Source organism: Micromonospora sp. DT47 (assembly GCF_049844475.1).
GTDB lineage: Bacteria > Actinomycetota > Actinomycetes > Mycobacteriales > Micromonosporaceae > Micromonospora.
In genome coordinates this window covers 56,448-112,173 of record NZ_JBNCLC010000002.1, presented here as the reverse complement: position 1 = coordinate 112,173, position 55,726 = coordinate 56,448, and the positions used below count along the sequence as shown (strand labels likewise).

Annotated in this window: 51 protein-coding genes (2 of these 51 only partly in view); 32 read left to right on the top strand and 19 right to left on the bottom strand. The window is 74.7% G+C overall.

Annotated elements, in window-relative coordinates:
- The 6 genes from ACLQ2U_RS03120 to ACLQ2U_RS03095 all read left to right on the top strand — a co-directional run.
- Positions 1–425: the 3' portion of an adenosylcobinamide amidohydrolase gene (locus tag ACLQ2U_RS03120; RefSeq protein WP_425748988.1), read on the top strand. It extends 238 nt beyond the left edge of the window; the window shows 425 of its 663 coding nt (coding positions 239–663); the start codon falls outside the window, past its left edge; its stop codon occupies positions 423–425.
- A gap of 56 nt (positions 426–481) precedes the next feature.
- Entirely contained in the window at positions 482–1,648 is a 1,167-nt protein-coding gene (locus ACLQ2U_RS03115; protein ID WP_425748987.1) for a CapA family protein, read from the top strand.
- A 62-nt stretch (positions 1,649–1,710) separates the two neighbouring features.
- Entirely contained in the window at positions 1,711–2,499 is a 789-nt protein-coding gene (gene nth / locus ACLQ2U_RS03110) for an endonuclease III (protein WP_425748986.1), read from the top strand.
- Positions 2,496–3,110, top strand: a complete 615-nt coding sequence (locus ACLQ2U_RS03105; RefSeq protein WP_425748985.1) for a TlpA family protein disulfide reductase — start codon at positions 2,496–2,498, stop codon at positions 3,108–3,110. Before nth ends, ACLQ2U_RS03105 begins: the two co-directional genes overlap by 4 nt.
- Positions 3,107–3,805: an NUDIX hydrolase gene (locus tag ACLQ2U_RS03100; protein ID WP_425748984.1), complete on the top strand. Its 699-nt coding sequence runs from the start codon at positions 3,107–3,109 to the stop codon at positions 3,803–3,805. Before ACLQ2U_RS03105 ends, ACLQ2U_RS03100 begins: the two co-directional genes overlap by 4 nt.
- 58 nt (positions 3,806–3,863) lie before the next feature.
- Positions 3,864–5,042, top strand: a complete 1,179-nt coding sequence (locus tag ACLQ2U_RS03095; RefSeq protein WP_425748983.1) for a MarP family serine protease — start codon at positions 3,864–3,866, stop codon at positions 5,040–5,042.
- Positions 5,043–5,079: 37 nt separating this feature from the next.
- Here the strand turns inward: ACLQ2U_RS03095 and ACLQ2U_RS03090 are convergent, their stop codons facing one another.
- From ACLQ2U_RS03090 to eccCa, 4 genes are all read right to left on the bottom strand, one after another.
- On the bottom strand, positions 5,080–5,808 hold the full coding sequence (locus ACLQ2U_RS03090; protein ID WP_425748982.1) for a phosphatase PAP2 family protein: 729 nt from the start codon (positions 5,806–5,808) through the stop codon (positions 5,080–5,082).
- 30 nt (positions 5,809–5,838) lie between these two features.
- Entirely contained in the window at positions 5,839–6,639 is an 801-nt protein-coding gene (locus tag ACLQ2U_RS03085) for a phosphatase PAP2 family protein (RefSeq protein WP_425748981.1), read from the bottom strand.
- Between the two features lie 42 nt (positions 6,640–6,681).
- Positions 6,682–8,043, bottom strand: a complete 1,362-nt coding sequence (gene mycP, locus ACLQ2U_RS03080; RefSeq protein WP_425748980.1) for a type VII secretion-associated serine protease mycosin — start codon at positions 8,041–8,043, stop codon at positions 6,682–6,684.
- 72 nt (positions 8,044–8,115) lie between these two features.
- On the bottom strand, positions 8,116–12,087 hold the full coding sequence (eccCa, locus tag ACLQ2U_RS03075; protein WP_425748979.1) for a type VII secretion protein EccCa: 3,972 nt from the start codon (positions 12,085–12,087) through the stop codon (positions 8,116–8,118).
- Between the two features lie 100 nt (positions 12,088–12,187).
- Here eccCa and eccD point away from each other — a divergent pair, with 100 nt between their 5' ends.
- The gene (gene eccD, locus ACLQ2U_RS03070) at positions 12,188–13,588 is read left to right on the top strand and encodes a type VII secretion integral membrane protein EccD (protein WP_425748978.1); all 1,401 of its coding nucleotides are present in this window, start codon (positions 12,188–12,190) and stop codon (positions 13,586–13,588) included.
- A gap of 56 nt (positions 13,589–13,644) precedes the next feature.
- On the opposite strand, the gene ACLQ2U_RS03065 is transcribed toward eccD, so the two are convergent.
- A complete protein-coding gene (locus tag ACLQ2U_RS03065) occupies positions 13,645–14,151 on the bottom strand; it encodes an inorganic diphosphatase (RefSeq protein ID WP_425748977.1) in 507 nt (168 codons plus the stop codon).
- A 485-nt stretch (positions 14,152–14,636) separates the two neighbouring features.
- Here ACLQ2U_RS03065 and dacB point away from each other — a divergent pair, with 485 nt between their 5' ends.
- From dacB to ACLQ2U_RS03045, 4 genes are all read left to right on the top strand, one after another.
- A complete protein-coding gene (gene dacB / locus ACLQ2U_RS03060) occupies positions 14,637–16,052 on the top strand; it encodes a D-alanyl-D-alanine carboxypeptidase/D-alanyl-D-alanine endopeptidase (protein WP_425749326.1) in 1,416 nt (471 codons plus the stop codon).
- 82 nt (positions 16,053–16,134) lie between these two features.
- Complete coding sequence (locus ACLQ2U_RS03055) at positions 16,135–17,202, top strand: zinc-dependent metalloprotease (protein ID WP_425748976.1); 1,068 nt, start codon at positions 16,135–16,137, stop codon at positions 17,200–17,202.
- Positions 17,203–17,211: 9 nt separating this feature from the next.
- Positions 17,212–18,255, top strand: a complete 1,044-nt coding sequence (tilS, locus tag ACLQ2U_RS03050; protein ID WP_425748975.1) for a tRNA lysidine(34) synthetase TilS — start codon at positions 17,212–17,214, stop codon at positions 18,253–18,255.
- Positions 18,256–18,400: 145 nt separating this feature from the next.
- Positions 18,401–20,035 (top strand): gamma-glutamyltransferase family protein, encoded by a 1,635-nt coding sequence (locus ACLQ2U_RS03045; RefSeq protein WP_425748974.1) that lies wholly within the window; start codon positions 18,401–18,403, stop codon positions 20,033–20,035.
- On the opposite strand, the gene ACLQ2U_RS03040 is transcribed toward ACLQ2U_RS03045, so the two are convergent.
- The gene (locus ACLQ2U_RS03040) at positions 20,036–20,998 is read right to left on the bottom strand and encodes a GlxA family transcriptional regulator (protein ID WP_425748973.1); all 963 of its coding nucleotides are present in this window, start codon (positions 20,996–20,998) and stop codon (positions 20,036–20,038) included.
- Between the two features lie 150 nt (positions 20,999–21,148).
- Between ACLQ2U_RS03040 and ACLQ2U_RS03035 the strand changes: the two genes are divergently transcribed.
- The 4 genes from ACLQ2U_RS03035 to folE all read left to right on the top strand — a co-directional run bounded on the left by ACLQ2U_RS03035 (position 21,149) and on the right by folE (position 25,081).
- Positions 21,149–21,286, top strand: coding sequence for a hypothetical protein (locus ACLQ2U_RS03035; protein WP_425748972.1), 138 nt, complete (start codon positions 21,149–21,151; stop codon positions 21,284–21,286).
- Positions 21,287–21,386: 100 nt separating this feature from the next.
- A complete protein-coding gene (hpt, locus tag ACLQ2U_RS03030) occupies positions 21,387–21,962 on the top strand; it encodes a hypoxanthine phosphoribosyltransferase (RefSeq protein ID WP_425748971.1) in 576 nt (191 codons plus the stop codon).
- A 417-nt stretch (positions 21,963–22,379) separates the two neighbouring features.
- Positions 22,380–24,383, top strand: coding sequence for an ATP-dependent zinc metalloprotease FtsH (gene ftsH, locus ACLQ2U_RS03025; protein WP_425748970.1), 2,004 nt, complete (start codon positions 22,380–22,382; stop codon positions 24,381–24,383).
- A 32-nt stretch (positions 24,384–24,415) separates the two neighbouring features.
- Positions 24,416–25,081 (top strand): GTP cyclohydrolase I FolE, encoded by a 666-nt coding sequence (gene folE / locus ACLQ2U_RS03020; protein ID WP_425749325.1) that lies wholly within the window; start codon positions 24,416–24,418, stop codon positions 25,079–25,081.
- A 70-nt stretch (positions 25,082–25,151) separates the two neighbouring features.
- On the opposite strand, the gene ACLQ2U_RS03015 is transcribed toward folE, so the two are convergent.
- Together ACLQ2U_RS03015 and ACLQ2U_RS03010 are read right to left on the bottom strand one after the other, a co-directional pair.
- Positions 25,152–25,856, bottom strand: a complete 705-nt coding sequence (locus tag ACLQ2U_RS03015; protein WP_425748969.1) for a hypothetical protein — start codon at positions 25,854–25,856, stop codon at positions 25,152–25,154.
- A gap of 67 nt (positions 25,857–25,923) precedes the next feature.
- Positions 25,924–28,491: an FtsK/SpoIIIE domain-containing protein gene (locus tag ACLQ2U_RS03010; RefSeq protein WP_425748968.1), complete on the bottom strand. Its 2,568-nt coding sequence runs from the start codon at positions 28,489–28,491 to the stop codon at positions 25,924–25,926.
- A 203-nt stretch (positions 28,492–28,694) separates the two neighbouring features.
- Here ACLQ2U_RS03010 and ACLQ2U_RS03005 point away from each other — a divergent pair, with 203 nt between their 5' ends.
- Positions 28,695–29,258 (top strand): hypothetical protein, encoded by a 564-nt coding sequence (locus ACLQ2U_RS03005; RefSeq protein WP_425749324.1) that lies wholly within the window; start codon positions 28,695–28,697, stop codon positions 29,256–29,258.
- A 6-nt stretch (positions 29,259–29,264) separates the two neighbouring features.
- On the opposite strand, the gene ACLQ2U_RS03000 is transcribed toward ACLQ2U_RS03005, so the two are convergent.
- Genes ACLQ2U_RS03000 through ACLQ2U_RS02970 form a run of 7 tightly spaced genes read right to left on the bottom strand, consistent with a single transcriptional unit; the run spans position 29,265 to position 37,747 of the window.
- Positions 29,265–29,867 (bottom strand): hypothetical protein, encoded by a 603-nt coding sequence (locus ACLQ2U_RS03000; protein WP_425748967.1) that lies wholly within the window; start codon positions 29,865–29,867, stop codon positions 29,265–29,267.
- A 13-nt stretch (positions 29,868–29,880) separates the two neighbouring features.
- Complete coding sequence (locus ACLQ2U_RS02995) at positions 29,881–31,059, bottom strand: M23 family metallopeptidase (protein WP_425748966.1); 1,179 nt, start codon at positions 31,057–31,059, stop codon at positions 29,881–29,883.
- The gene (locus tag ACLQ2U_RS02990) at positions 31,056–31,613 is read right to left on the bottom strand and encodes a hypothetical protein (protein WP_425748965.1); all 558 of its coding nucleotides are present in this window, start codon (positions 31,611–31,613) and stop codon (positions 31,056–31,058) included. The genes ACLQ2U_RS02995 and ACLQ2U_RS02990 overlap by 4 nt, the downstream gene beginning before the upstream one ends.
- Complete coding sequence (locus tag ACLQ2U_RS02985; RefSeq protein WP_425748964.1) at positions 31,610–33,568, bottom strand: MFS transporter; 1,959 nt, start codon at positions 33,566–33,568, stop codon at positions 31,610–31,612. Before ACLQ2U_RS02985 ends, ACLQ2U_RS02990 begins: the two co-directional genes overlap by 4 nt.
- A 1-nt stretch (position 33,569) precedes the next feature.
- The gene (locus tag ACLQ2U_RS02980) at positions 33,570–37,004 is read right to left on the bottom strand and encodes an ATP-binding protein (protein ID WP_425748963.1); all 3,435 of its coding nucleotides are present in this window, start codon (positions 37,002–37,004) and stop codon (positions 33,570–33,572) included.
- A 52-nt stretch (positions 37,005–37,056) separates the two neighbouring features.
- The gene (locus ACLQ2U_RS02975) at positions 37,057–37,419 is read right to left on the bottom strand and encodes a hypothetical protein (protein WP_425748962.1); all 363 of its coding nucleotides are present in this window, start codon (positions 37,417–37,419) and stop codon (positions 37,057–37,059) included.
- 13 nt (positions 37,420–37,432) lie between these two features.
- Complete coding sequence (locus ACLQ2U_RS02970) at positions 37,433–37,747, bottom strand: hypothetical protein (protein WP_425748961.1); 315 nt, start codon at positions 37,745–37,747, stop codon at positions 37,433–37,435.
- A 356-nt stretch (positions 37,748–38,103) separates the two neighbouring features.
- Between ACLQ2U_RS02970 and folP the strand changes: the two genes are divergently transcribed.
- From folP to ACLQ2U_RS02935, 7 genes are all read left to right on the top strand, one after another.
- Positions 38,104–39,060, top strand: coding sequence for a dihydropteroate synthase (folP, locus tag ACLQ2U_RS02965; RefSeq protein ID WP_425748960.1), 957 nt, complete (start codon positions 38,104–38,106; stop codon positions 39,058–39,060).
- Complete coding sequence (folB, locus tag ACLQ2U_RS02960) at positions 39,057–39,416, top strand: dihydroneopterin aldolase (protein ID WP_425748959.1); 360 nt, start codon at positions 39,057–39,059, stop codon at positions 39,414–39,416. The genes folP and folB overlap by 4 nt, the downstream gene beginning before the upstream one ends.
- A complete protein-coding gene (gene folK, locus ACLQ2U_RS02955) occupies positions 39,413–39,940 on the top strand; it encodes a 2-amino-4-hydroxy-6-hydroxymethyldihydropteridine diphosphokinase (protein ID WP_425748958.1) in 528 nt (175 codons plus the stop codon). The genes folB and folK overlap by 4 nt, the downstream gene beginning before the upstream one ends.
- 19 nt (positions 39,941–39,959) lie before the next feature.
- Positions 39,960–40,496, top strand: coding sequence for a DUF3180 domain-containing protein (locus ACLQ2U_RS02950; protein ID WP_425748957.1), 537 nt, complete (start codon positions 39,960–39,962; stop codon positions 40,494–40,496).
- Positions 40,497–40,594: 98 nt separating this feature from the next.
- Positions 40,595–41,815, top strand: coding sequence for an ABC transporter permease (locus ACLQ2U_RS02945; RefSeq protein ID WP_425748956.1), 1,221 nt, complete (start codon positions 40,595–40,597; stop codon positions 41,813–41,815).
- A gap of 100 nt (positions 41,816–41,915) precedes the next feature.
- On the top strand, positions 41,916–42,221 hold the full coding sequence (locus ACLQ2U_RS02940) for a hypothetical protein (protein WP_425748955.1): 306 nt from the start codon (positions 41,916–41,918) through the stop codon (positions 42,219–42,221).
- Between the two features lie 62 nt (positions 42,222–42,283).
- On the top strand, positions 42,284–42,784 hold the full coding sequence (locus tag ACLQ2U_RS02935; RefSeq protein ID WP_425748954.1) for a hypothetical protein: 501 nt from the start codon (positions 42,284–42,286) through the stop codon (positions 42,782–42,784).
- Between the two features lie 55 nt (positions 42,785–42,839).
- On the opposite strand, the gene ACLQ2U_RS02930 is transcribed toward ACLQ2U_RS02935, so the two are convergent.
- Complete coding sequence (locus tag ACLQ2U_RS02930) at positions 42,840–43,835, bottom strand: ABC transporter ATP-binding protein (RefSeq protein WP_425748953.1); 996 nt, start codon at positions 43,833–43,835, stop codon at positions 42,840–42,842.
- Positions 43,836–43,837: 2 nt separating this feature from the next.
- Here ACLQ2U_RS02930 and ACLQ2U_RS02925 point away from each other — a divergent pair, with 2 nt between their 5' ends.
- The 4 genes from ACLQ2U_RS02925 (at position 43,838) to ACLQ2U_RS02910 (ending at position 48,176) form a co-directional block, all read left to right on the top strand.
- Positions 43,838–44,524, top strand: coding sequence for an ABC transporter permease (locus ACLQ2U_RS02925; RefSeq protein ID WP_425748952.1), 687 nt, complete (start codon positions 43,838–43,840; stop codon positions 44,522–44,524).
- Positions 44,521–45,243: an ABC transporter permease gene (locus ACLQ2U_RS02920; protein WP_425748951.1), complete on the top strand. Its 723-nt coding sequence runs from the start codon at positions 44,521–44,523 to the stop codon at positions 45,241–45,243. Before ACLQ2U_RS02925 ends, ACLQ2U_RS02920 begins: the two co-directional genes overlap by 4 nt.
- 154 nt (positions 45,244–45,397) lie before the next feature.
- The gene (locus ACLQ2U_RS02915) at positions 45,398–46,402 is read left to right on the top strand and encodes a glycine betaine ABC transporter substrate-binding protein (RefSeq protein ID WP_425748950.1); all 1,005 of its coding nucleotides are present in this window, start codon (positions 45,398–45,400) and stop codon (positions 46,400–46,402) included.
- Positions 46,403–46,523: 121 nt separating this feature from the next.
- Entirely contained in the window at positions 46,524–48,176 is a 1,653-nt protein-coding gene (locus ACLQ2U_RS02910; RefSeq protein ID WP_425748949.1) for a hypothetical protein, read from the top strand.
- 75 nt (positions 48,177–48,251) lie between these two features.
- Here the strand turns inward: ACLQ2U_RS02910 and ACLQ2U_RS02905 are convergent, their stop codons facing one another.
- From ACLQ2U_RS02905 to ACLQ2U_RS02895, 3 genes are read right to left on the bottom strand one after another with little or no spacing between them, the layout of a single operon-like run.
- Positions 48,252–49,439, bottom strand: a complete 1,188-nt coding sequence (locus tag ACLQ2U_RS02905; protein WP_425748948.1) for an NADH-quinone oxidoreductase subunit D — start codon at positions 49,437–49,439, stop codon at positions 48,252–48,254.
- Positions 49,436–50,443: an SAM-dependent methyltransferase gene (locus ACLQ2U_RS02900; protein WP_425748947.1), complete on the bottom strand. Its 1,008-nt coding sequence runs from the start codon at positions 50,441–50,443 to the stop codon at positions 49,436–49,438. The genes ACLQ2U_RS02905 and ACLQ2U_RS02900 overlap by 4 nt, the downstream gene beginning before the upstream one ends.
- Positions 50,440–50,751, bottom strand: a complete 312-nt coding sequence (locus ACLQ2U_RS02895; protein ID WP_425748946.1) for a hypothetical protein — start codon at positions 50,749–50,751, stop codon at positions 50,440–50,442. Before ACLQ2U_RS02895 ends, ACLQ2U_RS02900 begins: the two co-directional genes overlap by 4 nt.
- Before the next feature lie 154 nt (positions 50,752–50,905).
- On the opposite strand from ACLQ2U_RS02895, the gene ACLQ2U_RS02890 reads away from it, so the two are divergent.
- The 5 genes from ACLQ2U_RS02890 to ACLQ2U_RS02870 all read left to right on the top strand — a co-directional run.
- Positions 50,906–51,883, top strand: a complete 978-nt coding sequence (locus ACLQ2U_RS02890; RefSeq protein ID WP_425748945.1) for a Rossmann-like and DUF2520 domain-containing protein — start codon at positions 50,906–50,908, stop codon at positions 51,881–51,883.
- Positions 51,880–52,728 (top strand): pantoate--beta-alanine ligase, encoded by an 849-nt coding sequence (gene panC / locus ACLQ2U_RS02885; RefSeq protein WP_425748944.1) that lies wholly within the window; start codon positions 51,880–51,882, stop codon positions 52,726–52,728. Before ACLQ2U_RS02890 ends, panC begins: the two co-directional genes overlap by 4 nt.
- Before the next feature lie 37 nt (positions 52,729–52,765).
- Positions 52,766–53,191, top strand: a complete 426-nt coding sequence (gene panD, locus ACLQ2U_RS02880; protein WP_425748943.1) for an aspartate 1-decarboxylase — start codon at positions 52,766–52,768, stop codon at positions 53,189–53,191.
- 90 nt (positions 53,192–53,281) lie between these two features.
- Positions 53,282–54,178 (top strand): septum formation family protein, encoded by an 897-nt coding sequence (locus ACLQ2U_RS02875; RefSeq protein ID WP_425748942.1) that lies wholly within the window; start codon positions 53,282–53,284, stop codon positions 54,176–54,178.
- A 74-nt stretch (positions 54,179–54,252) separates the two neighbouring features.
- On the top strand, positions 54,253–55,726 hold the 5' portion of the coding sequence (locus ACLQ2U_RS02870; protein WP_425748941.1) for an L-aspartate oxidase. Its footprint extends 221 nt past the window's final position; the window shows 1,474 of its 1,695 coding nt (coding positions 1–1,474); it begins with the start codon at positions 54,253–54,255; its stop codon lies beyond the right edge, outside the window.

The following is a 55,726-nucleotide window of genomic DNA, read 5'->3' as shown; positions in this document are numbered from 1 at the left end:
TGCTCACCGGGGTGGACGTCGCGGAGGTGGTGGCCCGGGCCGACACCGGCGTGCGGGTCTGGGCCACGATCGGCCTCGGCACCCCGGTCTGGGCCGCGGCACCGGCGCCGGCGGCACCGGCGCAGCGGGTCGGCACGGTCAACATCGTGGCGTACGTCCCGGCGGCGCTCGGCGACGCCGCCCTGGTCAACGCGGTCGCCACCGCGACCGAGGCGAAGGCCCAGGCGATCTGGGAACTGGGCCTGCCGGCCACCGGCACGCCCACCGACGCGGTCACCGTGCTCTGCCCGGCCGACGGCCCGGTTGAGCCCTACGGCGGCCCCCGCTCCACCTGGGGTGCCCCGCTCGCCCGCGCGGTGCACGCCGCCGTCCGGGACGGCGGAGCCGCCTCCTGCGTCCCGTGGTCGGACCGGTGGACGGGCTGAATTTCGGTCCGATCGGCCGTCGTCGGACCGTTACCTGCCCGGTAGGGTCGCCTGCGATGCATGCTCCCGCCGCCCTCCGGACCCGCCCGCGTCGCCGTGCCGCCGCGGTCGCCGCGCTCCTCGCCGTGCTGCTCACGGGCGGCTGCGGCGAGCCGGACGACGCCGCGTCGGTGTGGCAGCCCGGCGGCGGTGGGGGCGCCACCGGTTCGCCGGTGCCGAGCGACCGGCCCGGGGCGACGCCCGACGGGGCGGCCGGTGCCATCTCTCTCTCGGCGACCGGCGACATCATCATGGGCAACGCCCCCTCCCGGCTGCCCCCGAACGGCGGCGAGGGCTTCTTCGACGAGATCAAGGCCGCGCTGAAGGCCGACCTGGTGATGGGCAACCTGGAGGAGCCGCTCACCGACGACACCGGCGCGGGCAAGTGCTCCCCGGGCTCCACCGCCTGCTTCCAGTTCCGCGCCCCGCCCGGCTACGCCGCGCACCTGCGCGACGCCGGGTTCGAGCTGCTCAACCAGGCCAACAACCACGGGTACGACTACGGCAAGGCCGGCTACCAGAACACCCAGCGGGCGCTGGAGGAGCACGGGCTCAAGCACACCGGCGCGCCGGACCAGATCACGGTGGTCGAGGTGAAGGGCGTCAAGGTCGCCGTCGTCGGCTTCTCGTCGTACGTCTGGTCGAACAGCCTGGTCGACGTCGAGGCGGCGAAGGCGGTCGTCGAGAAGGCCGCCACCATGGCCGACCTGGTCGTGGTGCAGGTGCACATGGGCGCCGAGGGCGCCGACAAGACCCGGGTCAAGCCGGGCACCGAGCTCTTCTACGGCGAGAACCGGGGCGATCCGGTGAAGTTCTCCCATGCGGTGATCGACGCCGGGGCGGACCTGGTCGTCGGGCACGGCCCGCACGTGCTGCGCGGTATGGAGTTCTACCAGGGCCGGCTGATCGCCTACAGCCTCGGCAACTTCGCCGGCGGCGCCCGGTCACTGAATCCCAGCGGCCGGCTGGGCTGGGGCGGGGTGCTGAAGGTGTCGCTCGAGCCGGACGGCAGCTTCGCCGGCGGCTCGTTCACCTCGACCCGGATGAACTCGGTGGGCAAGCCGACCATGGACTCCGCCGACCAGGGGCTCGGCCTGGTCCGGCAGCTCAGCCGGAGCGACTTCCCGCAGACCGGGGCCCGCCTCGACGGCCGGGGGAAGATCAGCGCGCCGCAGGCCGGTTGAGCGGGGCGAGCGGCGGGCGTGGGCCCGGCGCGTGGTCGTCCCGGCGACGTAGGCTGGCCGGCGTGACCATCAGCTCCCCCGGCCGGGCCGAGACGGACCTCGGCCGCACCCGGCGCGCCCGGCGGATCGGCCGGGCACTGACCGAGGCGCACCCCGACGCGCACTGTGAACTCGACCACTCCAACGCCCTGGAGCTGGCCGTCGCCACCATTCTCTCCGCGCAGTGCACCGACAAGAAGGTCAACGAGGTCACGCCGAAGCTCTTCACCCGCTACCCGACCGCGACCGACTACGCCGGCGCGGACCGGACCGAGCTGGAGGAGCTGATCCGGCCGACCGGGTTCTACCGGAACAAGACCGACTCGCTGATCAAGCTGGGCCAGGCCCTGGTCGAGCGGTACGACGGCCGCGTCCCCGGCAGGCTGACCGACCTGGTCACGCTCCCCGGGATCGGCCGCAAGACCGCCAACGTCATCCTCGGCAACGCCTTCGACGTCCCCGGCATCACCGTGGACACCCACTTCCAGCGGCTGGTGCAGCGCTGGCGGCTCACCGCCCAGGCCGACCCGGTCAAGATCGAGCACGAGATCGGCGCGCTGTTCCCGAAGCGGGAGTGGACCATGCTCTCGCACCGGATCATCTTCCACGGCCGACGGGTCTGCCACGCCCGCAAGCCGGCCTGCGGCGCCTGCACGCTGGCGAAGCTCTGCCCGTCGTACGGGACCGGGCCGACCGAGCCGGCCGCCGCCGCCAAGCTGCTCAAGGGCCCCCGGGCCCGGGACCTCGCGGCCGCCGCCGGGGTGGACCCGGAGCTGGTGCCCCGGCAGGCCGTCGCCGCGGAGGTGCCGTGAACCGGCGGCTCCTCGCCCTGCTCGTCCCGGCGCTGCTGGCCGTCGCCGGCTGCACCGCGACCGAGCAGTCGCCGACCATCGCGACCGGCCGGGCCGAGCGCCCCTCACCGTTCGCCGACTGCGCCACGCTGACCGGCCCGCCCGGCGCCGCCGCGCCGACCGCCTCCGCCCCGGCCGACGGCGCCGGGGATCTGCTACCGGAGCTGACCCTCTCCTGTTTCACCGGCGGGGCACCGGTGGCGCTGCGTGACATCCATGGCCCGGCCGTGGTCAACCTCTGGGCCTCCTGGTGCCCGCCCTGCCGGAAGGAACTGCCCGCCTTCCAGCGGCTCAGCGAGCGGTCGGCCGGGAAGCTCCAGGTGGTCGGGGTCAACAGCCGAGACACCCGCAGCGGCGCCCAGTCCATCGGCGAGGACTTCGGCATCCGCTTCCCGATGGTGGTCGACCAGGGGGAGGCGCTGCAACGGGAACTGCGCCGCAACGCCCTGCCGCTCACCCTGCTCGTCGACGCGCAGGGCCGGGTCCGCCAGGTCGACGCGACCGGCGCCCTCGACGACGCCCGGCTCGCCGCGCTGGTCCGGACGCACCTCGGCGTGGAGGTGCCCGCGTGACCCGCCGCCCCCCGTCCTGGATCGACCCGCTGCTCGGCCGGCTCGGCACCGCCCGGGCCGAGGACTTCACCCGGCTGACCACCCCGGAGGAGGGCGGACGGGAGAGCGCGGTGCTGGTGCTGCTCGGCGAGGAGCCGGGCTCCGACCCGGACGTGCTGGTGCTCCAGCGGGCCGCCACCCTGCGCAACCACGCCGGCCAGCCGGCCTTCCCTGGCGGCGCGGCCGATCCCGAGGACGCCGACGCCCCCGCCACCGCGCTGCGCGAGGCGAACGAGGAGGTCGGTCTCGACCCCGCCAGCGTCACCGTCCTGGCCGAGCTGCCCAAGCTCTGGATCCCGGTCAGCGACTTCGTGGTGACCCCGGTGCTCGCCTGGTGGCACACGCCGCACCCGGTGCACCCCAAGGAACCGGCCGAGGTGGCGCACGTCGCCCGGCTGCCGGTGGCCGAGCTGGTCGACCCGGAGAACCGGATGTGGGTACGCCACCCGAGCGGCTGGATCGGCCCGGCCTTCTCCGTCCGGGGGATGCTGGTCTGGGGCTTCACCGCCGGGGTGCTCGCCACGCTGCTGGAGATGGGCGGCTGGGCCCGCCCGTGGCCGCGCGGCCAGGTGGTCGAGCTGCCGCCCACCGGGGCTGCCCCGGCACCGTCGGCGGGCACTGACGAGGTCGACGAGATGGCCGGCCCGCTGGCCTGACGGTCACGTTCCGCAAGCGGTGGACATCCACCGTGCCCGGTGCCCGTACCCTTGACCCGTGTCCGCCGTGGATCTCGTTCTGCTCCTGCTCATGCTCGTGTTCGCGATCAGCGGATACCGTCAGGGTTTCGTCATCGGAGCCCTGTCGTTCTCCGGGTTCTTCCTGGGCGCGCTCATCGGTCTCCAGGTCGGCCCGCTGCTGGCCCGGCAGTTCGTCGACAGCGGGACCCGGGTGCTGGTCTCCCTGGTCGCGGTCTTCGGGTTGGCCGTGCTCGGTCAGGCGCTGGCCGGTTGGCTCGGCTCGCACCTGCGCCGGACGATCACCAACGACGTGGCCAAACGCGCCGACGACGTGGGCGGAGCGTTCGTCTCGATCTTCGCGGTGATGCTGGTGGCCTGGCTGGTCGCGGTGCCGCTCGGTTCCTCGTCGCTGCCCTGGCTGGCCGCGTCGGTCAAGAACAGCGCTCTGCTGACGGTGGTGGACCGGGTCCTGCCGGACCGCGCCCAGGAGCTCTCCACCGCGCTACGGGACACCGTCGACACCAACGGCTTCCCGGACGTCTTCAACGGGCTGGGGCGTACCCAGGCGCGGCAGGTCTCGCCGCCGGACCCGGCGCTGGCCGGCTCCCAGGTGGTGGCCAACAGCCAGCGCGCGGTGGTCAAGGTGCTCGGCTCCGCGCCGAGCTGCGCCCGCCGGATCGAGGGCTCCGGCTTCGTGTACGCCGACGACCGGGTGATGACCAACGCGCACGTCGTCGCCGGCACCCGCTCGGTCGCGGTCGAGCTGCGCGGCGAGCGGTACGACGGCGACGTGGTCGTCTACGACCCGGACCGTGACCTCGCCGTGCTGCACGTGCCCGGGCTGCCCGGCCCGTCCATGCGCTTCGCCGCCGGGCAGGCCGGCACCGGCGCGGACGCCATCGTGCTGGGCTTCCCGCTCGACGGCCCGTACGACGCCCGCCCGGCCCGGATCCGCGACGTGGACCGGATCACCGGCCCGGACATCTACTCCTCCGGTGACGTGACCCGGGAGATCTACACGATCCGGGCGCTGGTGCGCAGCGGCAACTCGGGCGGTCCGCTGGTCTCCTCGAACGGCCTGGTGCTCGGCGTGATCTTCGCGGCCGCCGCGGACGACCCGAACACCGGCTTCGCGGTGACCGCCGCGGAGGCGCGGCCGGTGGCGCTGGCCGGCGCGGAGCGTAGCCGTGGGGTGGGCACCGGCGACTGCACCTGAGCCGCTCCGGTGGCGCCGGCTGGGCGCGCGGCCGGGGTCAGCCCCCGGCGGGCGCCCGGGCGGCGGTCACGTCCCCGCCCGACGGGGTGAGCCCCGGCAGCTTGGCCCTGCCCCACCGCAGGGTGCGGTCCAGCACCGCCCGCGCCATGATCGCCACGCAGGTGCCGCCGTTGAGGAAGGACGCCACCACGTCGCTCGGGTGGTGCATGCCCCGGTACATCCGGGTCAGCGCCACCCCGACCGGCACCAGGACCAGCAGCGTCCACCAGGTGGCCTTCGCCCCGGTGCTCTTCGCCCGCAGGGCCAGCAGCAGCGCGATGCCGACGTAGAGCGCCACCGCCGCCGAGGTGTGCCCGGACGGGAAGCTGGAGGTGGGCGGCGAGACGTCCATGTGCTCGACGGCCGGCCGGCGCCGGTCGATCGCCATGGTGGTCAGCAGGAAGACCAGCGCCTGGGCGCTCACCGCGGCGCACAGGAACAGCGGCTCCCGCCAGCGGTGCAGCACCAGCCGGAGGACCAGCGCCACCAGCACCGTGACCACGACGATCATCTGGGTGCTGGCCAGCGTGCTGAAGACCAGCGAGACGTCGTTCCAGCCGCCGGTCCGGTCCGCGGCCAGCTCCCGGTTGACCGTGTCCTCCGCGGTGAACGGCCATACCTTGTCGAAGACCCGGGTCACCAGCACCCCGAGCAGGATCATGAAGGAGAGCAGCAGGGCCACCGGCAGCAGCACCCGCTTGGCCACCTGCACCGCGAAGTCGGACATGGGCCGCCCATTACCCCGCGCGGCGATGAACTACGCGTGGTCGGCCGGAGGCGGGTCGGCCAGTTCCGGCTCGACGCCCTCGGCCGTCGGGTGGCCCGCCGGCCGGCCGGTCCGCTCCCGCCAGGTGGTGAACGCCGCGGTGGTCGCGGCCACCACCGCCGTGCCGAGCAGCCAGCCGCCGAGGACGTCGCTGGTCCAGTGCACGCCGAGCGCGATCCGGCTCAGCCCGGTCACCACGGCGATCAGCACCGCCGCTGACCAGAGCGCGACGCGCGCCACCGGGCGGCCCCGGGTGAACGGCAGGAACACCAGCAGCAGCACCCCGGCCGCCAGGGTGGCGTTCAGCGTGTGCCCGGACGGGAAGGAGAAGCCCGCCGCCCGGGCCACCGGGTCGAGCAGGTCGGGGCGGTTGCGGCCGACGAGCAGCTTCAGCAGCGGGCCGAGCGCCCCGCCGACGGCCATCGTGGTGACCACCCAGAGCGCCGGCCGCCGGGCCTGGCGGCGCCACAGCCAGACCACCACCACCAGGGTGGCGGCCCGCAGCGGGTTCGGGGCGAACACGTCGGTCCAGAGGCTCATCACCCGGACCCAGACCGGGTGGTCGAGGGCGTAGCGGTGCAGCACGTGGGTCACCGCCGCGTCCAGGTCGTGCAGCGGCGGCCAGGCCCCCACCACCAGCACGGCCAGCAGCGCGAACGGCACCAGCACCAGGAACGCCGCCGCCGAGGCGATGGTCAACCGCAGGCCCAGCGAATGGTCGCGGTCCAGGTGGCGGGCCCGCCAGGATCGGTCCGGCGGGGCTCCGGTGGCGCGCTGACCGGGAGATCTCATGCGTGCAGCACTTACCCAGGCGAGGGCCGGATCAGGCCGGGCTCAGCGACGCCACTGCCGGAACCGGCGGATCATCAGCGCGGCGCCGGTGACCAGGGCGACCAGGATGGCGACGCCGGGCCAGAGCCGGCGGGGGGCCGACTCGTCCTCGCCGCCGGCCGGCTGGGCCGTCCACCGGGCCTGGTGCCCGGGCGCGGTGAAGCCGAGCGGGTCGGCCCCGGTGCCGCCGGCCTGCGCGTCGTCCGCCGACCCGGGCGCCGGGCCGAAGCCGACCACGCCGGGGGAGGCGTCGTCGTCCAGCGGGTTGCGGTGGGTCAGCGGCACGTCGGCGGTCAGCGCGGCGACCGGGTCGATCAGGCCGTACCCGAAGCGGTCGTCGCGGCCGGTCGGCCCGATGTCCTTCGCGGTGACCAGCAGCCGGTTGACCACGTCCCCGGCGGACATCTCCGGGTAGCGGGACCGGATCAGCGCGGCGGTCGCCGCCACCAGCGGCGAGGCGAAGCTGGTGCCCTGCACCCCCCAGTGGTCGGCCGGGGGGCGGGCCCCGACCAGCCCGGTCGCCGGGGCGGTGAGCACGGTGGCGTGCCCGGTGATCGAGCCGGACCAGAGGTTTTCGCTGTCGCGTTCCAGTCCGGCGACCGCGATCACACCCGGCTCGCGGGCCGGGTACCAGACCTTGGAGCTGGTGGAGGTGGCCACGTTGCCGGTGCAGGCGACCACTACCACGTCCCGGGCGAAGGCGTAGTCGAGGGCGGCGGCCAGGGCCGGGCTGTCGCCGCTGCCGCCGAGCGACAGGTTGATCACGCCGGCGCCGTTGTCGACCGCCCAGCGCACCCCCTTGGCGACGATCATCGCGTCGTCGTAGCGGTTCTCGTCGTCGAGCACCCGGACCGGCAGGATGCGCGCGTCCGGTGCCAGCCCGACCACGCCCCGCTTGTCGTCGCCGCGACCGGCGATCAGGCTGGCCACCGTGGTGCCGTGGCCCACCGGGTCCGGCTCGGCGGCGCCGGCGGGGGAGACCAGGTCGATGCCGGGCAGCACCTGCCCGGCCAGGTCCGGGTGGGAACCATCCACGCCGGAGTCGACCACCGCCACGGTGACCCCGCGCCCGGTGGAGGTGCGCCAGGCCGTGCCGGCCCCCAACTCGTCGAGCTGGAACTGGTCGTCGCGGACCCGGTCGGCCCGGGTGGTGGTGTCCACCGGCGCGAGGTCCGGCTCGGCCAGCGGCGCCACGGCGACCGGCGCGGCCACCGTGACCGGCGGGGACGGGGCGGCGGAGGCCGGTGGCGGGGCGACGCCGACGACGGTCAGGGCGGTCGCCGCCGCACCGAGCAGCGCACGACCGGCGAGCCGGTGGAGCGCCGACGGGGAGCCCTGCCGAACCCTGGTCACATCCTCAGCCATTCATCGCGGGACACATGCTGCTCGGAGATTACCGGTTTTCCCCTCCGCCACGGAGCGTCCCGGCTATAAGGGTCACGGTGGCGGCAGGTGGGCCAGTTGGACCAGCCGTACGCCCTCGCGCCGGGTGACCAGCCGACCGCGCCCCGGGGGCAGCGGCCCGGGACGGACCTGACCGACCAGCGGCCCCTCCTCCGGGCTGCCGCTCATCACCAGCCCGGCCGTGGAGAGCTCCCGCAGCCGCTGGACGATCGGCTCGTACTGGGCCCGGGCGGCACCGCCGGAGCGGCGGGCCAGCACCAGGTGCAGCCCGATGTCCCGGGCCTGGGGCAGATGCTCCTCCAGCCCGCGCAGCGGGTTCGCCGGGCCGCTGGCCACCAGGTCGTAGTCGTCGACCAGCACGAACAGCTCCGGCCCGGCCCACCAGGACCGTTCCCGCAGCTGCGCCGGGGTGACCTCCGGGCCGGGCATCCGGCGCTGCATGTAGCCGGCGACCGACTCGATCAGCTCGGCGGTGTGCGCCGCCGCGGTGCCATAGCCGATCAGGTGGTCGGACTCGACCGTGCCGTACAGGCTGCGCCGGTAGTCGACCAGGATCACCCGTGCCTCGTCCGGGCGGAACCGGGTGACGATCGAGGTGGCCAGCGCCCGGAGGAACGACGACTTGCCGCACTCGGCGTCGCCGAAGACCACGAAGTGCGGCTCGGTGGCGAAGTCCAGCGCCACCGGACGCAGATCCGCCTCGGCCACCCCGATCGGGAAGGCCAGCCCGCCGGTGGCGGTCCGGTCCAGCTCGGCGTACGGCAGCACCGGCGGGAGCAGCCGTACCCGGGGCGCGGGCCGGCCGGACCAGGCGCCGGCGACCGCCTTGACCAGGTCGGCCGGCTCCGATCCGGCCAGCTGGGGCAGCGCGGTGAGGAAGTGCAGGCTCTGCGCGGTGATGCCCCGGCCGGGCTTCTTCTCCGGCACGGTCGCCGCGGCGGCCCGCTTCACCACCGAGTCCGACGGGTCGCCGAGGCGCAGCTCCAGCCGGGAGCCGAACAGGTCGCGGATGGCCGGGCGGAAGTCCATCCAGCGCACCGCGCTGGCCACCACGTGCACCCCGTACGACAGGCCCCGGGTCGCCAGGTCGGTGATCAGCGGTTCCAGGTCGTCGTACTCGCCGCGCAGGGTGGCCCAGCCGTCGACGACCAGGAAGACGTCACCGAACGGGTCGACGGTGGGCTGCCCGGCCGCCGCCAGCGCGGAGCGGCGCTGCCGCCAGGCCGCCATCGACTCGACGCCCAGCTCGGTGAAGCGGCGCTCCCGCTCGGCGAGCAGGGTGCCGATCTCGCCGACGGTCCGCCGGACCACCGTCGGGTCGGCCCGGCCGGCGACGCCGCCGACGTGCGGCAGGTCGCGCAGCGCGGCCAGCCCGCCGCCGCCGAAGTCCAGGCAGTAGACCTGCGCCTCGGCCGGGGTGTGGGTGAGCGCCAACGCGCAGATCAACGCCCGGAGCAGGTGCGACTTGCCGCTCTGCGGGGCACCCACCACGGCGACGTGCCCGGCCGCGCCGTCCAGCGCCAGCCAGAGCAGGTCGCGGCGCTGCTCGTACGGCTTGTCCACCACGGCCACCGGCACCTGGAGGGCGCCGTGCAGCTCCGGGTTGGCGAAGGTGAGGCCGCGCTGCGGGTTGACGCCGGGCGGGCCGAGCAGCTCGTCGAGGGCAGGCGCCCGGTCGAGTGGGGGCAGCCAGACCTGGTGCGCCGGCGGCCCCTGCCCGGCCAGCCGGCCGACCAGCACGTCGAGCAGGCTCTCGCTCTCCTCCTCCGCGACGGGCAGCGCTGCCGGGGTGACCGGCTCGGGCAGCGGCACCAGATGGGTGGAGAAGGTGAGCAGCCGGGGTGTGCCGTCCGGACCGCCGGCCGTTCCGTCGCGCCGGGGGACCGGCCCGGAGACGTACGCCGCCTTGAACCGGACCAGCGGGTCGGTGCCGGAGCGCAGGTAGCCGTGGCCCGGGGAGCGGGGCAGCGCGTTCGCGTCGGGCACGCCGAGCACGGTGCGGGACTCCAGCGCCGAGAAGGTACGCAATCCGATCCGGTACGACAGGTGGGTGTCCAGCCCGCGCAGCCGGCCCTCCTCCAGCCGCTGCGAGGCGAGCAGCAGGTGCACGCCGAGCGACCGGCCGAGCCGTCCGATCTGGACGAAAAGGTCGATGAAGTCGGGCTTGGCGGAGAGCAGCTCGGAGAACTCGTCGCAGATCAGCAGCAGCGACGGCAGCGGGGCGAGCGGGCTGCCCGCGGCCCGGGCCCGCTCGTAGTCGCGCAGGCTGGCGAAGTTGCCGGCCCGGCGCAGCAGCTCCTGGCGGCGCATCAGCTCGCCGTTGATCGCGTCCACCATCCGGTCGACCAGGGGCAGCGCGTCGGCCAGGTTGGTGATCACCGCAGCGGTGTGCGGCAGCCGGTCGAACGAGGCGAAGGTGGCGCCGCCCTTGAAGTCGACCAGGACGAAGTTGAGCTGCTCCGAGCTGTGCGTGGCGGCCAGCCCGAGCACCAACGTCCGGAGCAGCTCGGACTTGCCGGAGCCGGTCGCTCCGATCAGCAGCCCGTGCGGGCCCATGCCGTCCTGGGCCGACTCCTTGAGGTCCAGCTCGATGGCGCCGCCGTCGGCGCCCACGCCGATCGGCACCCGCAGCCGGTCCCGCGCCGGGCGGGGCGCCCAGCCCTGCTCGGCGGTGAACCCCTCCGGGTCGCCGACGCCGAGCAGCTCGGGCAGGCCCAGCTCGGCGCCGGGCGCCGCCTCCGTGCCGCGTACGGTGGCGGCGAGCCGCAGCGGGGCGAGCCGGCGGGCGACCGCCTCGGCGTCGGCGATCTCCAGCCGGTCGGCCGTCCCCACCTCGGCATGCCCCTCGGCGGACCAGGAGTGCAGCCGGTCCCCGTGCACCTCGAGCCGGAGCGCGAACCGGTCCAGCAGGCGCGGCGGCGGGGTGTCCAGGTCGATCACGGTGACCGCGTCGATGCCGCCGTCGCCGGTCAGGTCGGTCGCCCCGGTCAGCTCGCCGCCGTCGAGGAGCACCACCACGTGCGGCCCGTCGGTGGCCCGGCCGGCCGGGCTGAACCGGGAGCGGCTGGCCAGCACGTCGTCGAGGAGCCGCTCCAGCTCGGCGGCGGAGCTGGTGACCAGGCGGACCGGGCCGAGCGTGTCGGTACGCGTCGGGTGGTGGACGTGCGGCAGCCACTTGACCCACTCCCAGAGCGCCCGCCGCTCCGGCCCGGCGCAGACCGCGATCAGCAGCTCGTCGGGGGCGTGGAAGACGGCGAGCTGGGTGAGCAGGGCCCGGCCCAGCGCCTGGGCCCCCGCCGAGCCGGTGCCCGGCGCGCCGGTCTCGGGGCGGTCCGGCCGGGCGGGCAGCCCCCGGACGTGCACCCGGGCGAAGCTGCGCAGCGAGAGTGCCACCGGCAGGTCCGGCACCACCGAGTACGCGTCGAGGAAACGCCGCAGCGCCCCGGCGGTCATCGGTTCCAGCTCCTCCAGCGGCCGGGTGACCGGGGGGATCAGCGGGGTGGCCAGCGTCTGCGGGCCGACGGCGACCCGGACCACGGCGAAGTCCGGGTCGCCGGGCCGGCGTTCCCAGACCCGGTGGCTGTCCACGGTGGACCAGAGTCGGCCCGGGTCGGGGTGCCGGTAGTAGAGCCCGGCCCGCTGCTGCCCGGCGGTCTGCCGGACCCGGCGGCGCAGCGCGGTCAGGTGCCGCAGGTACTCCCGGCGGGCGGCCATCATCTCCGACTTCTTCGGGGTGCCGGAGGCGCTGCCCCAGGAGGTCACCAGCATGGCCACCGAGGAGAGCCCGAACATCCCGCCCACCACGTACGAGTAGGCCCCGCCGCCGCGGCCGAACATCATCGCCATCGCCACCGTGCCGCCCAGCATGGGCAGCACCATCAGCGCCTGCTGCCAGCGGCCGCCGGTGACGGCGGGGATCTCCGGCGGCGCCTCGACGGGCAGCTCGCCGACCGGGATCTCCGGCGCCGGCCGGCGCGGCGGTCGCTTGATGACGACAGTGGACACTGGCCCTCCCCGTGGCGCTCGGTAACCCGGGCCTTGCTCATGGTAGGTAAAGTCCTGTCGTCCGTCAGCCACCGCTTCCGATCGATATGGAGATCAGTCGATGACCACCGGACTGGCCCGGGTCACGATCAGCGCACCCCAGCGGCGGGTGGACGTGGCGCTCCCGGAGCAGGTTCCGCTGGCCGAACTCCTGCCCGAGGTGCTGCGGCACGCCGGTGAGGGGCTCGCCGACGACGGCGAGCGGCACGGCGGCTGGGTGCTCCGGCGCACCGACGGGGCGGCGCTGGCGACCGCGCAGGCGCTGCTGCCCCAGGGGGTGCGCGACGGCGAGGTGCTGCACCTGGTGCCGGCCCACGACCAGTGGCCCGAGCTGGAGTACGACGACGTGGTCGAGGCGATCGCCGACGGCGCCCGGCGCCGGGGCAGCGCCTGGTCCCCCCGGGCCACCCGGGCCGCCGCGCTGGCCGGCGCGGGCGTGCCGCTCGCCGTCGGGCTGCTCGCCGTTCTGGCCGCCGGGCCGCGGCAGCCCGCCGGCTGGCCCGTCGCGGTCGCGGCGGCGCTGCTGCTCGCCCTGGCCGGCACGGTCGCCTCCCGGGCGTACGGGGACGGCCCGACCGGCGCCACCCTCGGCGGCTATGCCCTGCCGTACGCCTTCGGCGGCGGCGCCCTCGCGGTCGGCTCCGGGGACCCGGTCGGCCCGATCCGGCCGCTGCCCTGGCTGGGCGCCCCCGAACTGCTCGCCGGCGCGGTGGCCCTGCTGCTGGTCGCGGTGCTCGGCCTGCTCGGCACCGCCACCCGGCTGCGGGTCTTCGTGGCCGGCGCGACGGTCGGCGCGGTCGGCGCGGTCGCGGCGCTCGGCGGCCTGCTGCTCGACCCGGCCGGGACCGCGGCGGTACTGCTCTGCGTGCTGATCTTCGCGGTCGGCGCGCTGCCGCTGCTGGCGATCCGGCTCGGCAAGGTGCCGCTGCCGCCGATCACCCTGCCGGCCGGCCCGACCGGCGGTCCGGACGGCGTCCGGGACCTGCCGGACCGGGCCCGGGTGCACGCGGCGGTGGCCCGGACCGAGGAGATGCTCACCGGGATGCTGCTCGGGCACGCGGTCCTGGCGGTCGCCGCGGCCGTCGTGCTCGGCCTGACGGGTGGGGCCGCTGGGCGGCTGCTGGTGGCGGTGGGTTCGGCGGTGCTGCTGCTGCGCTCCCGGCTCTTCGTCGCGGTCCGCCACCGGGTGCCGCCGGTGCTGGCCGGGCTGGCCGGGTTCGCGGTCCTCGGCGGGGTGCTGGCGGTCCGGTCCGGGTCCGCCGGCCCGCTCGCGCTGACCGTCGGCGGGCTGCTGGTCGCGCTGGTCGCCGTCGCCGCCGGTACGACGTACGCCCGGCGGCCGGTGTCGCCGTACCTGGGTCGGGTGGCCGACCTGACCGACACCGCGCTGGTGGTGTCGGTGGTCCCGGTGGCCTGCGCGGTGCTGGACCTCTACGACGCGGCCCGCGGCCTGCTGGGCTGACCCACCCACGAAAAAGGCCCGGGCCAGCGGGGCCCGGGCCTTCGTCGACGTGCTGGTCAGTGCGCGGAGCCGCCCTGCGCCTCGGCGTCCTTGGCCCGCTGGTACGACGCGCGGACCTCGGCCTCGGCCTCGACCCGGCCGACCCAGGTCGCGCCCTCGACCGACTTGCCCGGCTCGAGGTCCTTGTAGACCTCGAAGAAGTGCTGGATCTCCAGCCGGTCGAACTCGCCCAGGTGGTGGATGTCGCGCAGGTGCTCCTGGCGCGGGTCCTCGTAGGGCACGCAGAGGACCTTGTCGTCGCCGCCCTTCTCGTCCGTCATCCGGAACATGCCGATGGTGCGGCAGCGGATCAGGCAACCCGGGAAGGTCGGCTCGGGGACGAGCACCAGCGCGTCCAGCGGGTCGCCGTCCTCGCCGAGGGTGCCCTCGATGAAGCCGTAGTCGGCCGGGTACTGGGTCGACGTGAACAGGGTGCGGTCCAGCCGGATTCGGCCGGTCGCGTGGTCCACCTCGTACTTGTTCCGGTGACCCTTCGGGATCTCAACCGTGACGTCGAAATCCATTTCCCACGCTCCCTCGTCTGCCCACGCTGGCTGAACGGAACCATAGCGCCACCGGGACGGGTGAATCGCCACCCGTCGGCTCCGGACGCCGCATAGTCTTCGGACCGAAGTAGTGTCACCCAGGCGGGTTCCAGATGCGGGAGGAGGGGGTCGTGGGGAGGGAAGATTCACACTACCGCCCGGAGGGGGTTGACGGACGCGGGTCCGGCGGATCCGTCGCCGGAGGCACCAGCGGCCGGGTCCACGTGCCCGGTGCGCACCCCTACGGCCGCCCGCCGACGTACGGCGCGGCCCCGGTCCCGCCCGTTTCGGGCCGCGCAACGGTCCCGCCCGTTTCGGGCCGCGCACCGGTCTCCCCGGCGGCCGGGTCCGTCCCGGTTTCGCCGCCGAGCGGGTACGCCCCGGTGTCCCCGCCGCCGGTCGGCGCGTACCCGCCACCGCCGCCCGCCCCGCCGCGCCGCCGTCGCCGACTGCTGCCGGTCGCGGTGCTGGCCACCGTGCTGCTGCTGGCGCTCGCCGCGGTCGCGGTGGTGGTCCGCCCCGGCCCGGTCGCCGGCTGGCTGGGTAACGCGGACGAGACGCCGGCCGCCGCCCGCACCCCCGACCCCGACCCGTCCCCGGTGCTCGCCGGCCCGGACGCCAACGCGCCGGAGCCCACCCCGGACGGGGTACGCGCCGCGCTCGAACCGCTGGTCGGCGCCGCCGAACTGGGCAGTCGGGTCAACCTGTCGGTGGCCGACGTGACCACCGGGAAGTCCCTCTACGCCCGGGGCGGCGACGACGGCACCGTGCCCGCCTCGGTGACCAAGCTGGCGACCGGGGTGACCGTGCTGGAGGCCCGGGGTCCGGGCTACCGGATCCCCACCCGCGCGGTGGCCGGCGCGAACCCCGGCGAGGTGGTGCTGGTGGGCGGCGGCGACCCGACCCTGGCGGTGAACAAGAACGGCTTCTACCCGGGCGCGGCCCGCCTGGACGACCTGGCGAAGCAGGTCAAGCAGGCGCTCGGTGGCACCGCGCCGACGAAGGTGGTCGTCGACTCCACGCTCTTCCCCGGTCCGGTGCACGGCCCCGGCTGGGACGACGACATCCCCACCGGCGGCTTCGGCGCGTCGATCAGCGCGCTGATGACCGACGGCGCCCGCCGGGATCCGGAGGCGGCCCGGAAGACCTTCGACGACACCCACGGCGCGGCGGAACGCTACCCGCAGCCCGACCTGGCCGCCGGCCGGTCCTTCGCCCGGCTGCTCGGCGTCCCCACGGACGGGGTGGCCAGGGGCGCCGCCCCGGCGGCCGGCGGCAGCGCCGCGGCCGGTGCCCCGGCGCCCGGCACCGAGCTGGGCAAGGTCGAGTCGCAGCCGATGATCCGCCTGGTCGACATCATGATCAGCGACAGTGACAACGTGATCGCCGAGTCGCTGGCCCGGCAGGTCGCGCTGGCCCGCAACCAGCCCGCCTCCTTCACCGGCGGCGCCGCGGCGATGGACGCGGTGATCGGCGAGCTGGGCCTGCCGGCCGGCGAGATCACCCTCTCCGACGGCAGCGGGCTGTCCCGGTCCAACCGGATCAGCCCCTCGCTGCTGACCGACCTGATCGTGCTCGCCGGCAACGGCACCCACCCGGAGCTGGCCGCGATCTTCGGCGGCCTGCCGGTCGCCGCCTGGTCCGGCACCCTGGGCGAGCGTTACCAGGTGGCGGCCACCGCGGCCGGCGCCGGCGTGGTCCGGGCCAAGACCGGGACGCTGACCGGCGTGCACGCGATCGCCGGGCTGGTCACCACCGCCGACGGCCGGCTGCTCACCTTCGCCGTGCTCACCGACCGCGCCCCGGCCGGCGATTCCGACGTCACCCGCCGTGCCCTGGACCGGATCACCGGCGCCCTGGCCACCTGCGGCTGCCGCTGACCCCCGGGCCGGGGCGGCGACCGGCGTCGATCCTCAGGGGCGAGCCCGGGTCGGGGTGTTCCGGCGCGGGTACGGTGGGTGCATGGCGCAGTTCGTGGACTGGGATCTGGCCGCCGCCACCGCGGGGGCGCTGAGCAAGTCGGGCCCCCGGGTGTCGTACGCAGAGGCCACCGAGGTGGTCGGCGACCTGCGGCGGCTCACCGAGGAGGCGGCCGGGCACGTCGCGGACTACACCGGCCTGCGCTCGCAGGTGCACCACCCGCCGGTGCGGGTGGTGGACCGCCGGGACTGGGCCGCCGCCAACATCGCCGGCCTGCGGGAGGTGATCACCCCGCTGGTCAACCGGCTCTCCGGTGACAAGCGGCCCGGCCCGCTCACCGAGGCGGTCGGCTCCCGGCTGACCGGGGTGCAGGCCGGCACCGTGCTGGCGTACCTCTCCGGCCGGGTCCTCGGCCAGTACGAGGTCTTCTCCGCCGACCCGGGCCAGCTGCTGCTGGTCGCGCCGAACATCGTCGAGGTGGAGCGGAAGCTGGAGGCGGACCCGCGCGACTTCCGGCTCTGGGTCTGCCTGCACGAGGTCACCCACCGGACCCAGTTCACCTCGGTGCCCTGGATGCGGGCGTACTTCCTCGGCGAGGTGCAGGCCTTCGTGGACGCCTCGCAGGGCGGCGAGCACCTGGTCGAGCGGTTGCGGCGCGGGGTCGCCACCCTCTCCGACGCGGTCAAGGACCCGGAGAGCCGGACCAGCGTGCTGGACATCGTCCAGACCCCGGCCCAGCGGGCCGTGCTGGACCGGCTCACCGCGCTGATGACCCTGCTGGAAGGGCACGCCGAGTTCGTGATGGACGGCGTGGGGCCGCAGGTCATCCCGAGCGTGGAGCGGATTCGGGCGGCGTTCAACCGGCGTCGCGAGGCGGGGAACCCGCTGGAGAAGGCGATCCGCCGGCTGCTCGGCGTGGACGTCAAGATGCGCCAGTACGCCGAGGGCCGCAAGTTCGTGCACGGCGTCGTCGATCGGGTCGGCATGGACGGCTTCAACAAGATCTTCGGCTCCCCGCTGACCCTGCCCCGGCTGGAGGAGCTGGGTGACCCGGACGCCTGGGTGGCCCGGGTGCACGGGCCGGCCGCCGCCGCACCGACCGCCGGCTGACCGTACGCCGTGGCCGCCCTCGCTCCGCCGGTCGCCGCGATCCGGGTCGCGGTCCGCCGCGCGCTGGCCGGGCTGCCGGCCGGTGCGGGGCCGGTCCTGGTGGCCTGCTCGGGCGGGGCGGACTCGCTCGCCCTCGCCGCCGCCACCGCGTTCGTGGCGCCCCGGTCGGGCCGGCGCGCCGGCCTGGTGACCGTCGACCACGGCCTGCAGGCCGGCTCGGCCGAGCGTGCCGCCGCCGTCGCCCGCTGGGCCGGCGAGGTCGGCCTGGATCCGGTCGAATCGGTGCCGGTGACCGTGGCCGGGCGTCCCGGTGGCCCGGAGGCGGCCGCCCGGGAAGCCCGCTACCAGGCGCTGGTGGCCGCCGCCCGGCGGCACGGGGCGGCCGCGCTGCTCACCGGGCACACCCGGGACGACCAGGCCGAGACGGTGCTGCTCGCGCTGGCCCGGGGCGCCGGCCCGCGCGGGCTGGCCGGGATGCCGCGGCGCCGCGAGCTGGACGGGGTGCCCCTGCTGCGCCCGCTGCTGGACGTGACCCGGGAGCAGACCCGCAAGGCGTGCGCCGCGCTCGGGCTGACCCCGTGGGAGGACCCGCACAACGCCGACCCGTCGTACGCCCGGGCCCGGGTGCGCACCGACGTGCTGCCGGTGCTGGTCCGGGCGCTCGGCGACGGGGTGCTGGACAACCTGGCCCGCACCGCCCAACTGGTGGCCGCCGACACCGCCGCGCTCGACGACCTGGCGACCGCCGCGCTCGCCGCCCCGCCGGCCGACCGGCCCGCTCCGGACGGGCTGCCCGTCACCGCGCCGGCCGGGGTGCGGGCCGTCGGGGGCGGCCTCTCCGTCGCCGCACTGGCCGCGCTGCCGGCGGCGGTTCGCGGCCGGGTGCTGCACGCCTGGGCCCGTGAGCTGGGCGCCCCGCCGAGCGCGCTCTCGCACCGGCACGTCGCGGCGCTGGACGCGCTGGTCTCCGACTGGCGGGGCCAGGGCACCGTGCACCTGCCCGGCGGGCTGCGGGTGGCCCGCCACGACGGCCGCCTGACCGTCACCGCCTGACCCCGACCGGGCCGACCGCCGATTGATCGACTCCATGTCGCCGATATTGCGGTTTCCGGGGACCGTCGAGACCGCGACATCGCCGACATGGCGGAGGCGGGGGCGGGGTCTCGTCGGGAGCCGCCGGAGGCGGTAGACATGGCGGATGGCGTACCCCCGACAGCCGCTCTTCGCCCCGCACGGGGCCGTCACGACCAGCCAGCCGCTCGCGGCGGCCGTGGGCCTGGCCGTGCTGCGGCGCGGCGGCAACGCCGTCGACGCCGCGCTGGCCACGGCGATCGCGCTGACCGTGCTGCAGCCGCCCTCGAACGACATCGGCGGCGACCTGTTCGCGATCGTCTGGGACGGCGAGCGGCTGCACGGGTTGAACGCCGCCGGCCGGTCGCCGGCGGCGCTCACCCGGGAGATGGTGCTGACCGCGACGGGGCGGCGGGCGGCCGAGCCGGTGGACGCGCTCGGCGGCGCCCAGGCGTGCGGTCCGGCGATGCCGGCCCGGGGCTGGCTGCCGGTGACCGTGCCGGGCGCCCCGGCCGGCTGGCGGGACCTGCACGACCGGTTCGGCTCGGTGCCCTTCGCCGACCTCTTCACCGACGCGGTCGGCTACGCCGAGCACGGCTACCCGGTCGCCGCCGGCACCGCTGCCACCTGGGCCCGCGGGGTGGCTGGGCACGCCGGCCTGGTCGGCGAGGAGTACGCCGAGTTCGCGCGGGTGTTCACCGTCGACGGCCGGGCACCGCGCCCCGGCGAGCGGTGGCGCAACCCGGACGCGGCCCGCACCCTGCGCCGGATCGCGGAGACCGGCGCGGAGGACTTCTACCGGGGGTCGATCGCCGAGGCGCTGGACGGGCACGCCGCCCGGACCGGCGGCCTGATCACCGGCGACGACCTGGCCCGGCACACCTCGACCTGGGTGGACCCGGTCAGCGTCCGCTACCGCGGGCATGAGGTCTGGGAGCTGCCGCCGCCCGGGCAGGGCGTCGCGGCGCTGCTCGCGCTGCACATCCTGGACGGCCTCGACCTGGCCGCGCTCGGCCCCGAGGAGTGGCTGCACCGCCAGGTCGAGGCGATGAAGCTCGGCTTCGCCGACGCGCACGCCCACGTGGCCGACCCGGAGCGGGCGCCGGTGCCGACCGCCGCCCTGCTCGATCCCGGGTACGCGGCGGCCCGCCGGTCCCTGGTCACCGACCGGGCCGGCGACCCGGTGGCCGGCGACCCGGAGCGGGGCGGCACGGTCTACCTCTGCGCGGCCGACGCGGGCGGGATGATGGTCAGCCTGATCCAGTCCACCTACCAGGCGTTCGGCTCGCACGTGGTGCTGCCCGGGTACGGCTTCGCGCTGCAGAACCGGGGCACCGGCTTCCGCCTCGACCCCGACCACCCGAACGTGGTGGCGCCGGCGAAGCGGCCGTTCCACACCATCATCCCGGGCTTCCTGACCCGTGACGGCGCCCCGGTCGGGCCGTTCGGCGTGATGGGCGGGCACATGCAGCCGCAGGGGCACGTGCAGCTAGTCTCCGCCGCGCTGGACGGGGGCCTCGGCCCGCAGGCGGCGTTGGACGCCCCCCGCTGGTACTGGCACGCCGGGCGGACCCTGCTGGTCGAGCCGGAACTGGCGGCGGAGCCCGGCCTGGTCGCGGGGTTGCGCGCCCGGGGCCACGAGGTCGCCGTGGCCGAGGAACCGTCGGTCTTCGGGTACGGCCAGGCGATCTGGCGCCTGGAGTCGGGCGGCTACGCGGCGGGCACCGAGTCCCGGGTCGACGGCGCGGCGCTCGGCTACTGATCAACCCGCCCCGACCCGGTCCCGGAAGGTGGTCCGGTAGGCCTGCGGGGTGGTGCCCACCCGGCGGGTGAAGTGGTGGCGCAGCGCGGCGGCGTCGCCGAAGCCGGCCCGGTCGGCGACGGTCTCCACGCTGAGCCGGGTCTCCTCCAGCAGCCGGCGGGCCAGCAGCACCCGCTGGTTGGTCAGCCAGTCGTGCGGGGTGGTGCCGGTCTCCGCCCGGAACCGGCGGGCGAAGGTACGCGGTGCCATGCCGGCCCGGGCGGCCAGCTCGTCCACGGTGGTGGGCCGGTCCAGGTGCCCGATCAGCCATTCCAGGACCGGCTCCAGGGTGGGCGCCTCCGGGGCCTTCGGGATCGGCGCCTCGACGTACTGGGACTGGCCGCCGTCGCGGTGCGGCGGGACGACCATCCGCCGGGCCAGCCGGGTGGCGGTGGCCGAGCCGTGCTCCTGGCGGACCAGGTGCAGGCAGGCGTCGATGCCGGCGGCGGTGCCGGCGCTGGTGAGCACCGGCCCGTCGGCGACGTAGAGCGAGTTGCACCGGACCCGGGCCCGCGGGTGGCGGCGTTGCAGCTCGTCGACGTACCGCCAGTGGGTGGTGCACTCCCGGTCGTCGAGCAGCCCGGCCGCGCCGAGCAGGAAGGCGCCGGAGCAGACGCTGAGCAGGTACGCGCCCCGGTCGACGGCCCGGCGGAGCGCGTCCAGCACCGGCGGCGGCACCTCGCAGTCCCGGCTGTGCGCCGGCACCGCGACCAGGTCGGCCTCCTCGAGAGGGCCGAGGTCGGCGTGCGGGGTGAGCCCGAAGCCGGCGGCGGTCCGTACCGGCCCGCCGTCCACCGTGCACACCGCGAAGCGGTAGCCGGGGAAGCCGTCCGCGGTGCGGTCGGTGCCGAAGACCTCGGCGAGCACCCCGAGCTCGAACGGGGCGACCTGGTCGAGTGCGAGGACGGCGACCGAACGGAGCATGTGACGAGGGTAACCGTAGAGGTGGCAGTAAATCGAGTACCACTGGCATTTCTGCCACTGTCCGGCCCCTCGCGGCGGGCGGAAACTGGGTGGTGTCCGGTGCGCACCGGCGGCGAAACCGACAGCAACCACGCGAAAGCGAGCGCCGCCATGGAGTTTCTGCTGCTACTGCTCTTTCTCGCCGGCCTGGCCGTCGCCTCCTCGGCCGGCCTCGCCGCCGACACCCGTGACTCGGCCGACTGGAAGCCGACCGACGACGGCCGTCGCTGGCAGTCCCGCACCTGCTGAGGCGATTGGTCCGGATTGCCGAAAAAATCCGAGGCGGGACCGCGCCAAAAGGGGCGGCCCCGCCGACGGAGGGCATCCGGCGTACGGCAGGCTAGGAGTCATGGCTGACGGCTCCTGGTACGACGCCGACATCGATCACGTGATCATCTCTGAGGCGCAGATCCGCGAGAAGACCGCGGAGCTGGCCAAGCAGGTCTCGGCGGACTACGCCGGAGTCGAGGACGGGCTCATGCTCGTCTGCGTGCTCAAGGGCGCGGTCATGTTCATGGCCGACTTCGCCCGGGCGCTGGGCCGGCACGGCCCCCCGGCCGAGCTGGAGTTCATGGCCGTCTCCTCGTACGGCCAGGGCACCACCTCCTCCGGCGTGGTCCGCATCCTCAAGGACCTGGACCGGGACATCGCCGGCCGGCACGTCGTGGTGGTCGAGGACATCGTCGACTCCGGCCTGACCCTCTCCTGGCTGCTGCGCTACCTGGAGTCCCGGTCGGCGGCCAGCGTCGAGGTGGTCGCCCTGTTCCGCAAGCCGGAAGCGGTGAAGGTCCCCGTCCCGGTGAAGTACGTCGGCTTCGACATCCCGACCGAGTTCGTGGTCGGCTACGGCCTCGACTTCGGCGAGCGCTACCGCGAGCTGCCCTACGTCGGCGTGCTCAAGCCCGAGGTCTACGCCCGGGCCTGAGCCCGCGACCCGCCCGGGCCGGTCCGGCCCGGGCGCGAGAGCTGCCCGTATCGGCGTCCATCGAGCGGACGTTCAGCGGGCTCTCAGCGAATCCGACTACGGTAGGTGTCGGTGGCGTGGAGGTTTCCCCCGCGCCCGGCCCCTCGACCCGCGTGACCGGGCGGTCGGGTGGCCGGTCCGGAGCTCCCCGCCACGCAGGCTGAAACCCTGGTTCGCCGTCCGCGTAAGTGCTGGGCTCGCAAGCTCACATCTGGCACGAACGGTGTACCGTCGAATGACCGTGGCGCGGCAGTTCGCGCGCCCCGGGGTCGAGGCCGGCCCGCACGGCGGCTCCGGCGCCGCCGCAGGCGGTGACACCAATCAGACGGTCAGGATGTCGATCAGGAGGATGCGGGCGTCTCGGCGCCCGACAACAGCATGGAACGTACGCGTTTCTTCCGCCGACCGGTGGTCTGGATCATCCTGGTCATCCTCGGCGCCGTTGTGCTCAGTCAGCTGTTCACCGCTGGTCCCAGCTACCACCGGGTGGACACTTCCGTTGCGCTCGATCAGCTGCACACCACCCAGATCAACAAGGTGGTCTTCCAGGACAAGGAGCAGACGCTCCAGCTCGACCTGAAGAACAAGACCAAGTTCGGCGACACCACGACCGACCGGATCGAGGCCCAGTTCCCGTACCAGGTCGGCGACGAGGTCTGGAACGAGGTCCTCGCGGCCAAGGCGGCCAACCGGGTCACCGGCCCGGCCGACGCCAAGGTCTCGTCGGACAGCGTCTGGGTCAGCCTGCTGGTCAACCTGCTCCCGATCGCCCTGCTGGTGCTCCTGCTGCTCTTCTTCATGTCGCAGATGCAGGGCGGCGGCTCCCGGGTGCTCAACTTCGGCAAGTCCAAGGCCAAGATGATCACCAAGGACACGCCGAAGACCACCTTCGCCGACGTGGCCGGGGCCGATGAGGCCGTCGAGGAGCTGCACGAGATCAAGGACTTCCTGCAGAACCCGGCCAAGTACCAGGCACTGGGCGCCAAGATCCCGAAGGGCGTGCTGCTCTTCGGCCCGCCCGGTACCGGTAAGACGCTGCTCGCCCGAGCGGTGGCCGGCGAGGCCGGGGTGCCGTTCTACTCGATCTCCGGCTCCGACTTCGTCGAGATGTTCGTCGGTGTCGGCGCCAGCCGGGTCCGCGACCTCTTCGAGCAGGCCAAGGCGAACGCCCCGGCGATCGTCTTCGTCGACGAGATCGACGCCGTCGGCCGGCACCGCGGCGCCGGCATGGGCGGCGGCCACGACGAGCGCGAGCAGACCCTCAACCAGCTGCTCGTCGAGATGGACGGGTTCGACACCAAGGGCGGCGTCATCCTGATCGCCGCCACCAACCGGCCGGACATCCTCGACCCGGCGCTGCTGCGCCCGGGCCGGTTCGACCGGCAGATCCCGGTGGACGCGCCCGACATGGAGGGCCGAAAGGCGATCCTGCGGGTGCACGCCAAGGGCAAGCCGTTCAAGCCCGACGTCGACCTCGACGCGGTGGCCCGCCGTACTCCGGGCTTCAGCGGCGCCGACCTGGCCAACGTGATCAACGAGTCGGCCCTGCTCACCGCCCGTAAGGACCAGCGGGCGATCGACAACGACTCCCTGGAGGAGTCGATCGACCGGGTGATCGCCGGTCCGCAGCGCAAGACCCGGGTGATGAGTGACCAGGAAAAGAAGATCACCGCCTACCACGAGGGTGGGCACGCGCTGGTCGCCTGGGCGCTGCCGCACGCCGCGCCGGTGCACAAGGTGACGATCCTGTCCCGCGGGCGCTCTCTGGGCCACACCCTGGTGCTCCCCACCGAGGACAAGTACACCCAGACCCGCGCGGAGATGGTCGACACGCTGGCCTACGCCCTCGGCGGCCGGGCCGCCGAGGAGCTGGTCTTCCACGAGCCGACCACCGGCGCCGGCAACGACATCGAGAAGGCCACCCAGCTGGCCCGCGCGATGATCACGCAGTACGGCATGAGCTCCAAGCTCGGCGCGATCAAGTACGGCACCAGCGGTGACGAGCCGTTCCTCGGCCGGAACATGGGCCACGAGCGGGACTACTCGGACTCGGTGGCCGCCGAGATCGACGGCGAGATGCGGGCGCTGATCGAACTGGCCCACGACGAGGCCTGGGAGATTCTGGTGGAATACCGGGACGTCCTGGACAACATCGTGCTCGAGCTGATGGAGAAGGAGACCCTCTCCACCGCCGACATGGCGCGGATCTGCTCCAGAGTGGCCAAGCGTCCGCCGATGGCGCCGTACAACGGCTTCGGCAAGCGGATGCCCTCCACCGAGCCGCCGGTGCTCACCCCGGCCGAGAAGGACAAGCTCAAGGCGCAGGCGCAGGCAGACGGCGCGTCCGTCGGCGGCTCGAACAACTCGGACGGTACGCACTGAACACCGACGCCGCGGCCAGCCCCGAGAAGGGGCTGGCCGCCTCGTCGACCGAGCCCGACGGCGACGAGGTGCTCGACTACGTTGCCGCCCGACTGATCAGCGGCAAGCTCACCGGCCGTCCGGTCGAGGAGACCATGGACCTCGGCCGGATCGAGAAGGCGGTCCGGGAGATCCTCATCGCGGTCGGGGAGGACCCGGACCGGGACGGCCTCCAGCAGACCCCGGCGCGGGTGGCCCGGGCGTACGTCGAGCTCTTCGCCGGCCTCCGGGTCGACCCGGCCCAGGTGCTCAGCACCACCTTCGAGGCCAACCACCAGGAGCTGGTCCTCGTCCGGGACATCGACGTGATGAGCCTCTGCGAGCACCACCTGCTCCCGTTCCACGGCAGCGCGCACATCGGCTACATCCCCGGCCCCGACGGGCGGATCACCGGGCTGTCCAAGCTGGCCCGGCTGGTCGAGGTCTTCGCCCGCCGCCCGCAGGTGCAGGAACGGCTCACCTCGCAGATCGCCGACCTGCTGATGAGCAAGCTGGAACCGCGTGGCGTCATCGTGATACTCGAGTGTGAGCACATGTGCATGGCGATGCGCGGCATCCAGAAGAGCGGCGCAAAGACCATCACCTCCGCCGTGCGCGGCGGGCTCCAGCACGACGCGAAGTCGCGGGCCGAGGCGATGGCACTGATCATGCCGCGCTGACCCGATCCACGTTCGACGGCCGGTGCCTCCCCACGGGGGCGCCGGCCGTCGCCGTACCGGCCCCGGCGGCTCAGCCGGCCAGCATGGCCAGCACGATCCCGCCGGTGGTCGCCACCGCCGGCACCAGGCAGGCCAACGCCCCCAGCCGGGGCGTCCGGTCCAGCCGTTCGCGCGGGCCGGGCCGGAACAGCCGCCCGACGCCCACCCAGCCGGCCGCGAACGCCACCGCCGGCATCGGCAGCCCCACCAGCAGGGCGCCGACGCTCGTCGGGCCGGTACCGGTGGCCAGGAACACGACCAGCTGCACCACCGGCACGAGCAGCGCCAGCGGGCCGTACACCAGCAGGTTGCGGGCCCGCGGTGGCCAGCCGGCCGGGCGCAGCGGCCCGCGCGCCGCGAGCACCCCGTCGGCGGCGTTCGCCCAGCCCCGGGCCGCGCGTAGCGCCGCCAGCACCGCGGTCGGCCCGCCCACCATCGTCCGGGCCGCCTCGGTCAGCTCCGGCGGCGTCGGGGTCAGCGAGATCGCCGGTACGCCCAGCTCCCGCAGCCGGGCCTGCTGCGGCGCCAGCCGGGCGTGCACCTCGGTCAGCTCCCCGCGGGCCGCCTCCACCACCCGGGCCTGCTCGGCGGCGGCGGTCGCCGCGCCCCGGCGTACCCCGTCCAGCTGGCGGGCGGCGGCGAGATAGTCGGTCCAGGCGGCGGCGAGCGGCGGGACCGGCTCGTCGCCGACCCGCTGCCGCACCGGCGCCACCGTGGACACGTCGTCGACGCTCATCCCGCCGTCCCCCTACCGTCGGTGGCGCCACGCCGCCGCCTCGCGCCCGGCCGCCCGGCCCGATCGCTCATGCCGGAACCTCCTCGTCGGCGAACGGCACCAGCACGGTGCCCTGCTCACCCGGGCCGTCCCAGAGCACCGCCCGGCCCGGCCGGGGCCGCCACTGCACCGGGCGGCCGAAGACCGCGGCCAGCTGGGCCCCCGGCACGTCCACCGCGGCGACCGCGGCGAGCTTGCCGACCTCGCCGTCCGGCTCCAGCAGCGCCGTGAACGGGGGCACCGTCCGCCACCAGCCCAGCAGGTGCGTGCCGGTCGGCGGCCCCTCCCGCAACAAGGCCCGCAGCCGCTCCACCGGCAGCTCCTCCGCCGGCGGCACGTCCACCCCGAACACCACCAGGTACGCCGGAGCGTCATCGTCCAGGGCGGCCAGCAGCCCCGGTCCGTCGACCGTCTCCACCCGCTGCCGCTCGGCCAGCTCGGCGGCCAACGCGGCGGCCGGCGGTGCCGAGCCCTCGGCCAGCGGCGCGAGCACGAACCGGGCCGTACCCGGCGGGTGGTGCGCCGCCGTGCTCCGCGCGGCGTTGGCCAACAACCGGGCCGCCTCCCCGCCCGGGCCGAGCACGGCCAGGTTGCGACCCGCCGCCGGGCCGAGCGGCACGGCGACCGTCGTCCGGGACACGTCCACCGCCCGGCCGAGCAGCGCGGCCGGCCCGCCCGCGCGCCCCGCCAGGGCGGCCCGCTGCCGCGGATCGTTGCGCAGCAGTGGGCGGGCCCAGCCGGCGAAGACCACCGGTGGCGCCGCGCCCTCCGGGCGCGCCTTCCAGAGCCGGTGCCGCAGCCGCTCGACGGTGTCCGGTTCGTCGTGCGGGTCGGGGAAGCGGACCAACCGCTCGTGCCCCCGGGTGGCACCGCGCGGCCCACCCAGACCGCCGGCGGTGTTGACCACCGCGCTGCCCACCGAGAGGCCCGCGGCCGCGTCGTTGGTCGGCATCAGCACCGGGCCGCCGCCGGAGAGCGCCACCCGCACCGGGAACTGGCCCAGCACCGAGTCGCGGGGCGCCGGACCGGCGCCGATGCCCAGGTCGCCCGCGCCGGCCAGGACCAGGTGGATCCCGTACGCCCGGCCGGAGCGGGCCAGCCCGTCCAGCCCGGCCAACACCTCCGCGGCGGCCGGATCCCGGTCGGCCAGCAGCAGCGGGAAGTTGTCGATCACGCAGACGATCCGGGGCAGCGACTGGTGTTGCCGCAGCTCGGCGAAGCGCTGGCCGCCGGCCCGGGCGCCCGCCTCCTCCCGACGGCGGGTCTCCGCCGCCAACTGGGCGAACAGGTCCCGTACGTATTCCGGGTCGGCGGCCATCGCCGCCGCGCGTACCTGCGGCACCCAGGAGCGGTCCCGCTCGGTCTGCAGGAACTCCACGAAGGACTCGCCGTCGCCGAGGTCCACGAGGTGCAGGACCAGCTCGTCCGGGCCGTACCGGGCGGCGAGGCCGAGCAGAGCGTTGGTGAGGAAGGCGGCCCTACCGGCGTCCGACCGGCCGCTGACCAGCCAGTGCGGGGTCAGCTCGGTGAACCCGACGGTGACCGGCCGCCCGTTGGCGTCACCGACCGTGGTGGAGAGCCCCTCGGTCGACGTGGCCGCCCAGAGCGTGTCGGCGTCGAGCGGCAGCAGCTCGGTCAGGCTGAGCCGGGAGCCCGCCTCCACCTGCTCGGCCAGCCGGCGACACACCCGCTCGACCAGCTCCGGCCCGGGGTCCTCGTCCACGAAGACGGGGCAGTTCAGCCCGCCTGGCGACTCCGCCCCCGGCCCGCTGAACGGGCTGCCCGGCGGGTCGCCCAGCAACGCGTACGCGGTGCGCAGCTCCACCGGGGTGGCCTGCGGCAGCGGCGGGCGAGCGGCGGTACCGGCGGCCGGGGGCCAGCCGGCCACCACCAGGTGCAGCCCGGCCTGCCGGCCCCGCTCGGCCAGCGCCTCGATCCGGTCCAGGTCGCTCGGCCCGGTCAGCTCCGGCAGGCCGGCGACCACCAGCAGCAACGTCCGGTCGTGCCGGCGGGGCCGGCCGCTGCCGGGGGAGACCCACTGCTCGGCCTCGGTGAGCACGGCCCGCAGCCCGGCCACGTCGACCGCCGGGGGTGGCAGCAGGCCGGCGTCGGCCAGCGCCGCGAAGGGCGCGAAGGTGTCGCCCGCGCCGGCGGCGTCCACCGCGCGGACCAGCAGGCAGCCGGCCGGGGTGGCGGCCAGCAGGCGCAGGAGTACGGCCCGGAGCAGGCCCGCCGCGCGCGGCTCCCGGGCGTCCACGTCGAGCGTCAGGTGCCCGGTGCCGAGCAGCGGCACCAGCGCGGGGAAACGGGCGTCGTCCAATGGCGCCGCCGTGCCGATCCGGACGAAGGGCGGAGTGTCCTCGCCGACGGGGGTGTCCGGTGGCAGGGTGTCCAGCGGTGCGCCGGCCCAACCCGGTGCCAGCAGCGCGGCGGCACCGCGCAGCCGTTCCGCCAGCTCGTACTGCCGGCGCTGGTCGGCGGGGACCGGACGGGTCTCGTCGAGGACACCGGCAGCGGCGGCGGCGGTGGCGGTGGCCCGCCGGTGCAGAGCGGCGGCGCGGTTGGTGCGAGCCTTCGGACCGGCCACCGCGTCCACCCCTCTTTCCGAGGTTGGAAACCTCCCCGGGTCCAGACCGTATCCCAGGTGGAGCCGCTCGCTCGGGAAGCGCGGCGGTGCTGCGCCGGCCTTGTCGCAAATGGTGCCGAACTCTCACCTCCCGGGGTTGTCCTGTCACGATCCGCGGCATCTGGGGCATTGGGTACGGGGCGCTCAGCCGATAGCCTCAGGGGGTGGAATCAGTGCAGCCCCCCGCCGGTTCCCAGGTCTCCCGCGTACCGGCGCAGCGGACCCCGCCGGACAATCTGGCGCCCCCCGCCGCGCCCGCTCCGGCGCCCCAGCGGCCGCGGCGTCGGCTGCGCACCGTCCTCACCGTGGTCGCCGGGGTGCTGGCACTGCTCTGCATGGGCGGTGGGGTCGTCGGGTACGTGCTGTACGAGCGAGCCGCCACTCCGGACCGGAGCGCGCCCGACGTGGTGGTGGACAACTACCTGCGCGAGTTCCTCGTCAACCGGAACGACACCCGGGCGAGCCTCCTCACGTGCGAGGGAAACGCCGACGGGCTGTCCGCGTTGCGGTCCCTTCGTGACGACCTGATCGCCCGTGAGCAGCGCTTCCAGACGACCTTCACGGTGAGCTGGGGTGCGCTCCAGGTGAAGCGGCAGGGTGGCAACGCCCAGGTGGAGACCGACGTCATCATCTCGGCCTCGGTGGACGGGATCTCGCAGAGCGACCGCCAGCGTTGGCGCTTCCGGACCCAACTGGGCGAGGACTGGCGCGTCTGCGAGGCCGGTCGGGCTGGTTGACCGTCCTCACTCGATCCAGAGCAGGTGGACCGGTACCTCCAGGGTGGTCGGCGGTTGCCCGCGCCAGGCCCACCGGTACCACTCCAGTTCCGGTGTCACCCGGACGCAGATGTCCCCCTCCGCGCCCGAGTAGGTCTCGGTCACGGCGCGCAGGTCCCGGTGCTCGACGGAATTCTCGACGTGCACCACCCGGCGGCCGCTGACCGCATCGGCCTCGAAGACCGGGGTCGGCGCCGGGTGTGTCGGCCCGTCCAGGGAGACCAGCCGGATACCCCGCTCGCGCCCACGTGCGCCGGGGGCAGGGCGGCTGCCGAGCGTCTCCACCCAGACCCGCTCCACCGGGATCAGCGGTGCGAAGACCTCCACCTGGTCGGACTCCGCCCGGTACCACTCATGCTCGGGAATGACCGGGACGTAGGTGCGGCTGCCCTGCACCACCCGTTCGTCGGCCCGCAGGTCGCCCCGCCAGCCCAGGCCGGGGAGCCCGACCAGCACCCGCCGGCCACGCAGCTCGACCCGGCCGGTGGCGGGCACGATCCCGATCGGGCGCGGCGGCAGCGGCGCCCAGTCAGGCTGACCGGCGAAGGGGTCCGGCAGCGGCCCGGTCATCGTCCCGACGACCTCACGCCGTGCCGTCCAACGGCGCTCCCCGCTGCCGCATGAACGGCACCGGGTTGGTCCCGCCGGCGTAGCTGCGGTCGCCGTCCAGGTGCACCTCGAAGTGCAGGTGGGGGCCGGAGGAGTTGCCGCTGCTGCCCACTCGACCGATCACGTCACCGGCCTTCACCAGTTGGCCCGGGACCACCAGCGGCTTCACCACCATGTGGCAGTAGCGGGTGAGGTAGCCCCCGGCGTGCAGGATGTCGACGAACCAGCCGCAACCGCCCTTGCCCGGGTAGCCGTCAACGTCGCAGTTGCGCCGGCCCATCCGGTCCTGGTCGCAGCGCGCCACCAGCACCCGTCCGGTCGAGGTGGCGTGGATCTCGGTACCTCTGCTGGCGCCGATGTCGACCCCGTTGTGGCGCGGTCGGCTCGCCGTGCGGAAGCCGGAGCCCACCCCACCGGCGACCGGCGCCGTCCAGCCGGAGGCGGCGATGATCTTGGCCGAGGCCCGGTCGCAGACCGTCCGGTCCGCGATCTGCACGGTCCGGGCGGCGCCCCCGGCGAGCGCGTTGACGATCTGGCTGGCGACGTCCTCATGCTTGGCGTACGCGTCCGGATAGGCGCTGACCTGCACCTTCTGCGCGGCGAGGGTCAGCGGCAGGCGTTCCCAGCCGTCGACCTTGAGCAGCTTCTCGTAGAACTTCCGGGCCGCGTAGTCCGGGCTCATCCGCTGCGGGACGCTGCCCCAGTCGGCCCGCTGCTGGAACAGGCCGACCGAGTCGTGGTCCGCGCCGACCCCCTCGTTCGACAGCGAACGGGACCCGGCGACGGTGCTGTTCGCGAGGTTCCGCAAGGCCGACTCCTGCATCGCGGTCGCCACCGCGATCACCCAGCCACGAGGCGGCACCTTCATGCCCTGGCCGACCTTGATGATGACGGCGGCGTTGCGCATCTGTGTCTGGCCGTAGTCGGACATCCGGGGCATGTTGCCGGTGACGTCGACCTGGTGGTTGTCACCGCACTCCTGGGCCGCCGCCACCAGATTCTCCTGGTCGCCGCCGAGGTTGGTGAGGAAGAAGGCGGCGGTGCCGCCGCCGCAGCAGAGCAGGGCGAGGGTCGAGGTCAGCGCCGCGGCGGCGACGCCGATCCGGAGTCGGCGACGGGGCGGCTGGCCCACCCCCGGCAACCCGGCAGTCATTCCCGCTCCCAGTCCACGGCGTCCACCAACCAACGGCCGTCCGGTGCCACCAGCTCCAGTCGGAGTCGCCCGGTCTCCAGCGGGATCAGCACCTCCGTGAAGGCATCGGTGCGCGGACGGAGAGTCGGCGCGCCGGTGACCTTCTCCGCCGGCACCCTGGACGGGTCGACGCCCGCCAGCTTCCCGGTGAGTGCCGGCGTCGACAGCGGCCGTAGCTTCGCCTGCCACTGGTCGGCCGTGTTGGTCGGACCACCGAGCCAGGCGGTGGTGAACCGTGTCGCGGCCTGCTCGGGAGTCAATTCACCGGGCCTCGTGGGGGGAGACTGGGGGGCCGGGGTGGCGATCACCCCGTCGTCGCCCTCCTCAGGGTCCACCGTGGTGATCGGCTCCGCGGGCCGGTTGCTGAGGCCGGCGGTCGAGTCCGTCGGCCCGGCGACCAGCCGGGCCCCTCCGATCACCCCGAGGACCAGCACGGCGATCCCGAGCGCGATCCCGATCCGGGACCGCAGGACCCGGGTGACCAGGAACTCCACCGCGCGTCGCATCGTCGTCACCGGGCCTCGGAGCGCACCCGGGGACTGGGCTTGACCGGCGCGCGTTCGGCCGAGTCGGGTCGGTAGACCGCGAAGCTCGGTGCCTCCTCCGACACGTCCGGCTCCGTCCAGTTGGCCGGCTGCCGGCGGCGCGGGCGGGGTGCGGTGGTGGAACGGCCGCCCTCGCGCGGCGTGGTCGTCGCCGGCTGCGCCTCGCCAGCGTGCTCCCGGCCGTCCGGCCGCTCCCGCTGAGCCGGCGTGCTGACCGAGGAGTGCGAAGGATCTTCGCGGCGTGCCTCGGGGCGCAGGGTGGACGGCTCCAGCGCCAGTCCCCGCCGCTTGGCAATGGTCGGCTCGGCGGTGCCGCCGGGTTCGGCCACGTCCAGTCGCGCGGCGATGCGCATGTCGCGGAAGAAGCGGCGGTGCCACGAACCGGCCGAGCTGACCGCTTCGCTGCTGTCCTTGCCGCCGAGCTGGGTGATCCGGCGGTAGGGGCGCAGCAGCAGCCAGCCGACCACGCCGCAGAGCCAGACCAGCACCACCTGGAGCCAGCCCGGCAGGGTGGGCGTGCTCATGATCAGATCCACCGCGAACAGGTAGATCGCGGCACCGGTGCCGAAGATGGCGATGTTGAAGACCGCGGCGACCACCGCGTTGGCCAGCCGGCGCAGCCCGGCGCTGGCCGGGCGCAGCAGGCCGACCGTGCCCAGGATGGGTGCCGCGATCACCGCCCACCGGAAGATCAGGAAACCGAGCAGCACCAGCAGTGAGGCGGTGAGGTCGAACATCGCGAAGAGCAGGGACGCGAGCACCGCGATGAAGCCGGCGCCGATCCGGTCCATGTCCCGGGCGCCCGTCAGGTACTCGTACGCCTCCGGGTCCTCCGACTTGATCTGCTCTGCCACCGTCATCCACTGCTGCTGCTTGGCCTTGATCGTGGCCCCGCGGGTGGCAGAGTTCTGCCGGAGCTTCTCGGCCTCCTCCCAGGAGAGCGACTTGGCGTCGTAGAGCGCGGGGCCGTACTTCTTGGCGGTCTCGCTGTCCGCCGAGCCGAGTACCCCGCGCAGCCAGTTGCGGTAGAGCATCGACTCGGTGGCGGTGTCGCTGGCCCGGACAGCCGGTGGCCGCTTGTCCACGCAGGCATCCGGGTTCGGGAGCACGCACCTGCCGGCCGGGATGTCCCGGGATGCCGGCCCGACGGCGTCGTGAACGACACCGAGGGAGGTGATGAGCGTGCCGTCGGCGATGTTGGCCGACTTGACCGGCCAGGCCGCCAGCGCGGTCACCGCCACCATCACCAGCAAGGCCCAGCCGGCGGTGGTCATCGCGTTGCTCATGTCCGACTGGCGGGAGCGCCAGAGCAGGTAGAGACCCACCACGCAGAGGGTGATGATGCCGAAGACGCTGAACACCTTCTGGTAGACGGCCTTGGTCGCCTTCTCCACCAGCGGGTCGGCCCAACTCCACATCGAGCGCGGGTCCCAGGCCCGCTCCCGCAACGCGTTCGAGGCGCCGACGATCGCGGTGGCCATCATGAGCTCGCCGTTGGCGACCGTGGTGGTGAACTTGTAGTCCGGATGGAGCACGGTGGAGGCGCAGCCGCCCTCCACGTCATAGGTGTTGAAGCTGTAGCCGCCGTAGCCGTAGTCGCTGTAGAGACCCTTCGGGCCTGGGAGCATGGACGAGTCCGGCCGGGAGGCGAACCAGCCCGCGAGTCCCGAGTCCGGTGCGGAGGGGACCGGCGGCTTCCGGCAGTCGACCTCGGTCTCACTGACCTGCTTCAGCTTGGCGACACACGCCCGGAAGTCGGCCTGCCACTCCTTGGTGGTGCAGAGGTCGGCCGCGGCCTGGGCCTGGACCGCGGCCGGGGCCGCCGAGGCGGGTGTCGCGCCGACCGCCGGCCAGACGATCGTGGCACCGGCGAGTACGCCGAGCGCGAGGAGGAGCGCCGTGATCCGTGCCCGGGTCCTCGCCATGTCACGCCTCCAGATCAGCCAGGACGGTCGGCAGCTCCCGGGCCGCCTGGGCGGCGGGAGTGGTGTCCAGGTGCTCCAGCAGCCCCTCGACGTACGACACGTCCACGCGGACCTTCTGCACCCGGCCGTCCACGTCGCGCATGACGAACTCGCGGAACCCGAGTCGGGCGGCCGAGGTGGCGTCCACGGCGGAGAGTGAGGCCAGGGTGGCCTCGTAGCCGTCGCCGACCGGAACCCGGAGCAACCGCAGCGCCTCGGAGGCGATCTCGGTATCCTCGGCAATCCGGCCGACGAAGACGGTGGAGACGAGGTTCTGCACGTCGAGGCCGAGGATGTCCTTCGGGTTCTGCGACGCGACCAGGGCGGCCAGGTTCCACTTGCGGGAGTCGCGGGCGAGCCGGACCAGGAAGGACCGCCCGGAGCGCCAGCCCTCCATGAAGTGCGCCTCGTCCAGGCCGACCAGCTTCCGGGACGACATCGACCCGCCGTAGCAGCGCCGTACCGCGAGCCGGTGCGCGGTGTGCAGCATCGGCAGGGCGAGTGCCTCCTCGGCCGACCAGTACTCCCGCTCGATCTTGAGGTCGGGCAGGCGCAGGCCGGCCATGGTGATCACGGTGAGCGCCGCGTCGGCGCCGAGCAGCCCCTCCGGCGGCCGGCCGAAGAAGAGCATCGCCAGCGGCATCTCGGCGGTGTCGAGCAGCAGGTTCGCCAGCTCCCGGCCGGTGTCGTCGTCCATCCCTTGGAGGCAGGCGACCACGTCGTCCAGGGTGGAGGTCTCCTCCGCCGGCACCCGGCGTACGGCGTGCCGGAACAGCGTCGCGGTGGACGCCTCGCGGGCCACCTGCGGCGGCACCAGCATCATGCAGATGTCCTGCACCAGCATCCGGCGCTCGGCGCGGGCGTTGGAGATGGCGATCTCGAACTCCCGGTCGCCCGCCGCGCCGCTGCCGAACTCGCTGCGCAGCGGGGTCGGAATGAGCGAGTACGGTGCCAGCGTCCCGGGCTCGGAGCCGGTCAGGTTGAGCACCCGGGCGTACGGCCGCAGTTCGGGCATCGCGCAGAGCCGGGCCAGCGGGCCGGACGGGTCCAGCAGGGTCACCTGGACACCGCGCCGGGCGGCCAGGTAGCCGAGCGCGCCCAGCAGGGTCGACTTGCCGCCGCCCGGCTCGGCGACGAAGACCGCCAGGCCGGAGCGCTCGCGTACCTCCATCGGGAAGTGCAGGTCGAGGAAGACCGGCCGACGGCAGGTGCCGGCGGTACGCCCGATCAGGTCGCCGCGCCGGTCGCCGACGGTCGAGGCGGCCTGCGGCAGCGCGGCGGCGAGCAGGTTGACCGGCATCCGCCGGACGTAGCCGGTGTTGGCGATCGGCTCGCCGGGGATGAACTCCCGGGCCAGCCAGTCCTGGTTCTTCGGGTGCTGCAGCGAGATGCGCAGCTCGCGACTGTAGAGCTGGATGAGCCGGCGAGCCCGCTCCAGGCACTCCTCCCGGGTCCGGCCGCCGACCGCGATCCGGTGCCAGCCGTGCGCCCGGGCGGAGTCCACCGGCAGGCCGGTGGTCATCTCGTCGCCGATCACCAGCGCCCGCTTGGCCAGGCGTTCCAGCTCGGGCGGGGCGTCGATGCCGTGCTCGGCGTAGTCGAGCTGCTGGGAGCGGATCATCCGCAGCCGGTGCTCGAGGTTACGGAAGGAGTCGCCGGAGCCGAGGATGTCCACCCGGGTGGAGATCTCCATCGGCCAGGGCAGCCGCTCGTGGAAGTGCAGCCAGGGCTCGTGCTTCTCGGGGATCTCCAGCGGTTCCATCCGGCCGACGGCGAGCACGGCGACGTGCCGTTCCTCGCCGGTCATCCGGTTGACCAGCTTGACCGTCGAGCCGTACGGGGTGCGGTAGCGCTCGACCTGCTCGGTGAGGGCGAGCAGGTCGCCACGCTCCCACCGGCCGTTCGTGATCGGGGAGAGCGCGCCGGGCGGGGCCATGCAGAGCGCCACCGAGCGGTAGAGCAGCCACTCCAGTTCCTGGGAGGTCACCCGGCGGCCCCGCATGCCGAACGCGCCGAGCACCTCGTCGAACTGTTCGACGGTGCGGCCCAGCTTGCGGCGTTCGCCGTCGGCGGTGCCCCGGCCGAAGGCGCGCAGCAGCCGCTCGGTGAGCGAGTCGCCGAGCGAGCGCCGGGCGAAGGTGACGCCCAGGTAGGTCTGCCCCTCGGCGTGGTTGACCGCCATCAGGTGCCGTTGGGCGGCGACCAGATGGTCGGCCCAGCCCGCCGTGCCGGGCACGTCGGGCAGCGGCGAGGCGGTGTGCGCGTCGATCGTGCGGGCCCACTCGTCGGCCGGGAAGGGACGGCTGGTGCGGCGCAGGTGCAGCCGGAACCCGGCCAGGCCGGCGTACTGCTCGGAGATGGCGGAGAGCAGGGCCTCGCGCTCGGCGTCCGGGCGGAACGCCCAGCGCACCTCGGGCAGCCAGTACCAGGCGGTGACGGTGTTGGGGGTGAAGGTGAGGTGTCCGGCGATCTCGGTGATCGCCAGCTCGATCGACGGGTCCCGGTCCCCGAACTTGATCTTCGGGGCGCGTACCCCGACCGGCTTGGCGGGGGTGCTTTGCCTGTTGGCCGCCCGCTGCCGCGGCGGCGCCAGCTCCCGGGAGGCCGGCCCGGCCAGCTCCCGCGGGCCGGCGCCGGCGAGCTCGCGCGGGGCCGGCTCGGCGAGCACCTGGCGGGGTGGTGCGACGGCCTCGGCACGGAACGGCCCCGCGACCTCGTGCGGGTCGGGCTCGGGCCAGGCCGGGTCCGGGACCTGCTCCTCGACGGCGCGCCCCGCCGGCTCGGCGCTCCGCTCGGCCGCCGGGCGGCGGGCCGCCTCGGCCACCTCGCGGCGCGGGAAGGGCTCGGTCCGGGGGCGGCGCGGTGACCGCTGCGGCGGCGTCTCCGCCGGCCGGTCCGCGGCCACCTCGGGCTCGGCGGGCGAACGCAGCGCGGGCAGCCGGTCGCCGCCCTGGTGGGGGACCCGGGTACGGGCGGACGGGTCGACGACCGGGGGCGCCTCGATGGCGGGTGGCCGTGGTGGGTCGATGGTGGACGGGGTCTCGGGCGCGGGTGCCGGGGCGGCCGATGCGGGCGGGGCGACCGGCTGGTGCGGGATCGGCGCGGTGCCCGGGGGTGGGCCACCGAACAGGTCGAGGAACGGGGAGTCGATGTCGGTGCCGTCGCCGACCAGGATGGGCGCGGCGGAGACCGGCTCGACCGGCGTACCACGACCGGCGGTCGGGCGGGGTGCCTGGAAGACCCCCACACCGCCGTACCCGGGGGTGGTGACCAGTGCCGGGTCGTAGGTCTCCTCGTCCCGCGTCTCATCCTCCGGGTAGTCGAACGACCGCGCACGGTCACCGTGCGGGGCGCTGCGACCTCCGGCCGGATATCCCGGCGTGGAAGAGCGACTCATGCGACCGCCTCACCCGCGTGCTGCTGCGACTGCCCGATCGGCGTACGCCCGGTCATGCCAGTTCCTCCCGGATCCTGATCCGGCTGCCGACCAGGCGGGGGTCCCGCAGCTCGGTGGCCGGTTCCCGGGTGCGTCGCCAGTCGGTGAGCGCGGTACGGATGACCATCCGTGCCGGCCGGTCCGGGTCGACGTACCGGAAGATGAACGAGGTGGTCACGATGGCGAGGGCGATCTCCCACGCGGGGAAGAGTTCGACCTGCAGTGTGAACAGCCAGTGGATGAACATGTAGAGGGGTACGAGCAGCATGAACAGGCCGTACTGGGCGTACGGCAGGTGGACGGGAAGGGTGTAGCCGGGCGGCCCGAGATAGACCAGGCGGGCCCGGTAGATGTCGTCGTCGGTGCGCAGCCGCATGTCTCGCCCGGGCCTATTCGAAGATCAGGTCGATCAGGTAGTCACCGACGAAGAAGAGTGTGGCGGCGCCGGCGATGAAGGCCAGGCCGACGATCGCGATGGCCGAGCTGGTCAGCACCTTCGAGATCTCGCCCCGGCTGGCCCGGCCGATGAAGATGACACCGAGCACGGCGAGCAGGATCGGCGCGATCTTGCTGGCGAAGAACGTGACGACGCCGTTGGTGTCGATGCCCTTCGGAGCTGGCTCGGCCAGTGGAGCCGACGCCAGGGTGTGCAGCACCTGCGCGGCGCCGGACGACGCCGTCTCCATGAGCTCGAAGGCGATCACTGGAAACCTCCCCATAACGCGGCCGGCGGTGCCGCGGCGGTGCAGTAGGCAAGCCTGGCGGGAATCTGCTCACTCTGCGCAGCGTCATCGACGCTACGTTCGTTACCCACCACGATGAGTGGCGAGCTTTGGGGGGATTCTTCCCGCTTCGGCCCTCCCTCCAGGCTTGGCCATCGCGATGCTGGGCAATTCCACAGAGTACGGCGCGCCCCCCTTTGCGACAACCCGCGAAGACTCGGCCCGATTCGACCCGGACGACCGATCGTACACCTGTTCCAATGCGCACGTCAGCCCCGATGTGCAAGGTCGGCCCGGGGGCCACCGGAACGGCCCGGGACGACCGGTACGGTCTAGTCGTGACCGATCTGGTACGGGCCCAGGCCCCGGTGGTGATGGGCGTCCTCAACGTCACGCCCGACTCCTTCTCCGATGGCGGCCGGTATGCGGACCTCGACGCCGCGGTCGCACACGGAGTGCGACTGCGGGCGGAGGGGGCGCACCTGGTCGACGTGGGCGGCGAGTCCACCCGGCCGGGCGCCGACCGGGTCGACGCCGACACCGAGGCGGCCCGGGTGGTCCCGGTCATCCGCGAACTGGCTGCGGCCGGCGTGCCGATCAGCATCGACACCACCCGCGCCTCGGTCGCCGCCGCGGCCCTCGACGCCGGCGCGGACGTGGTCAACGACGTCTCCGGCGGCCTGGCCGACCCGGACATGGCCCGGGTGGTACGCGACGCCGGCTGCCCCTGGGTGCTGATGCACTGGCGCGGTCACTCGCGGGGCATGCGGGAGCTGGCCAGCTACACCGACGTGGTCGCCGACGTGCGGGCCGAACTCGGGCAGCGGATCGACGAGGCGCTCGCCGCCGGGGTCGCCGCCGACCGGATCATCATCGACCCCGGGCTCGGCTTCGCCAAGACCGCCGAGCACAACTGGGAATTGAGCGCCCGCCTGCCCGAGCTGCTCGACCTCGGCTACCCCCTGCTGTTCGGGGCGAGCCGCAAGTCGTACCTCGGCCGGCTGCTCGCCGGCCCGGACGGCACGCCACGCCCCACCGCAGGCCGGGAGGTCGCCACCGCCGCCACCAGCCTGCTCGCGGTCGCCACCGGCGCCTGGGGGGTACGCGTGCACGACGTCCGCGGCACCGCCGACGCGCTGGCCGTCTGGGCCGCGACCGGGCGGCCCCGGCTGGTCGCCGAACCCGCGACCCACCCCGCCGGCCGGGCCGGGCACGACGGCGCGCGGCCCGCAAAGCGAGAAGGCGCGCGCACGGGAGCGCCCGCGCCGACCGGCCCTCGAGAGGAAGCACGATGACCGACCGGATCGAGCTGACCGGCCTGCGGGCGCGCGGCAGGCACGGTGTCTACGACTTCGAACGCGCCCAGGGCCAGGAGTTCGTCGTCGACGCGGTGCTCGAACTCGACCTCGCCCCGGCCGCCCGCTCCGACGAGGTGACCGACACCGTGCACTACGGCGAGCTGGCCGACCGGCTGGTCGCGGTGGTCACCGGCGAGCCGGTCAACCTGATCGAGACGCTCGCCGACCGGCTGCTCGCGGTCTGCCTGGCCGAGCCGCTGGTCAGCGCGGCGACGGTCACCGTGCACAAGCCCGAGGCGCCGATCCCGCACACCTTCCGGGACGTGGCCGTGACGATGCGGCGTACCCGATGACCCGGGCCGTGCTGTCGATCGGCAGCAACCTCGGCGACCGGCTCGCCCACCTGCGCACGGCGGTGGCCGCGCTCGGCGACGCGGTGCTGGTGGTCTCCGGGGTCTACGAGACTCCACCGTGGGGGGACGCCGACCAGCCGGCGTACCTGAACGCGGCGGTGCTGGTCGCGGACCCGCCGGCGGGCCCGCGCGACTGGCTGGACCGGGCCCGGGCCGCGGAGGCCGCGGCCGGCCGGACCCGCGACCCCGGGCGCCGGTACGGGCCGCGCACCCTGGACGTCGACGTCATCGCGGTCTGGGACGACGCGGGCGAGCCGGTGCTCAGCGACGACCCCGAGCTGACCCTGCCGCACCCCCGCGCCCACCTGCGGGCCTTCGTGCTCCGGCCGTGGATCGACATCCAGCCGTACGGGCGGCTGCCCGGGCACGGCTGGCTCACCGACCTGCTCAACGCCGAGCCGGTCGCCGGTGAAGCGCTGGAACTCAGTCCCCGGCCGGATCTGGCGTTAGAGTCGACGCCATGACCCACTGGAGCCGGCCGGCATGACCCAGGCCCAGCCCCCGCGCGGAAGCGAACCCGACCGCTTCCGGATGGGCCCCACCCGGATCTCCACCCTGGTGGTGGCCGCCCTCGCTGCCGCGGGGGTGGCCTGGTTGCTGATCAGCGGCTTCTACTACGACCTCGCGCCCGGCCTGCCCTGGCTGCCGGCGGTCACGCTGGCCGCGCTCGCGGTGCTCGAGGCGTACGCGGCGGTCAACACCCGGGGCCGGATCGAGCGCAGGCCGGGCCGGGACCGGGTGAACCCGCTGCTGGTCGCCCGCTTCGTCGTGCTGGCCAAGGCCTCCGCGCTGGTCGGCGCGATCTTCACCGGCTTTTACGCCGGACTGACCGGCTGGCTCTTCATAGAGGACACCGATGCGGCGATCGGCGACCGGCCGGTGGGCGGCGCAGGGCTGCTCGCCTCGCTCGCCCTGGTCGGCGCCGCGCTCTGGCTGGAACGCTCCTGCCGGGTCCCCGAACAGGAGGACGACGAGGACCGGGACGGCCCCGATCGGCAGGGCCGACCGGGCCAGCGCTGATCAGGGGGTTACGTCCGGCCTCCGGCGCAGGTACCGTCCCTGGCGACCGGAATCAGCCGGCCGTCGACGGTGACGGCCGGCCACGTGGGAGGCGCGGCATGGCGTACGACGAACCGGGCCGCACCGCGTCGGCGGAGCCCTCGCCGGGTGTCCCCGCGCCCAGGCTCGAGAACGTCTTCGACGATCCGAGCCACGGCGAGCCGGGTCGGGACCGGGTCGGGGTGCACCTGCTCTGGGAGACGGTGCTCCTGGTCGCGCTGGCGGTGCTCGGCGTCCTGCTCTGGCGGGAGAACGCCGACGCCCTGCGCGGCGACGGCCTGCGGAGCCTGCTGGTCGACACGGTCGGGCTCGGCCTGCTCGCCCTCGCCGCCGGGCTGAGCCTGCGCACCGCGGCGGTGAACCTCGCCGTCGGGCCGGTCGCCGTGGCCGCCGCGCTGCACTTCGCCGAGCAGGGCGACCGGGGAGTGCCCACGGCGCTCACCCCGGCCCTGGTGGCCGCCGCGCTCGGCGGTCTGGCCCTGGCCTGGGCGGTGGTGGTGCTGCACGTGCCCGGCTGGGCCGCCAGCCTGGCCGCGGCGGCGGGCGTGATCGTCTGGATCGAGCGGCGTACCGCGCCGGTGGCGGTGCAGGGCGATTACGACCCGCACCGGACCGCCTTCTACCTCTTCGCCGGCTTCGCCGCGGTCGCCGCGCTGGGTGGGATCTTCGGCGCGATCCGGGCGGTCCGGCGGCTGGTCGGCCGGTTCCGGCCGGTGACCGATCCGGCCCGGCGCCGGGGCGTGGTGGCGGCCCTGGTGACGGCCGCCGCGCTGGTCGGCTCCACGGTGCTGGCCATGCTGGCCGGGGTGCTGCTCGCCGCGAACTCCACCGGCCCGGTGGCGCCCACCTCCGGGCTGGACTGGACGGTGCTGGCGGTCGGCGTGGCGATGCTCGCCGGCACCAGCGCGTACGGCCGGCGCGGCGGGGTCTTCGGCACGCTGACCGCGGTCAGCCTGGTGGTCGTCTTCCAGGCCTGGGCGGCGGCGCGGGGCTGGACGGTCGGCCGGTGGACCGTCGGCGGGGCGGCGCTCGGCGCCGGGCTGGTGGTGACCCGCCTGGTCGAGGCGTACGGCCGCCCCCGTGGGACGGTCGGTGAGGTGGCCGAGCTCGCCCCGGCCGGCGACGGCACGATCAGCTCCGGCTGGTCGCTGCCCCGGCCGAGCCAGAACGGCCACTGGCCGCCCGCGCTGCCGGCGCAGTCGCCGGCCACCCCGCCGGACCCGTGGGAGGCGCCGCGCTGGGAAGCGGGGGCGGACCGCTGGGACACCGGGGACCGCTGAGCGGGCCTGGATAACGGGGGCCGGCTCGGAGCCGGCGATCCGACGGTGCCGTGCCCCGTCCGGCGGGTCGGCGGTGATCTCGCCGGATAGGCTCGCGGACATGACCGAGACTCCTTCCGCCGGTACCGGCCGCACCTTCGACGAGCTCGACGCCCTCCCTACCGAGGAGCTGCGGAAGCGGGCCTTCGCGCTGGCCCGGGAGCGTCGCGACGTGGGCTTCTTCTGGTCGGTGCTGCGGCACCTGCCGAATGCCGACGAGGCCGCCGCGCTGGACGGGGCGGTGAACTCGATCGGCCCGACCATCGACGAGGCGTCGGCGCTGTGGCGGGAGCTGACCGGCCACGGCTACGAGGAGTCCGCCCCGCTGCTGCGCGCGGCGTTCATCGACTACCTGACGAAGCACTGACCGGTCGTACCGCCGGGTGGCGGAGGTTTGCCGGCCGGGGCGGCTCGGGAACTTCCCGCCGCATGGCCCTCACCAACCGCCCCCGGACCGTCAGCGGGTACGGCACCGCCGCGGGGACCGGCGCCTTCGCCGCGCTCATCCTGGTCGGCGTGTGCGGCAGCCCGTGGTACGTGGGCTGGGCCGAGGACCACACCGACCCGAACTCCGCCGGCGGCTGGTTCCTGCGGCTGCTCGCCTGGCCGGCCTGGCGGCTCCATTCGGCCGACCCGGAGCACGGCGTGCTCGCCACCGACCTGCGGGCCATCCTGCTGGTGGTGTTCGCCGCGACCTTCCTCTACCTGCTGCCCACCTCGCAGGTCGCCCGGGTGCAGGGCTCGGCCAGCCAGTTCCTCTCCGGCTGGGCGGCGTACACCCTCGCCGCCGCGGTGGCCACCCTGCTGGCGGCGCTGCTGACCAGCGACGGGTCGCTGCTCGCCGCGTTCCAGACCACCGGGACGGGTGCCACGTACGGCTTCTTCGCCGGATGGATCATCGGCCTGGCCAGCCTCGGCGGCCGGGCCTGACCGCCCGGCCCGCGAGCCGGTTCCGCCGCCGGGCCCGACCGCCCCGCCGGGAGCGTCAGGCGCCGGTCTGACCGAGTTCGAGCACCCGGGACCGGCTGAGCGTCCCCACCGGCCGATCGTCGGCGGTGACCACGACCGCGTCGGTGCCGGAGGTGAGCATCGCGGCGAGCGCGTCGTACGCCGACCCGCCCAGCGGCACCGCAGGCAGGTCCGCCCCGCCCGGCCCGGGGGCCAGTACCTCGCGGGTGACCGGGGTGACCGCCAGCCGCCGGATGCCCCGGTCAGCGCCGACGAACTCGCGGACGAACGGCGAGGCGGGGGCGCCGAGCAGGGCCGCCGGGGTGTCGTACTGCTCCAGCCGGCCGCCCTCGGAGAGCACCGCGATCCGGTCGCCGAGCCGGACCGCCTCGTCGAGGTCGTGGGTGACCAGCACGATGGTCTTGCGGACCTCGGCCTGGAGCCGAAGGAACTCCTCCTGCAGCCGGGTCCGGACGATCGGGTCGACGGCGGAGAACGGCTCGTCCATCAGCAGCACCACCGGGTCGGCGGCGAGCGCCCGGGCCACCCCGACCCGCTGCCGCTGGCCGCCGGAGAGCTCGTGCGGGTAGCGCCGGCCGAACTGCGCCGGGTCGAGCCCCACCAGCTCCAGCAGCTCGCTGGTCCGCTGGCGGATCCGCTCCTTCGGCCAGCCGAGCAGCCGGGGCACGGTGCCCACGTTGGTGGCCACGGTCTGGTGTGGAAAGAGCCCGACGTTCTGGATGACGTACCCGATCCGGCGACGCAGCTTCACCGGGTCGACCCGGGTGATGTCCTCGTCGCCGAGGAGGATCCGCCCGCCGGTCGGCTCGATCAGCCGGTTGATCATCCGGAGCACGGTGGACTTGCCGCAGCCGGACGGGCCGATCAGCACCACCAGCTCGCCGGCCTTGACCTCCAGGCTGAGCTCCCGCACCGCCTCCGTGCTGTCCGGGTAGCGCTTGCGGATGCCGTCCAGGGTGATCGACGCCGCGCTCTGTCCAGCGTCGGCGGGGGTTCCCGGGGTAACGTCCACGTGTGTCCTTCCACCTGAGCTACCGGGCCGATCCGGGTAACCCCTGGTTCTCCTGGCAGTACGTGCGGGACAACTCTGACACGATCCTGGCCGCGCTGCGGGAGCACGCCTCGCTGACCGCCCGGGCGGTGCTGATCGCCGCCCTGGTGGCCCTGCCGCTGGCGGTGGCCGCGTACTGGTTCCGCACCCTCGCCGGCCCGATTCTCGCACTCACCGGCGTGCTCTACACGATCCCGTCGTTGGCGCTGTTCGCCTTCATCGCCCCCTACCTGGGCATCGGTGCGGTCACCGTGCTGACCGTGGTGGTGCTCTACGCGCTGCTGGTCATCGTGCGCAACGCGGTGGCCGGGCTCAACCAGGTGCCACCCGAGGTGCGCGACGCCGCCGAGGGGATGGGGTACGGCCGCTGGGCCCGGCTGTTCCGGATCGACCTGCCGTTGGCGCTGCCCGGCATCCTCACCGGCGTACGGCTGGCCACCGTCTCCACGGTCGCGCTGGTCACCGTCGGGGTGGTGGTCGGGCGCGGCGGCCTGGGCCAGCTCATCTTCGCCGGCTTCCAGAACAACTTCTACAAGGCCGAGATCATGACCGGGACGGTGCTCTGCGTGCTGCTGGCCCTGGTGCTGGACCTGATCCTGGCCGGGCTGGGCCGGCTGCTCACCCCCTGGCTGCGGGGGCAGGTCCGATGAATCCGGTCGAGCAGGCGGTGCTCTGGCTCAACGACCCGCTGAACTGGACCAACCCGGGCGGCGTCCTGGACCGGCTGGGCGAGCACCTGAGCATGTCCGCCGCGGCGGTGCTGCTCGGCTGCCTGGTGGCCTGGCCGATCGGGCTCTGGCTGGGGCACACCGGCCGCGGTGGCGGTGCGGTGGTGCTGATCTCCAACCTGACGCTCTCCATCCCCACCCTGGCGCTGCTGACCATCCTGCCGCTGACCTTCCTCGGCTTCGGCCGGCCGGCCGTGGTGGTCGCGCTGGCCGTCTTCGCCGTGCCGCCGCTGCTGGCCAACGCGTACACCGGGGTGCGGCAGGTCGACCCGGAGGCGCGGGACGCGGCCCGGGGGATGGGGTTGTCCGGGTGGCAGGTGCTGCGCCGGGTGGAGCTGCCGCTGGCGGTGCCGTACCTGGCCGCCGGGTTCCGGACCGCCGCCGTGCAGGTGGTCGCCACCGCCGCGCTCGCCTCGTTCGTCAACGGCGGCGGGCTCGGCCAGATCATCCGGGCCGGCTTCGGGCTGGACATCGCCGCCGGCGGCGGGCAGATCATCGCCGGCGGGCTGCTGGTGGCCGGGCTGGCCCTGCTGGTCGAAGGGCTCCTCGCGGTGGTCGAGCGCCTGGTCACCCCGCGTCCGCTGCGGCGTACCCGGCGGGTGGCCAACCGGCGGGCGGCGGACGCGACCGCCGGGAGCTGAACCGGTCGATGACGATCCGGTGACGAACATCGCCCCGAGTTTGTCGGTCCGGGCCGGAGGATATTGGGTGGAACCGCGGGCGGCCCGACCGGATCGTCCGTCGGACACGCGGCCGGCCCTGGTGGGCCGCGCCGGGACACGGAAGGCGGGCACAATGCGCGTACGGACACGGCTGGCGGTCGGCGCGATGGGCGTCCTCACCGCGGCGGGTCTGCTCACCGGGTGCGGGGACGCCGGTTCGTCCGGAACCGACGCGCCGGAGCAGGGCGCCAGCGGCGCGGGCTGCGCCCCGGTCGCTGGCGACAAGCTGGTCGTCCTGGACGACGACAAGAGGCTCCAGAACACCGACAACATCATCCCGGCGGTCAACGCCGACGTGGCCAACCCCCAGCTGATCGCCGCGCTGGACAAGGTCTCCGCGGCGCTGGACACGCCGAAGCTGATCGCGCTCAACAAGGCCGTCGACGTCGACCGCAAGACGCCGAAGTCGGCCGCCGAGGAGTTCGCCGCGGCCAACAACCTCACCACGGGCATCGCCAAGGGCCCCGGCGGTCGGATCGTGGTCGGCGCCGGCAACTTCTCCGAGAGCCAGACCCTGGCCGAGCTCTACAACATCGCGCTGACCGCGACCGGCTACCAGGTCAAGGTGCAGCAGATCGGCAACCGGGAGCTCTACGAGCCCTCCCTGGAGAAGGGTGAGATCCAGGTCGTCCCGGAGTACGCGGCGACCATGGCCGAGTTCCTCAACACCAAGGCCAACGGCAAGAACGCCACCCCGGTCTCCTCCCCGGAGCTGGACAAGACGGTCACCGCCCTGAAGGCCTCCGGCGACAAGGTCGGCATCACCTTCGGCGCTCCGTCCCAAGCCCAGGACCAGAACGCCTTCGCCGTCACCCAGGCCTTCGCCGACAAGTACGGCCTGAAGACGCTCTCCGACCTGGCGAGCAAGTGCTCCGGCCAGGCGACCGTGCTGGCCGGCCCGCCGGAGTGCCCGCAGCGCCCCAAGTGCCAGGCCGGTCTGGTCGAGGTCTACGACTTCAAGGCCGGCTCGTTCAGCTCGCTGGACGCCGGTGGTCCGCAGAGCAAGAACGCGCTGAAGACCGGCACCGCCAGCGTGGGTCTGGTCTTCTCCTCCGACGGCGCGCTCGCCGCCAGCTGACCCCGGTCCCCGGTCGCGGTCGGCCCGCCCGGCCGCGACCGGGATCCGGCACGGAAAATGGCCGGTGAACGGGGTCCGGGACCGTTCCCCGCCAGGCCAACTCTCGGTAGGCTGCACAGCCATGTCCGCCCCGGTCCTCCCCGAGAAGCGCAACCCGCAGCTGCTGACCGTCCTGTTCTGGATCGGTGTGGCGATCGCCCCGATCGCCGCGCTGATCCTGCTGGTCGCCGACGGCAACGGCCCGCTGCGGTTCGCCGCGGTGCTGGCCATCGTGGCGGTGGTCCTGATCGGCCTGTCGATCGCGCTGCGGGCCGACGGCGGCGGGCGACCGGGTGGCGAGGAGCTGCTGGACGAGCTGGAGCAGCTGCGCCGGGAGCTGCGCAGCGAGATCGTGGCCGCCGCCCAGCGCGGCAACCAGGCGCTCGACCAGGCCCAGCGGGTCGAGGACCAGGTCTCCGCGTTGCGCCGCCGGCTGGACGCGGCGGCGGCCGGCATCGCCGCAGCCGCCGGGATCAGCCCGCCCGCCGCGGACGAACGGGCCGGCGCGGGTCGGGCCCGGGTCCCCGCACCCGAGCAGCACGACGACGCCCCGGCGGGCCGGCGGCGGGCCGCCGAGGAGACCCCGGCCGCCTGGGGCCGGGCCACGACCGACCGGGAAGACGACGGCCGGTACGGCGCCGAGCGCCCGGCCGCCGGGCAGGCCGGGGTGTACGGTGCCCCCGCCCGCGAACCGCGCGGCTCCGCGTCCGCCCCGGAGCCCGCCCCCCGCCCGCTCGGCGTGGTGCGGCACACCGAGACCGTCCACGTCACCACCCGGCACACGGTGATGGACGGTGCCGACCCGGCGGTCGGGAACGCCTACGGCGGCGGGGGGTACGCCGGCCGCTGGACGCCGTCCCCGGAGGAATCGTCCTGGGCCGGCGGGGCGCCGGAGGACTCCTGGTCGGGCCAGCACGAACCGACCGACCGGGCCTGGCCGGGCCAGCCCGAGGACCGTTCCCGGGGCGGCAGTCCCGGGCAGCGTGACGAGTGGCCCCACCGTGACGAGGGCTCCTGGCGCGACGAGCGGCCCCGGCCGGACGCGCCGCGTGACGAGCGCTCCTGGCGGGACGGGCAGCGCGACGATCGCTCCTGGTCCGGCGCGGTCGACGACCGACCCGAGCAGCCCTGGGCCGGCCGTTCGTACCCCGTCGAGGAGGCCGGGACGAACTGGTCCGGGGCGCGGGCCGGGGACCGTTGGGCGGAGGTCCGCGACGACGGGCACGCCCGCGAGGTGCGGGTCGGGGAGCGGCGGGCGGAGGTGCACGCCGATGGCGCCGAGTTCCGGTTCTCCGACCGCTGGGCCTCGGTGCGCCACGACGAGCCGCGCCGCGACGACGCGCGCGGGGCCGACCCGCGCCGGGAGTACGACCGGGCCGGTGAGCAGTGGGGTGGCGGTCGGGTCGAGCCGGCGGACCGGCCGGCGCTGCCGGCCGGCGGGGTGCCCGTACCGGAGGACTGGCGTCCCTCGACGCGGGACGAGCAGCCGGCCGGGGACCGGTGGGACCGGCTGCCCGCCGAGGAGCGGTGGGGCCAGCAGCCCGCCGAGGAGCGGTGGGGCCAGCAGCCGGCCGGCCAGTGGCCCCCGCCCGCGCAGTGGGACCGGGAGTCGGCCGAGGCGTCGCGGGCTTCGGAGCCGGAGCCGCGCGGTCGTCAGCAGTGGGGCGGCGAGGAGCGGTACGGCTACTACCCGCCGCGCGACGACGCCCCGCGCGCCGGCGGTCGCTGGGGCTGACCTGTCACCGGCCGCGTCGCGGCGCGCCGGCCCCGATGGGACCGCGCCGGACCGGCCACCATGGGCCGCGACCGGTCACTTGTCGATGTCGCCGACCACGAAGAACATCGAGCCGAGGATGGCGATCAGGTCCGGCACCAGGCAGCCGGGGAGCAGGGTTGCCAGCGCCTGCACGTTGGCGTAGGAGGCGGTGCGCAGCTTGAGCCGCCACGGCGTCTTCTCGCCCCGGGACACCAGGTAGTAGCCGTTGATGCCGAGCGGGTTCTCGGTCCACGCGTAGGTGTGCCCCTCGGGTGCCTTGAGCACCTTCGGCAGCCGGGTGTTGATCGGCCCGGTCAGCCGGTCGACCCGGTTCAGGCACTGCTCGGCGAGGTCGAGCGAGGCGTACACCTGGTCGAGCAGCACCTCGAAGCGGGCGTGGCAGTCGCCGGCGGTGCGGGTGACCACCGGGACGTCCAGCTGGTCGTACGCCAGGTAGGGCTCGTCCCGGCGCAGGTCCATGTCCAGGCCGGAGGCGCGGGCGACCGGCCCGGACGCGCCGAACGCGGCGGCCTCCGCCGCGGTGAGCACCCCCACCCCGACGGTACGGGCCAGGAAGATCTCGTTGCGCCGGATCAAGTTGTCCAGGTCGGGCATCCGCCGGCGGACCTCGCCGATGGCGGCCCGGGCCCGACCGGTCCAGCCGGCCGGCACCTCCTCCTTGAGCCCGCCGACCCGGTTGAACATGTAGTGGATCCGGCCGCCGGAGACCTCCTCCATCACCGCCTGAAGGGTCTCCCGTTCCCGGAACGCGTAGAAGACCGGGGTGATCGCACCGATCTCCAGCGGGTACGAGCCGAGGAACATCAGGTGGTTGAGCACCCGGTTCAGCTCCGCGAGGGCCATCCGCAGCCAGATCGCCCGCTCGGGCACCTCCATGCCCATCAGCCGTTCGACGGCGAGCACCACGCCCAGCTCGTTGGCGAACGCCGACAGCCAGTCGTGCCGGTTGGCCAGCACGATGATCTGCCGGTAGTCGCGGACCTCGAAGAGCTTCTCCGCGCCCCGGTGCATGTAGCCGACGATCGGTTCGGCGGCGATTACCCGCTCGCCGTCGAGCACCAGCTTGAGCCGGAGCACACCGTGCGTGGAGGGGTGCTGAGGGCCGATGTTGAGCACCATGTCGGTGCCGAGCTGCGCTCCGCCGGTGTCCGCCACCAGCCCGGCGCCGGTGCCGACGGTCAGCTCGCGGAGGTCGCCGGCGTCCGTGGTCATGTCCGTCATCGTGCCATGAACGCGTCGAGGTCGACGCCGACCGGCTGCCGGAGCCACCAGTGCCCGCCCAGCCCGGCCGGGTCGGTCAGCTCGGCCACCGCCGACGCGGCGGCGAGCGCCCGCACGTACCCGGCCGGGTCGTGGGCGGCCAGGCTCAGCGCCGGTCGGCCGCCGTCGGCCCCGAGCGCCCGCAGCGCCTCCCGCTGCGACCCCAGGGAGTACGCACACCGGGCGACCCGCTCACCGGCGGAGGCGACCGAGTCCACGGCCACGTGCGCGGTAACGTCGCAGGTCCCGTCCGGCACCGGGGGCACCTGCCTCCCGCCCCGGTACCCGGTCAGGCTGCCGTCGACCGGTCGCCCGTCCCTCAGGTGCCCGTAGTCCACGGCCAACGCCAGCCCCCGGTCGACGTGCCCCACCGCGTCGGCCCAGGCGTCGTCCCTGCTCCGACCGATCTCGGCTCTCGTTGCCGGTACGGGCCACCAGGCGTCCAGCCAGTCGGCGTCGGCGGGGTCCACGGGGCCACCGACGGACTCGTCGCCGGTGGTCGGGTCGACCAGCAGGTGGCGCCAGCCGTCGCCGGTGTGCGCCGCGACGTCGAGCGGGACGTTGTCCAGCCACTCGGTGGCGATCAGCAGCCCGGTGATCTCCTCCGGGATCCCGTCCCGCCAGTCGATCCCGGCGGGGAGGTCGTCGGGACGGGGCGCCCGCTCGACGGCGGTGAGCCGTACCCGACGGGCGAGCGGCTCCCCGGAGAGCCCGACGGCGAGTGACCGGAGCAGCTCACCCCGGCCGGCGCCCACGTCGACCACGTCGAGGCGGGCGGGGTGGCCGAGCGCCGCGTCGACCTGCTCCACCAGCCGCCGCAGGGCCGAGGCGAAGGCGGGGGAGGCGTGCGCGCTGGTGCGGAAGTGTGCGGCCGGCCCGGCCCCGGAGACGAAGAACCCGCCCGGTCCGTAGAGGGCCCGGTCCATCGCGTCCCGCCATCGCAGCGGGCCCTCGTGCCCGGTCATCGGCCGGCCGTGGGGGCGGACCAGATCTCCAGCATCGGGTCGGACGCCCGGAGCGCGTCGAGGTCGGGAGCCGGTCGGCCGGCGCGGGCGGAGATGGCTCGCACCGCCTCCCGGAAGCCGTCGACCGTCTCGCCGATCTCCATGAACTCGCCGGAGACGTGGGTGACCTCGACGTACCGGAACCTCTGCTCCTCGGGCGCGAGAGCGGAGACCGAGACGTGCTGGATCTCCGACCATGGCCAGCCCAGGCGGTGACCGGCATCCTCGGTCCAGACGCCGATCTCGTCCACCACCACCCGCTGGGTCACAGCCGGCACTGTAACCGTGGCGGGCCGGCCGTGCCCCCGGGGAACGCCCTGCCCGCCGGCCGGTGAAGGTTTTCACACATCCTTGTTTGGGCTCTGTCACCCCGGCGCATACTTGCGGTCGACCGGTACCCCCTCCAAGGACTGGATCGTTGCCATGAGCGCACCGCTGCGCCCGCGTCCGGCCGCCCCGCGTGAGGCCGCCGTACCGTCGGGCGGCGCCCCTGCCGGCGCCCCGCTCGCCTTCCCCCGCACCCTGACCGTCGGCGTCATCGGCGCCGGCCGGGTCGGCGCCGTGCTGGGCGCGGCGCTCGCCGCCGCCGGCCACCGGGTGGTCGCCGCCTCCGGCGTCTCCGGCGCGGCCAAGGCCCGGATCGCCCTGCTGCTTCCCGGCACCCGCAACCGCTCGGCCACCTCGGTGGCCCGCGCCGCCACCGACCTGCTGCTGATCGCCGTCCCGGACGACGCCCTGGCGAGCGTGGTGGCGGGCCTGGCCGAGACCGGCGCGCTGCGCCCCGGCCAGGTGGTCGCGCACACCTCCGGCGCGCACGGCCTGGCCGTGCTCGCCCCGGCCGCCGCGGTGGGCGCCCGGCCGCTCGCCCTGCACCCGGCGATGACCTTCACCGGTACGCCGGACGACCTGGGCCGGCTCGCCGGCATCTCGTACGGGGTGACCGCCCCGGTGGAGCTGCGCCCCCTCGCGGCCCGGCTCGTCGCCGACCTGGGCGGAGTGCCCGAGTGGGTCGGCGAGGCCGACCGGCCCCTCTACCACGCGGCGCTGGCGCACGGCGCCAACCACCTGGTCACCCTCGTCAACGAGGCGGCCGACCGGCTGCGCGACGCCGGGGTGGCCCAGCCGGAGAAGGTGCTCGCCCCGCTGCTGCGGGCCGCCCTGGAGAACGCGCTGCGCCTCGGCGACGACGCGCTGACCGGCCCGGTGTCCCGCGGCGACGCGGGCACCGTACGCCGGCACCTGGAGCGGCTGGCGGAGACGGCGCCGGAATCGGTCGCCCCCTACCTGGCGTTGGCTCGGCGTAGTGCCGACCGCGCGATCGCCGCGGGCCGGCTGCGGCCGGTGGACGCGGAGTCGCTGCTCGACGTGCTGGCGGGGATCCATCGGGAGGTGGCGGCGTGACGGAGCTGGTGCACACGCGGGCGGAGCTGGCGGCGGCGCGGGACGCGCTGAAGGGCAGCGTCGGCGTGGTGATGACCATGGGCGCGCTGCACTCCGGCCACGAGACGCTGCTGCGGGCGGCCCGGGAGCGGGCCGACCACCTGCTGGTGACGATCTTCGTGAACCCGCTGCAGTTCGGCCCGAACGAGGACTTCGGCCGCTACCCGCGGACCCTCGACGCCGACCTGGAGATCTGCCGCCGGGCCGGGGCCGACGTGGTCTTCGCCCCGTCGGTGGCCGACATGTACCCGGACGGGCAGCCCGCGGTCCGGGTCAACCCGGGCCCGCTCGGCGAGGACCTGGAGGGGCAGAGCCGGCCCGGCTTCTTCCACGGCGTGCTCACCGTGGTGATGAAGCTGCTCCAGCTCACCCGGCCGGATCTGACCTTCTTCGGCGAAAAGGACTACCAGCAGCTCACCCTGGTCCGGCGGATGGCCCGGGACCTGGACGTACCGGTCGAGGTGGTCGGCGTGCCGACCGTCCGCGAGCCGGACGGGTTGGCGCTGTCCAGCCGCAACCGCTACCTCTCGCCGGACGAGCGGCGGGCCGCGCTGAGCCTGTCGGCCGCGCTGCGGGCCGGGGCCGAAGCCGCCGAGGAGGGGCGCGACGCCGGGGAGGTGCTGGCCGCGGCGCACCGGGTGTTCGGGGCGGGCGTCCCGGGCGCGCAGCTGGACTACCTGGTGCTCACCGACCCGGGCCTGGAGCCCGGTCCGGTCGCCGGCCCGGCCCGGTTGCTGGTCGCCGCCTGGGTGGGCAGCACCCGGCTGATCGACAACATGGCGATCCGGCTCGCCCCCCGTTCCTGACCATCCCACCCACCAGACCCCGCGGAAAGGCACCCCGATGTTCCGGACCATGCTCAAGTCGAAGATCCACCGGGCCACGGTGACCCAGGCCGACCTGCACTACGTCGGCTCGGTGACCGTGGACCAGGATCTGCTCGACGCCGCCGACCTGCTCCCCGGCGAGCAGGTCGCGATCGTGGACATCACCAACGGGGCCCGGCTGGAGACGTACGTGATCCCGGGCGAGCGGGGCAGCGGCGTGATCGGCATCAACGGCGCCGCGGCGCACCTGGTGCACCCCGGTGACCTGGTCATCCTCATCTCGTACGGGCAGATGGACGACGCCGAGGCCCGCTCGTACCAGCCTCGGGTGGTGCACGTGGACGCGGAGAACAAGGTGATCGAGTTGGGCGCCGACCCCGCCGCGGTGGCCCCCGGCACCGCCGGCGACCCCGTCCCCAGCCCCCTCGCCGTCGTCGGCTGAGCCGGACCTCCGTTCTGTCACCGGAAGGTCATTTTTGGTTACCCTGAGCGGACCGTCCGATTGACGGTCGTCGGGCTGGGGGAGGCCGCGATGCGCCGTGCGATGACGACTCCGGTCGCCGCGTTGGTCGCGGGTTTCCTGCTGGCCGGCTGCGGCGCTCCGGGCGGGCTCGACGGGGACCTCACCGACGACTGGGCGCCGCCGCCCGCGGCCGGGGCCTTCACCCCGGAGGCGGGGGTCTGCCAGGTCGCCGACTTCACCGAGACGGTCACGCTGGGCGGATACGCGCCGGTGGACTGCGCGGTGGCGCACCGGGTGGAGACCGTGCACGTGGGCACCTTCCCGGGCGGCCGGGCCACCCCGCCGGCCAGCGGTTCGGCCGAGCTGCGCGGCGCCTTCGCCGAGTGCGACACCCGGGCCACCGGGTACGTCGGCGACGACTGGCGGGCCGGGCGGCTGCGGCTGGCGGTGGCGCTGTCCACCGCGCCCGGCTGGGTGGCCGGCTCCCGCTGGTACCGCTGCGACCTCAGCGAGCTGACCACCGTCGAGGCGGCGGCGACGGTGGTGACCCGGACGGGCAGCCTGCGCGACGCGCTCAAGGGGCCGTCCGCGCTGCGGCTGGGCTGCCAGCAGACGAAGGTGGGCGCCGTGCGGGGAGTGCGCACCCTGACCCCGGTGGCCTGCGGCACCAGCCACGACGCCGAGTTCGTCGGGGTGTGGAAGGCGCCGGACCGGCCGTACCCGACGAGGGACACCGACTGGCTCCCGCTCTACGCCGGCTGTCGTACGCTGCTCGGCCGGTACGTCGGCGTGCCGGACGACGCCGACCTGCGGTTCCGCAGCGGCGTGGTGGTACGCCCGCCCGGCGCGGGTCGCTGGCGGGTCGGTGACCGGGGCGTCCGCTGCTACCTGTGGCTCAGCGACCGTACGGTGACCGCCTCGCTGAAGGGCGGCGGCCCGGCCGGCCTGCCGGTCCGGACCAGGTAACCCGACGCCGTAGCCCATACCACTCGTCGTGCCCCCGCCGCCCGTGGTGAGGGCCGTTCGGGTTGACTGTGTCCATGGAACTTCCGACCGTCGACCTGCCGGCCCTGCCCCGGCTGCTGGCCGCTCCCGCGCCCGGCTGGGTGGAGACCACCGACGTGATCGTGGTCGGTTCCGGGGTCGCCGGTCTCACCGCCGCGCTGCACCTGCGCGAGGCGGGCCTGCACGTCACCGTGGTCACCAAGGTCAACATCGACGAGGGTGCGACCCGGTGGGCGCAGGGCGGGATCGCCGCGGTGCTCGACCCGGCGGACACCCCGGCCGCGCACGCCTCGGACACCGAGATCGCCGGTGTCGGCCTCTGCGACCCGGCGGCGGTGCGGGTGCTGGTCGAGGAGGGGCCGACCCGGCTGCGGGAGCTGATGCGGATCGGGGCCGAGTTCGACCGGAACCCGGACGGCTCGCTGATGCTCACCCGGGAGGGCGGGCACCGGGCGGACCGGATCGTGCACGCCGGCGGCGACGCCACCGGCGCCGAGGTGCAGCGGGCGCTGCACGCGGCGGTCCGGCGCGACCCGTGGATCCGGCTGGTCGAGCACGCCCTGGTGCTGGACCTGCTCCGCGCCCCCGGCGACGGCCCGGACGGGCTCGGCCCGGCCTGCGGGATCACCCTGCACGTGCTCGGCGAGGGCAGCGAGGACGGCGTCGGCGCGCTGCTGGCCCGCGCGGTGGTGCTGGCCACCGGCGGGATGGGGCAGATCTTCTCGGCCACCACCAACCCGGCGGTCTCCACCGGTGACGGGGTGGCGCTGGCGATGCGGGCCGGCGCGGCGGTCACCGACGTGGAGTTCGTCCAGTTCCACCCGACCGCGCTGATCGTGCCGGAGCACGCCCGGGTGCCCGGCGCCGGGCTGGCCCAGCAGCCGCTGGTCTCCGAGGCGCTGCGCGGCGAGGGCGCCCACCTGGTCGACGCGGACGGCAAGCGGTTCATGGTCGGGCAGCACGAGCTGGCCGAGCTGGCCCCCCGGGACGTGGTGGCGAAGGGCATCCACCGGGTGCTGCTGGCCACCGGCGCGGACCACGTCTTCCTGGACGCCCGGCACCTGGGCGGGGACTTCCTCGCCGGGCGCTTCCCGACCATCGTCGCCTCCTGCCTGGCGATCGGCGTCGACCCGGCCACCGACCTGATCCCGGTCGCCCCGGCCGCCCACTACGCCTCCGGCGGCGTCCGCACCGACCTGCGCGGCCGCACCTCCATTCCCGGCCTGTACGCCTGCGGCGAGGTCGCCTGCACCGGTGTGCACGGCGCCAACCGGCTGGCCAGCAACTCCCTGCTGGAGGGGCTGGTCTTTTCCCGCCGGATCGCCGAGGACATCGCCGCCGGCCTGCCGGAGCAGGCGAAGCCGGCGGAGACCGGCGCCTGGGTGGGCGGCGACGGCTGGGTGGTGCCCGCCGCGGGCACTCCGGCGCTGCAGCGGGCGATGACCATGGGTGCCGGCGTGCTCCGCTCGGCGGCGACCCTGGCCGACACGGCGGCGACGCTGGGCGGGA

Bases quoted from the DNA above. Each gene is read 5' to 3' on its own strand.
- ACLQ2U_RS02975 (WP_425748962.1), bottom strand. From the start codon at position 37,419: ATGCGGCTGCGCACCGACGACGACATCTACCGGGCCCGCCTGGTCTAT.
- ACLQ2U_RS03065 (WP_425748977.1), bottom strand. From the start codon at position 14,151: ATGGATTTCGACGTCACGGTTGAGATCCCGAAGGGTCACCGGAACAAG.
- ACLQ2U_RS03090 (WP_425748982.1), bottom strand. From the start codon at position 5,808: ATGTCCGACTTCGCGGTGCAGGTGGCCAAGCGGGTGCTGCTGCCGGTG.
- ACLQ2U_RS02980 (WP_425748963.1), bottom strand. From the start codon at position 37,004: ATGAGTCGCTCTTCCACGCCGGGATATCCGGCCGGAGGTCGCAGCGCC.
- ACLQ2U_RS03040 (WP_425748973.1), bottom strand. From the start codon at position 20,998: ATGCTCCGTTCGGTCGCCGTCCTCGCACTCGACCAGGTCGCCCCGTTC.
- ACLQ2U_RS03000 (WP_425748967.1), bottom strand. From the start codon at position 29,867: ATGACCGGGCCGCTGCCGGACCCCTTCGCCGGTCAGCCTGACTGGGCG.
- ACLQ2U_RS02905 (WP_425748948.1), bottom strand. From the start codon at position 49,439: ATGACGGACATGACCACGGACGCCGGCGACCTCCGCGAGCTGACCGTC.
- ACLQ2U_RS02950 (WP_425748957.1), top strand. From the start codon at position 39,960: ATGACCCAGGCCCAGCCCCCGCGCGGAAGCGAACCCGACCGCTTCCGG.
- mycP (WP_425748980.1), bottom strand. From the start codon at position 8,043: ATGGCTGAGGATGTGACCAGGGTTCGGCAGGGCTCCCCGTCGGCGCTC.
- ACLQ2U_RS02910 (WP_425748949.1), top strand. From the start codon at position 46,524: ATGTCCGCCCCGGTCCTCCCCGAGAAGCGCAACCCGCAGCTGCTGACC.
- eccD (WP_425748978.1), top strand. From the start codon at position 12,188: ATGACCACCGGACTGGCCCGGGTCACGATCAGCGCACCCCAGCGGCGG.
- panD (WP_425748943.1), top strand. From the start codon at position 52,766: ATGTTCCGGACCATGCTCAAGTCGAAGATCCACCGGGCCACGGTGACC.
- ACLQ2U_RS03055 (WP_425748976.1), top strand. From the start codon at position 16,135: ATGGCGCAGTTCGTGGACTGGGATCTGGCCGCCGCCACCGCGGGGGCG.
- ACLQ2U_RS02940 (WP_425748955.1), top strand. From the start codon at position 41,916: ATGACCGAGACTCCTTCCGCCGGTACCGGCCGCACCTTCGACGAGCTC.
- ACLQ2U_RS02890 (WP_425748945.1), top strand. From the start codon at position 50,906: ATGAGCGCACCGCTGCGCCCGCGTCCGGCCGCCCCGCGTGAGGCCGCC.
- hpt (WP_425748971.1), top strand. From the start codon at position 21,387: ATGGCTGACGGCTCCTGGTACGACGCCGACATCGATCACGTGATCATC.
- ACLQ2U_RS02875 (WP_425748942.1), top strand. From the start codon at position 53,282: ATGCGCCGTGCGATGACGACTCCGGTCGCCGCGTTGGTCGCGGGTTTC.
- ftsH (WP_425748970.1), top strand. From the start codon at position 22,380: ATGGAACGTACGCGTTTCTTCCGCCGACCGGTGGTCTGGATCATCCTG.
- ACLQ2U_RS02935 (WP_425748954.1), top strand. From the start codon at position 42,284: ATGGCCCTCACCAACCGCCCCCGGACCGTCAGCGGGTACGGCACCGCC.
- ACLQ2U_RS03045 (WP_425748974.1), top strand. From the start codon at position 18,401: ATGGCGTACCCCCGACAGCCGCTCTTCGCCCCGCACGGGGCCGTCACG.
- ACLQ2U_RS02900 (WP_425748947.1), bottom strand. From the start codon at position 50,443: ATGACCGGGCACGAGGGCCCGCTGCGATGGCGGGACGCGATGGACCGG.
- ACLQ2U_RS02920 (WP_425748951.1), top strand. From the start codon at position 44,521: ATGAATCCGGTCGAGCAGGCGGTGCTCTGGCTCAACGACCCGCTGAAC.
- folB (WP_425748959.1), top strand. From the start codon at position 39,057: ATGACCGACCGGATCGAGCTGACCGGCCTGCGGGCGCGCGGCAGGCAC.
- ACLQ2U_RS02995 (WP_425748966.1), bottom strand. From the start codon at position 31,059: ATGACTGCCGGGTTGCCGGGGGTGGGCCAGCCGCCCCGTCGCCGACTC.
- ACLQ2U_RS03035 (WP_425748972.1), top strand. From the start codon at position 21,149: ATGGAGTTTCTGCTGCTACTGCTCTTTCTCGCCGGCCTGGCCGTCGCC.
- ACLQ2U_RS02985 (WP_425748964.1), bottom strand. From the start codon at position 33,568: ATGGCGAGGACCCGGGCACGGATCACGGCGCTCCTCCTCGCGCTCGGC.
- ACLQ2U_RS02915 (WP_425748950.1), top strand. From the start codon at position 45,398: ATGCGCGTACGGACACGGCTGGCGGTCGGCGCGATGGGCGTCCTCACC.
- ACLQ2U_RS03015 (WP_425748969.1), bottom strand. From the start codon at position 25,856: ATGAGCGTCGACGACGTGTCCACGGTGGCGCCGGTGCGGCAGCGGGTC.
- folK (WP_425748958.1), top strand. From the start codon at position 39,413: ATGACCCGGGCCGTGCTGTCGATCGGCAGCAACCTCGGCGACCGGCTC.
- ACLQ2U_RS03085 (WP_425748981.1), bottom strand. From the start codon at position 6,639: ATGAGATCTCCCGGTCAGCGCGCCACCGGAGCCCCGCCGGACCGATCC.
- ACLQ2U_RS02945 (WP_425748956.1), top strand. From the start codon at position 40,595: ATGGCGTACGACGAACCGGGCCGCACCGCGTCGGCGGAGCCCTCGCCG.
- ACLQ2U_RS03115 (WP_425748987.1), top strand. From the start codon at position 482: ATGCATGCTCCCGCCGCCCTCCGGACCCGCCCGCGTCGCCGTGCCGCC.